This is a genomic window from Paenibacillus sp. JT31N11, from assembly GCF_056269285.1.
The window spans coordinates 230686-287857 of the sequence record NZ_JBWDNQ010000003.1 but is presented as its reverse complement, the minus strand read 5'-3'; the positions used below and the strand labels follow the sequence as shown (position 1 = coordinate 287857).

Sequence of the window (57172 nt, the reverse complement as noted above, 5' to 3'; positions counted from 1 at the left end):
CAAATCTCTTGTTTTCCGTATTCCAGCCATGCTCCTCCATCCGCCTCCGCAGCTCATTTTCAGAAAAGAAATAAAGCTGGCCCTGAATCAGCTGCAGCAAAAATCCTTTCTTCATACTGTACCGGTTCTCTTCCAGCAGAGATTGGAATAACCGGCTTTCCCGGGTAATATGGAGCCATTTGTTCTCTATATACTTGATTTCATCCGACCTGTCCTCCTCCTGCAGCTTGCTGCCGATACTCCCGCCGAACATTTGAACCAGCCGCTTGATGGGCCTGTACATGCGCTGCGAAGCAAACCAGGACAGCAAGGCCGCAATCACAACGCCCAGCAAACTCGCACCAAGCATAAACTTTGATGTCAAGGTGATCGGTTCCATTAACTGGGACAGCGGGGTAGCAATCACATAACGCCAGCCTGTACGGGAAAGAGTCGCATTGGCAACCGAATATTCCGCCCCCTCCCACTTCACGGTGAAGGAATCGGCGTTCCTGTCTTCCTTGATCACTTTGCCTCTTATGTAATCCTTCAGATCTTGCTTGTCCGGGTCTGTTTCTGTTTCTTTACCGGATGTTATCCAATCACCATTGGGCTTGATGATGAAAGAAATTCCGTTCTCATACGGATTCATCTGCGTTATTTCTTTATCGAGCAGGCTCTTGTCCAAATAAACCAGCAGCGCTCCATAAGGCCTTGTACTGACAAAGGGAAGCTTATGGACCAAGACCAGGGGAAACAATTCGCCGCCGTTTGGAGAATAGGTTTCCGTATCGCTCCAGTACATCAGATCCTCTGATTTCAATATCATGTCGTATACAGCCTTGTTCGGCTCATCTTTGAGCTTGATCGCCCCCCTGTCATTGGAAACCAGCAGCTGCTGGTTTTCCAGATACAGATCAATCCGCAAAATCATATCGTCAGAGCTTTGGGTGACCGCCAGCAAACTGTAAATATCCTGCATGACCCGAAATTCATCGATAAAATTTGTATTTCTGAGCTTTTCATCGAATATCGAATTGGCCGCACCCTTGTCCACCGTCAGCTCAAATTGAGAGAACAATTCGTCAAACCGCTTGAACACCTGGTCAAGCTGGTAGTGGTTTTTCTGGTAAACCTCCTTTTCCACTTGATTGACTCCAATAAGATAACTGCAGATTCCAATAATAGCCATGGGCACGCTGGTCATGATTAAAGCATAAATCAGGCTTTTGCGAAAATAATTGCCTCTTGACATCAAACATTCTCCTTAGCTGATGAGATTCAAATCAAATGTAAGCACTTTCAAAAATTGCTGCCATAATAGAACACAATATCCTGTTTCTATACTAAAATTCGACATGATTTATTTTCTTCCTTCCAGCCGCATGATTGAAGAAAAGAGGCGCAGGTCCGCGGAACAGCTTAGCTTTGTACAAAAACAAGATAGTTTTGTGTATATTCTTTTTGGATGATAACCACTATGATCTTACTGTAAATCCTGATTTACCCACCCACGGCCCCTGGATTTGAATGCGCTTACAATTCATTTTGGTTTTCTACTCCTGTGAAGGGTGGTTCCGATGAATAAAACGTGGCTGCACAAAATGATTTGGTCCTACCTGCCGATATTTTTCATTATTTTCTCCTTTGTTTTCTTCCTGTTTTTTCAAACGCTGGTTGAACAAAACAACAAAAATACAAGAGAATCAAGCAAGGTATTCATCCGGCAGCTGCTGCAATCCGTCGACGTGTCCCTGAAGTCGGTCGATTATATGATGATCAGAGAAATAATGAACAACAAGCTGATTGCCGATTTTTTTGACGAGAAGGATGACAGCAATGTTTTTCTGAACTACGAGGTGGTCAAAAAACTGACGGCATTAAAACAGGAAGTGCCACTCATCGATTCCTTTTACCTGGTAAGATACAGCGATGGGCTGGTCTATAACGGGAATGTGATCAGAGACCTGGATGAATTTGAAGACGCTGCTTTTATACGGGATATGCAGAGCAGCGGGACAGCATCCCCATGGACCGATGTCAGGACCTATCGCGAGTTTGGTTTTCAGAAAAGTAAAGAAGTCGTAAGTCTCGTTCATCCGGTTCCCCTGAGTCTCGGCTCGCAAGGACTGTTCGTCATCAACGTCAGCCTCTCTTCCCTCCAGGAAATGATTATGGATATGTACGATTCGCAAACGGCATTCGTAAACCTGTACGGTCTGAACGGCGGACCTCTCTTTATACAGGAAGATTCCGCGGGAACCAGGAAGGTTCTCGCCGATATATCCTCGGAATATACCGGCTGGAAGGCGGAAAGCGGGGTAACCAACGGCAAGCTGCTCAATACGGTTTCCAGCTTCTCAAGCGTTTGGCTGGTGCTGAGCTTTATTGTTTTTATTGCCGGTATCCTGTGCATCATCTATGTCTCCAGGCAGAACTATAAGCCGCTCGAAGAGCTTGTCTTGCGCATCAACGACGACCTCTTTCAGGAGAAGCATTCACTTGGAAGGGTGGCCGCTAACGAATTTGCTTTCATTGAATCGGCGATTGACAATTTCTCCGAGCAATCGAAGGCTTTCAGGAAGGAATTCGAACAAGCGGCGCTGCATAGGAAGAAAACCTTCTTTACAGAGCTGATCACGGGTCAGTATGCAGGGAATGCGCATCGGGACAATCTGCCGCTGCCGTCCCACGAGCCGCTGAATGTGCTGATTATCGAGATTGACAACCCCGAGCAATCCTTCTTCCGGTTTCAAGCCCGCGATCAGTCCCTGTTCAAATTTGTGCTCAGCAGCGTGACGCATGAAATGTTCAGCCCACATGCCTCCAGCATATGGCTGGAATGGACCTCCTCGTTGCAGCTGACCGGCATTGTCTTCCTCCATGAACCGAATACCGGAATGGGGGATATTTGTCAGAGCATTATCGCATGGGTCCATAAAAATCTTAAATTTACTGTTACGCTTGGAATGGGTGAACAGGCCGAGTCGCTGGAGGATACCGCAGAAGCGTACAAGGAGGCTTTGGAAGCCTTGAAATTCAAAGCCGTTTTGGGCAGTAACCGGATCATCCTCCACCAGGAAGCGCAAAATGCCACAATAAAGGAAAACAATAAGCATCTTAAAGCGATTCACAGCCTGGTTCAGACCTTCCGTTGCAATGAGGAGGGTTGGCGCGACAGCTTCCGGCACTGGTTCGACGGAATCCGGACATGCCGCTTGTCCAAGAACGAGATCATTGAGCTCGGCCGCTATTTTATTGCCCATATGGATCTTCAAATCTCTTCCGTTTCCAACGATCATTATGAGATTTGGACAAACTCCTCCCTGCTGCCCGCACGGCAAATAATCGGGGACTTTGATACGCTTGATGAGCTTCAGCAGACCCTGTACCGGATTCTGGAGGATTTCGCGGAACGACTGGCGGCGCTTCGCGGAGGGCGTCAATACCACCATTTGATGAGACAGATAAGGAAATACATCGAAGAGCATTATACCAATCCGGAGCTGTCGCTTGATTTTTTGAGTGACCGGTTCTCCATTAACGCCAAATATTTGAGCCAGCTGTTCAAAGAGGAATTCGGGGAAAATTTTCTCGATTTCCTGGCCGATGTCAGAATACGGCACGCCAAACGATGGCTGCTGGAACAATCCGGTTCCATCCAGAACGTTGGAGAGCGCGTCGGTTACGCCAATGCGGCCACCTTCAGGAGGGCGTTCCGGAGAGTCGAGGGCATCTCGCCTGTCGATTACCGCAAGCGCAACACGAATGAACAAACCGGTTGAGCAGCCCGGTCAAGGTATAGAGTCTAATTCAAGGAGGGAGAGCCTCATTGAAATCGAAAATGACAGGGATTGCCGTTATGCTCCTGATTGGCTGTGCGCTTATCTGGGCTGCCGGGTCCACGTACCGGTCAAGCCCCGCTGTAGACAGCAAAGAAGAATCCGATACCGAGATACGGCCGGCAGACCAGTTCCCTATAGCGGACAACCAGATCCTGCTTCCCGTATATGCGGCACCGCCCGTGGAAGTCGAGGATCTCAACACCAACACCTTTACAAAATACCTGGAAGAGAAATTGAATATCAAATTTGAATTTGTTACCGCCGGCGCCTCCGCCAAAAAAGAAAGAAGACAAATGCTTCTTGCCAGCGGGGACTATCCGGCTGTCATGCTGGGCGGCGATTTCACGCCGGATGAACAAATCAAATACGGCATGTCAGGCGTCTTAAGGCCGCTGGATGACTTAATCGACCGTTACGGAAGCAATATCAAGCGGATATTCGCCGAGCATCCTGAGCACCGCAAAGCGGTTACGGCCCCCGATGGACATATTTACTCCCTTGCTTCGATCAACGAATGCTTTCATTGCTGGTATGCCCAGAAGCTGTGGGTGAATTCCACCTGGCTGCAAAAGCTGAATCTGAAGCCTCCCCAAACAACGGAAGAGTTTTACCGGATGCTCAAAGCCTTTAAAACGCAGGATCCAAACGGCAACGGCAAGCAGGATGAAGTCCCCTTATCCGGAGCAATCGGCTCCTATCATGCCAAAATAACCGGATTTCTGATGAGCGCGTTTATCTATAACACGGATGACAATTATTTTTATGTAAAAGACGGCAAAGTGGGGATGGCTGCAGTGCAGCCGGAGTGGAAGGACGGTCTTGCCTATATTCATCGGCTCTACAGCGAAGGGCTGGTGGATCCGTCCTCCTTCACCCAGACTCTTGACGGGATAATCCAGCTGGCAAGCCACCAAGGCGATAACATACTCGGCAGCGCCACATTGGGTCATATCCGGATGGCATTCAGCGGACTCGATAATGCAAGAAACCAGGAGTATGACACCATTCCTCCGTTAATCGGTCCGGACGGTTACCAGGCGGCCGGGTATTTCAACATGGGGGATAACGGCCAGTTTGCGATTACGGACAAAGCAACCGAGACACAGGCGGCAGCGGCCATCCGGCTGGCGGACTATTTGTATTCCGAAGAGGCGGCCATTCTCAATGAATTCGGGCCGGAGAGAGTGTGGTGGCGGAAGGGTCTGCCGGGAGAGGTTGACGAGCACGGAAGACCCGCCAGATTCAGGTTAAACCCTGAATACTGGGAGCATTTGACCCAAAATGACGGCTGGAGCCAGATGGGCATCCTGTACCGCAACAGGGATCTTCGCGAATCGTGGGCGGTGCCCGGGGATCTGTACTCCAAGGAAGGCTACGAGCACCGTTTGTACGCGGAAACGGCAAAAAACTATTTCGGCAAAGAGCCGGATGAAGTTTTTCCGGCCAATATTTATGTGCAGCCGGAAGATGCATTCGAGGCGGTTCTCCTGCGGGTGCAAATCAACGATTATATTGAATCCAACATGGTGCAGTTTATAACCGGCACGAAGGATCTGGACCAGGAATGGGATGCTTATTGTGACGGTTTTACCGGACTCAAGCTTGAGCGGTATTTGACGATTTACCAAAATGCCTATAACAAGTACAAGAACGGCCAATAGGAAGATAAGGCCAGCCCCTCCTTTGGCGGTGCAGCAGCTTCTTCGTATTGAAAATATATGTTAAGTATAGAGCATATTTTTTACCTGCCTATTTTTAAAAAAAAGATCGTTCAATCCCGGCTTCCGGCTTCAACGGAAATCGGGATTTTTTGTCCTGCATGGATCTCGCGTGGGCTGATCTGAGGCAGACGCAGCTGGCGACCTTGACTCTCGTATGTATCGCGGGTTCCCTATGCGAGACTGCGGAATTATGCGCGCCGGCAGAAAATCGCGCGCCCGCCGCCGCCCACGATTAGTAAGCGGTTGCAGAATTTCGTCCGTTCGTTGAATACTGGCCGTTGACCGTGCCGGAACAGCTCCCTTATCGTTAACACCAATCCGTCACCGATCACTATGGAAAAGGAGTGAGGTTACTAACATGCAGTCAACAGGAGCGCTGGAAGCAAAAAAATTGGACTCATCGGGAAGCGGCAGACGGCTTCTATGGAAAAACTCATCAAGAAAGGTCAAGCGGCATTGGCAGCTGTATCTGCTGGTGCTTCTGCCGCTGGCGTACATCGTTATATTCAAATATATTCCGATGTACGGCGCGCAGATTGCTTTTCGCGACTTTAGTCCGGTCAAGGGATTTTCGGGAAGCGACTGGGTGGGACTCCAAAATTTCTCCGATTTCTTCAACTCGCCGAATTTTTGGCTGCTCATCAAGAATACGCTGGTCATCAGCTTGTACTCGCTTGTCATCGGATTTCCGGCGCCGATCATTCTGGCGCTCGCCTTGAATGAGATTCGAAATGCGAGATTCAAGAAAACGGTGCAGATGGTAACGTTCGCCCCGTACTTTATTTCTACCGTCGTCATGGTCTCGATGATTATCCTCTTCCTGTCACCGCGGCTCGGATTTATTGATTCCATCGTGCAGCTGCTGGGAATCGAATCGATTAATTTCATGGGCGTGCCCAAGTATTTCAGCAGCATCTTCGTCTGGTCCAATGTCTGGCAGGGCATCGGCTACGGAGCAGTCATTTATCTTGCCGCGCTTGCCGGCGTCAATTCGGAGTTATACGAAGCAGCCAAGGTCGACGGAGCTTCCCGGTTCCAGAAGGTGATTCATATCGATCTGCCAGGCATCATGCCTGCCGCCATCATTCTGCTTATTCTCAATGTCGGGCAGATCATGAATGTCGGTTTCGAGAAGATTTATTTGATGCAGAACCCGTTGAATACCGGCACCTCTGAGGTCATCTCCACTTATGTGTACAAAATCGGACTGATCGGGGCGAACTTCAGCTTCTCCGCAGCTGTTGATTTGTTTAACTCGGTCATCAATCTTATCCTGCTGCTAACGGTGAACTTTGTCGCCAGACGCATATCGGACAGCAGTCTATGGTAACGGAGAGGAGAATTTCTACTATGAACAAATCTGCAGCTATTAAGGAATCGGCAGGCGACAAAATATTTCTGTTCATCGTTTATGCTTTTCTGTTATTCATTCTTATCATCGTGCTTTATCCGATCATCTATATTCTAAGCTCTTCCTTCAGCTCGCCGCAGGCCGTCATCAGCGGACGGGTCTGGCTGCTCCCGGTAGAACCGAGCCTTGCAGGGTACAAGGCGATCTTTTCCAACCCGCAGGTGCTGACAGGCTATGCCAATTCGCTCTTTTATACGTTCTTCGGAGTGCTGATCAATGTAACCATGACCGTGATGCTGGCTTATCCGCTGTCCAAGAGCACCTTCTTCGGGCGCAGTCCGATCATGGTCATTCTGGTCATAACCATGATGTTCAGCGGCGGATTGATTCCTTATTACCTGACTGTCAAAATGGTCGGAATTCTGGACACCAGATGGGCCATGCTGCTTCCCGGCGCTCTGGCCGTGTGGCAGGTCATTATCGCCCGCACCTTCTTCCAGTCGACCATTCCCAAAGAGCTCGGAGAGGCAGCCGAACTGGACGGCGCAAGCGATCTGGGCTTTCTGTGGCGGATTGTACTGCCGTTGTCCAAGCCGATTCTGGCTGTGCTGGTTCTGATGTATGCGGTAGGGCATTGGAACGCTTATTTCGATGCGCTGATCTTCCTGAAATCGCAGAACCTGTTTCCCTTGCAGATCATCCTGCGCAACATCCTCATCCTGAATTCGATTGACGCGAGCATGATGGTGGACGCGAACCAAATGGCCGCTATGCAGGGCTTGCGGGATCTATTGAAATTCTCGCTCATTGTTGTAGCCACGCTGCCCATACTGATTCTCTATCCATTCGTGCAAAAATATTTCGTCCAGGGCATAATGATCGGTTCGCTGAAAGGCTGATCGAAACCGGAAGTGTTCCATAATGATTTCGATTTTCCGGGAGGTGATGCCGTCTTTGATTGGAAGACTGTGCTTTCGTCAAACGAAGCATAAGCTTCCAAAGCCAGTTTTGGCGAAGTTAAGACAAGGAAGCTATTCTTCACAAAACCTAGCATAGGCTTCCGAAGCCAGTTTTGCTGCGGAGTTAAGACTAAGAAGCTATGCTTCACAAAACTTTCAAGGAGGAGTCTGCTTGAGAAAAAAAACAGGTTCGGTCGTGTTAGCTCTGACTCTCGTCATTTCCATGCTTTTATCCGCCTGCAGCGGCGGGAATAATTCCGGGGGCAATAACGGGGCCGGCACGGGAACGAATTCACCGGCTCAGGATGGAAACAGCGAACCCCCCGTTACATTGAATACCTTTATTACAGTTCCGCCCCGTATCGAAGACGTCAGTACAAACACCGTGACGACCTTTATTGAGGATAAGCTGAATATCAAATTCAAGTTCGATGCCACTCCTCAGGCGAATGCGAAGGATAAGAAGAAATTGATCATGGCCAGCGGCGATTATCCGGCCGTCTTTCTCTCCGGCGATTTCACGCAAGCCGAGCAGATCGACTACGGCAAGCAGGGCATCCTGATGCCCCTGAACGATTTGATTGAGAAATACGGAAATGAGATCAAGAAGGCGTTCGAGGAGGATGCGGACTTGAAGGCAGCCATCACAGCCCCGGATGGAAATATCTACGCCCTGCCTCATATTAACGACTGCTTCCACTGCTGGTATGCCCAAAAATTATGGATCAACAAGAGTTGGCTCGACAAACTGAGTCTTGAAATGCCAACGACGACCGATGAATATTTCGAGGTATTAAAGGCCTTCAAGGAAAAGGATCCGAACGGCAACGGTAAGCAGGACGAAATACCGTTATCCGGCTCGTTTAATTCCTGGCATGGCATTCCATCCAACTTCCTGATGAACTCTTTCATCTATGATAATGATGAGGATTTCTTCTTCATAAAGGATGGCAAAGTCCAATTAGCCGCGAATCAGCCGGAATGGCGGCAGGGACTGGAGTATGTGAATAAACTATTCAGCGAAGGTCTGATCGATAAGGAAGCTTTCACGCAAAATATCGACCAGATGGCGCAGGTAGGCAATAAACAAGGCGACAACGTGAGCGGCAGCGTCACGGCCGGACATATCGGCATGTATTTCAGCCTGGCAGAAGGACAAGACCGTCATAAAGAATATGTATCCGTCCCTCCTCTGAAGGGGCCGGGCGGCATCGCTTATGCGGGATATTACAAGGCATACGGCAACGGCCAGTTCGCCATTACGAACAAGGCTTCGGAGAAGGAGGCCATTGCAGCCATCAAACTGGCGGATTACCTGTACTCCGAAGAGCATGCGATTACCAATGAATATGGATTGGAAGGAACGTACTGGGAGGCAGCCAAGGAAGGCCAGAAGGATGTGCACGGCAACCAGGCCAAGTACAGCCTTAAGCCGGAATACTGGAATATCGGGACGACATTGAACGATATCTGGGATCAAATGGGCATCACCAGAAGGACGCGTGAAATCCGTGAATCATGGGCCATCCCGGAAGATCCGTTCTCCCAGGTAGGCTATGAGTATCGCCTGTATCTCGAGACAGCGAACAACTACGAGAACAAGCAGCCGGAGGAAACGTTTCCGCTGACCATCTTCATGGAGTCTGACGATGCGAAGGAAGCGATTCAGCAGCGCACGCAAATCAATGATTACGTGCGCTCGAATATGGCTCAATTCATAACGGGCGCCAGAAAATTGAACGACTCCGAATGGGACAGCTATGTGAAGGGCTTTGACGGCCTGAATCTGACCCGTTATCTTGAAATCTATCAGCATGCGTATGACAGCAAGAAATGACGGGATTGCCTGTGTGCAGGAAGAAGCAGGGGTAGCTGATATCAGCCTCCTGCTTCTTCGCTTTTGAACACCATTAATCCAGATCATGTATCGGACCAATCATCATTAGGCCAATGCCAATCCGTAACAAACACACAATCGCCATGGGGCAGGCATGCATATCCTACAGAGTACCCAATACACAAGGAGGTGCTTCAGAATGTCTGGTTTAGTTGGCGGTGTTGGCTATGGCGGATTTGGCGCAGGAATTGGATTCATACTCGTGCTCTTTATTTTGTTGGTCATTATCACCCGCGGTTGCGGATTCGGCTACTAATTAAAGCTTCGGAACGTTAACCTCCGATCACGTTCCTGACTAGCAAATAATCCCGGAACAGGCCCGCACTGCGGGCCTTTTTTCCATTTTCTCTCGTCTTCCAATTGGCATGTTTAATGTAACAGCAACTTCCTTGCCTGTCACATACAAGATGACCTTGTCGCCTGCCCGTACCTATTGGAGAGTGATAACATATAATCACGAGGGATTTGAAAGACTCGATTGGGTGCGGCTCGGCAGAAGCTTCCAATCAGGCTGTCAGGGAAAAACAATCGTTTAATGAACTGTACTCTAATGTGATCAAGAATTTCCATGCAACGAATCGCTTAGCATACGTTCTTTTCGTGAGGTCCGGCCTTTCTAGGTACATCTTTACTACGACAAAATGATCGAGTCAGATAGTCACATAGTCTAAACTGCCCTTGACAGTACTAGGTAATATCTGTAAGTTCTATTAAGATACAAAGTGTATCAAATAATTGTCGGAGGAGGACGGTGAATGGAAACAAATGATTTACATGCTGTCTAAAAGGCTTATTTTTTTACATAGGGTAGTTAAATAATAACGAGGGAGAGATTGAAATGGGAGCTGTACTGTTCATCGAAACATGGAGGAGAAAAAAAGCTTTTCGCGACCAACTATATCGAAGGAGCCTCATTCGGAAAGTTTACAAGTGTGGATGTGGAAGTGCTGGATGATGATGGAATACCGTATGGTCCCGGGAAGCTGACATTTGAAAGGATTTTAGCAGGCGAGCTTACGTTGCAAGAATCTGCAGGTTATGCCAGCCTAATCGTCCAGCGCAAGGGAGGAACACGAGGAAAAGTGACCGTTAATTATAAAACGTCAGGTTATGGGACGCATAGCGCCCAGGCAAATGTTGATTATAAACCCGTAAGTGGCACATTTGTATTTGAGGATGGAGAGTCATGGAAGAGAATTGACATACCAATTATCGACAATGACCGATATGATGGCGATAGACTTTTTGTTTTGACGCTGAGCGGGCTGACGGGCGGCGCAGCCTTTGGATCCAGTCAACTTACAATATCGATACAGAACGACGATCCGAAAACGAACGGGATTTCTTTTGCCACCAACACGCTAGAATTTAATGAGGATGATGGCTATGCTTTTGTGGACGTCCTGCGGGATCACCCCAAAGGGGGCGTAATAGTCAAATATATCTTTCGTAGCGAAAGTACAGGAATTATTTACGGAGATACAAAATTTGTGGGGGATGAAACAAAAAAAACAATTCGGGTTCCGATTACCGATGATCAAATTCCTAAAAGAGATGAAACCATTTACGCCGATTTCCCATCTTATGACGCCATTGATAGTCATGAATTCGCCTATATCTCTTCCCCCGACGCTGTATCGATCCACATCAACGACAACGATTCCGTTCACTTTGAGTTTAAATCCACAATGAACTATGCCATCGAAGAGTCCGGGATCGCAATGGTCTCCGTTATCCGCAGCGGTTCCGTCAAAGGACGGATCAGCGTCAATTATACCACCGCTCCCGTCTCCGCAACGGATGGAAGCAGCCCAGGTTCCGGCAGCGATTATATTAAAACAAGGGGACAGTTGATTTTTGGTGACGGAGAAACGGTGAAAAATATTCAAGTTCCGCTCGTGGACGACTCACTTGTTGAGTATAACGAGAAGTTCCGGCTCTATTTTGAACCTGACTGGTTAAACGAGAATAGAACGGCAGGTACGTTCACCGAAGTCGTCATATTTGATAAAGATCGAAATGAGTCTTAATTGCCCTAACGGATACTATACCTTAATACTGGAAGGGCTGCCGCTTGGGCAGCCCTTCATTGAGCTAACGCGCACGATAGCAATACCTATAACCATGAACATTATGCAACATTCCTGTATCGTTTCCTCAATAAATATGATGATTTCACGATACACCAGATTTATAATCCTCAATTAGACGCCACACTTAATCTCTTGCTTGATGAAGAATCACGAATCACTATCTATTACGAGAATGAGAAATACCAAATTAGACTGTAATGAAATGCCACTGCACTTCGATGAACAGGTACCGCCATATAAACAAACTTCACACAATAAAAAAAAATAAAAACCCCTTATGTATCAAGGGATTCAAGGATTTTAAGGTTGGTGCGGTCGGCGGGATTTGAACCCGCACGCCTTGTGAGCGCCACCCCCTCAAGATGGTGTGTCTGCCGTTCCACCACGACCGCGGAGTGATATGCAATTGTGTAACATATCAGATAAAATGGTGAGCCATGAAGGACTCGAACCTTCGACACCCTGATTAAAAGTCAGGTGCTCTACCAACTGAGCTAATGGCTCCAATGGTGACCCGTAGGGGAATCGAACCCCTGTTACCTCCGTGAAAGGGAGGTGTCTTAACCGCTTGACCAACGGGCCATAAAATGTTGCTCAGATGTGCCTCTTTCAGACGACAAGAATTAGTATAACCAATTTCAATTCCGCTTGCAAGTACTTTTTTTAAAGAATTTACAACTGACTTTCAGCCGATTTCGCCTTGAGGCAAACAAAAAGGACCGGCTTACGGCCCATGCTTGTCTTCATAAAATATGGCGGAGAGAGAGGGATTCGAACCCTCGCACCACTTGCGCAGTCTAACCCCTTAGCAGAGGGTCCCCTTGAGCCACTTGGGTATCTCTCCAGAAAAGAAATGGCTCCCCGAACAGGACTCGAACCTGTGACAACTCGATTAACAGTCGAGTGCTCTACCAACTGAGCTATCAGGGAAAGTGTTTTTGGTGACAAGAAATAATGTATCATGATTCAATTTTGAAGTCAAGCATAAAAATTAATAAATTCCCCCTGCATTTTCCACAGGCATATTTCCGGGGGTCCACTTTCCTTTTCCGCAAATATTCCATGCCGCAGCTGCGGCAGATCAGCTTGTACCGGTACGGCTCCACCCGCTTGTCCGCACGGCTGGGAAGCGACTTGCAGTATCGGGTCCCCCCAACCTTCACCAGCAGCTGCTTGAAGTCGGCGTCCCGGTGCTTGTACCCCCGCTTCAGCAAATGCAGATGGTAGTGGCACAGCTCATGCTTGATTATTTTCTCCGTCTCTTCCGTCCCGTAGTTCTCCAATTGATGCGGACTGATTTCGATATGGTGGGTCTTGGTGAAGTACCTCCCGCCGGTCGATGTCAGACGCGGATTGAACGTTGCCTTGTGCCGGAACGGAAGCTGAAAATACTGGAGGGAGATTTTCTCGACCCATGCTTGAAGTATATGATCTTCCATCACTCTTCTCCTTCAACATTTATTGCATATTCATACTTGAATTTTAAAGGACGAATACGCTACACTGTCAAGTAGTATTCACCTGCTGCATTCGAGGGGAGAGCATAATTCAATGGCACAGATGCGTTATATTATAATGAAAAATGGACAAGATGTCTCGTTTGTGGAAATGCCGCAATCGCATGCCTACCAGCTCAGCGCGCTAAATCTGCGCCTGCACAAGGAAATCGACAAGCTGACCGCCAGCAATGTTCCCGCCTTGCCGCTGGCAATTGCCGAGTGCGATGAATTGGAGCTTCACGATCAATCGCTCGCCGTGCATTCCGGCCTGGACTATATAAATGCTTTGGAGAGCGATTTTTCCTCCATCCAGGAAAAGTCCTACCCCCTGATCTCCCTCCTCACGGAAATACGCGCTCTGCAGGCACAGCTGGAGCAGTGGTATGAGGAGGAAGCTGACGTCTAACCTCCCGTATTCATGCAGTTTGGATTGGACCTGCACGGATAATCGCCTACCCCCATATGCTAGTTACTACAACAAGTGACGGCTTTGGAAGGAGGGCGAATGACTGTGCCGCAATGGTTATGCAACCAATTGATGCGTGCTTTCGTGAAGAAGGACAGACGGCAGATCCGTCTGCTTAACGATTGCTGGTATTTCTACCGGACCAAGCAGCAGCCGGATGACAATACGGCAAACGATATGGCGACAGATGTATAGCATTATTGTGAAGAAAGCGGCCGGGTATATGCAAGCAGCAGCCATGCTCTAGAACAGGATGAAACAGCTTTCGTAGCCACTGTTATCCATGAAAAAAGGGTGTTATCTTCCGGCAGTGACTCGTGACTGCTTGAAGATAACACCCTTTCTATTGCCGCCTTGAGCTAGTCCGGCTTGCGCATGGTCAGGCTTACGCGGCCTTTTTTCTGATCAACGCCGATGACCCACACGGTGACCGTATCGCCAACGGATACGACATCCATGGGATGCTTCACGAATTTGTGGCTAAGCTGCGAAATATGGACGAGCCCGTCGTTCTTGATCCCGATATCGACGAAGGCTCCAAAGTCGATAACATTCCGAACGGTTCCGTGCAGTTCCATTCCCGGATGCAAATCCTCGATGCTCAGAACGTCAGTATGGAAAATCGGAGCGGGAAGCTCTTCCCTTGGGTCTCTTCCGGGTCTCAGGAGGCTGTCTACAATGTCTCTGAGCGTCGGAACGCCTACTCCCAGGGTTTGAGCAACCCCCTCAGTCTCAATCGCCTTTAAAGACGCTTTAAACGCGTCGGAGCCCAAATCCTCAAGCTTCAGACCAAGCGTCCGGCATAATTTGTCGACAACCGCGTAAGATTCGGGATGAATCGGGGTACGGTCAAGCAGATTGGCGCCCTCGGGCACCCGGATAAAGCCGATGCATTGCTCGTAGGTTTTGGCTCCCAGCCGCGGAACGCTCTGCAGTGTCTTGCGGTCGCTGAATTTTCCTTTTTCCTCGCGGAATTTGACGATATTCTTCGCTGTAGTGGCATTGATCCCGGCCACGTAGGACAGCAGCGAAGGCGAGGCGGTGTTCACATCGACGCCGACATGGTTGACCGCGGATTCCACCACGCCCCCGAGCGTCTCCTCGAGCCGCTTCTGGCTCACATCATGCTGATACTGCCCGACGCCGATGGCCTTGGGCTCAATTTTCACAAGCTCGGCCAGCGGGTCCTGAAGACGTCTGGCAATCGACACCGCGCTGCGCTCCGCCACATCAAGATCCGGAAACTCGGAAGCAGCCAGCTTGGACGCCGAATATACGCTTGCGCCCGCTTCATTGACGATTATGTATTTCAACTCCAGTTCCTTGTCTCTGCCGGCTTCCTTGCGCTTGCCGATCAGTCCCGCTATGAACTGCTCCGTCTCGCGGGAAGCCGTCCCGTTGCCGATGACGATAAGCTCGACTTTGTAGGTATCGATCAATCCCCCGATCAGCTTCTCCGCTTCCGCTACCTTGTTGTGCGGGGCGGTCGGATAGGCAACGGCCACTTCGAGCAGCTTGCCGGTCTCATCCACAACCGCAAGCTTGCAGCCTGTCCGGAAAGCAGGGTCGACGCCAAGCACGACATTTCCCCGTACAGGAGGCTGCAGCAGCAAATTGCGCAGATTGGTGGAGAAAATCTGGATCGCATGCTCCTCCGCCTTCTCCGTTAATTCGCCTCGGACTTCACGCTCGATCGATGGCGCAATCAGCCTTTTATAAGCATCCTGAATCGTTTGCAGAAGCAAACCGCCAATTGCAGGAATTGTCCCGCCGCGGATGGTTTGACGGTCGATATAATCAATAATCCTCTCCGCCGGCACGTCCAGCGACACGCGCAGCACATCCTCGCGCTCCGCCCGGTTGATGGCAAGTGTCCGATGCGGAGGAAGCCGCTTCAAGGGCTCCTGGTAGGCATAATACATTTCATAAACCGTCTCCTGCGAAGTATCCTTCGCTTCCGTACGCACTACACCGTTGTCAAAAGTGAACCTGCGCACCCATGCACGGATTTTGGCATCGTCGGCAAGCTGCTCCGCGATAATATCCATCGCTCCCTGAAGAGCCTCCTCCGGGGTCGATACGCCCTTCTCGGCATTAACATAGCGCTCAGCTTCGCGGCTTGGATCCCCCTGGCGCGGCTGTGACAGCAGCCAGACGGCAAGCGGCTCGAGTCCGCGCTCCTTGGCGACGCTTGCGCGGGTCTTGCGCTTTTGCCGGTACGGCCGGTACAAATCCTCGATCTCCTGCAGCTTGACGGACGCCACTATGGCGCTGCGCAGCTCATCCGTTAACTTCCCCTGCTCGTCGATCAGCCGGATTACCTCGCGCTTGCGCACCTCAAGGTTGCGCATATACTGCAGCTTCTCCTCGATGGAGCGCAGCTCCGTCTCATCCAGCTCGCCGGTCATTTCCTTGCGGTAGCGGGCAATAAAGGGAATCGTATTGCCTTCATCCAGCAAATTCACAGCCGCCTTCACCTTGCTGCCCGGCAGGCTGAGCTCTGCGGTAATCCGTTTCAGAATCCGTTCCTGCTCCGCCGCCTGCTCTTCTTTGGTCAGCTCCACCCTGGCGCCCGGTTCCTGCTCCAACTCCTGCTGACTTGCATACTGCTTTGCTTCTGCCACTTTACACTTCCTCCATCCTTTATAACAGGGCATAACCCTTACTGCGCGGCTCTAGGCCGGCACGTAAGGGTTATTTTCCATTTCATATCCGATTGTCGTCCGCTCTCCGTGACCGGGATAGACGCGTACATTCGGATCAAGCTTATACAATTTGCCGCGGATGGAATCGTATAAATCCCTCTCGCGGCCACCCGGCAGGTCTGTTCGTCCCACTGATTTGCGGAAGAGCACATCGCCGCTGATCAGATGCTCCCCGCATAGCAGGCTGACGCTTCCCGGCGAATGTCCGGGCGTGTGCATGACCAGAAACGTATGGCCGATCAGCTCCAGCTTCTGCCCCTGCGCCAGTGCGTACTCAGCAGGGTCGGTCACAAGCGGCGGAGTGACATCCGACCAGCGCTCGGAGCCGTTCTTGCGCGCATCCGTCAGCCAGTCCGCTTCCAGATCATGCAGATATACCGGGCAGCCGGCTGCCTTGCGCACCGCATCGACGCCGCCCATATGGTCGAAATGCGCGTGCGTCAGCACGATCGCCTCGATTGTCAGGTCCTTAATGCGCGTGAGCAGCCGCTGCGGGTTCATGCCAGGATCTATAATAATGCCGCGTTTGCCGGTCTCCTCTGTAATCAGGTAAGCGTTTGTCTGCAAGGGACCAAGCGTAAAAGTCTCAATCTTCAGCATCTTAGAAAGAAGCGAGAAGCTGGCGCAGCTCTTGTACGATTGTTTGTTGGTACCCTGTGCCTTCACCGTAGCGGCGGCCCATCTCCTGTCGGGCAAGGCTCAGATTCGCCTGATAATCAGCAGCGTCCCGGTCCGTATTCGCCTGTTTGAACGCAATCATTGCTTCCTGCACATGAGCTGGACGCGGTCCCCACTGACCAAGCACATGACCGCCGGTATCGGCAAAAATGACAACAGGAATGGAGCGGCCGCCCATGGTCAGAAACTCATCCATCGTATCCAGATTCTGTTCCATCACGAGCACTTCGACCGGGATTCCGGAGTTCTCAAGCGCCTTGAACACAACGGGCACGTTGCGGACCACATCGCCGCACCAGTCCGCCATCAGGATCAGGCAGCGCAAATCATCACGGTTGTTCAGCGATTCAAAAAACTCCCGGTCTTCGTCGCCCGCCCATTGAAACTTGCTGCCCCAATCCAGAAAAGCCTCTTTGTTCTTCTCCATTGAATCGATGAACTGCTGCGGACTGATCCCCGTATTGAGCTTGCTTGCTACACTTTTAGCCATGATGAAAAACCTCCCAAAGAGTTTTTAGTGAACCGGCTTGAATTCACTTCTTGCGAGCTAAAAACTCACATTGAAAGCATAAGCTGAGTTTTTAGTGATACACGGCCAACACATTAATCCGCTTTCTTAACCAGCAGCCTAATTATACCAAACCGGCATGCCAAACTACAAACTAAACGGACTTGCCGCGTCCTTTCAGCACCTTAACCATCACATAAATCACCAGGACCGCAAGGGCGATCAGAAGTGCCGGCTGGACATAAGGGGCTGCTTTCTCATCAATGTTCTCCCACTGGTCGCCCAGCTTCCAGCCCAGATACACAAACAGAAGCGACCATGGAATCGAAGCAAGTGCCGTCAGCAGCGTAAACAGCCAGAAATTCATCCTCGCCATTCCCGCCGGAATGGAAATAGCTTGACGCATAATGGGGACGAATCTTGCGGTGAACACAATTCCGGACCCGTATTTGTTAAACCACCCTTCCGCGGTATCCAGATGCTTGGGTTTGATTTTTATGTATTTGCCGTATTTCTCGAAGAAAGGACGTCCGGCGTACCGGCCAATCGCATACAGAATCCACTGCTGCACAATAGCGCCGATGACGCCAAAAATAACGGCCCCAAGAAACGTAATCTGATGTCCGCCAGCATCCGATACCAAATAACCGCCGTAAGCAAGCACAATTTCACTCGGAATAACTTCAATTGCAAGACCAATGACGATACCAAAATAACCTAAACCTTGAATCCATTGAAGCATTGAATCAATGAAATTGTGAATCCAGTCCATTCCTCGTCTCCTATCGTCTCCCGATTTGGCAGGCCAATTATCTTTCTATCGGTATTCTAGCATACTTCCAGACATGCCTCCAGCGCCCTGAGTCATGCTCTGACAAGCCCTGGCATAGACTAGCTGTAATCCTATTACACGAATTAAAGGGGGTGAATGTTTCATATGTCCAAGATTTATGTGGTCAGCAAAAAGCAGATCCGCCTGTTCGCCGTTCTGCTGCTCGTCCTCTTTATCGCGGCAGCTTGTCTCAAATGGAATCAATCCAGAGCCGCTTTGGCCGCGCAGCCGGAGCCCCGGGTCTTTGAACTGGTAACAGGAGAGTTTGAGTCCACAACGGGTGAAGGCAAGAAAATAGAAGTATACCGCTGGGATCCCGGCACCATTATCGTGAATAAAGGCGATCACGTTGAGCTGCGCATCACCGGTATCAACGGGGCCTCGCATCCTTTTGTCATCGAAGGGCTTGGCATTAAAGGCGAGGTCACACAAGGAAAAACGACGGTGGTCCGTTTCGCCGCGGAAGCCAAGGGCACTTATCCGATTATATGCCTCACACACACCACCTTGGTGCACGGGGGTCCGATGGTTGGCTATATCGTCATTCAATAATGGCGTGTGACAGGTCATACCGGGCATGCATATATAGGGGGTAGAGAGGAGTCGATTATTCGATGAAATCGTCTACCCCGGGCAACCAGGCGGGTTATCCGACCGCCCGCAAAATCAGGCGCGCCTGCGAGAATGAGCTGTATCGCACAGTCAAAAGACTCGGCGTCTGGATATCCAAGGAACGCATCGAGCAAGCGGAAAAGATCTATTTCAAAAAAGTCGCGCTCAATCTGCCCTGGATTCACGAGAATGCCAGCAACCGGAAGATCCTCGCCGACTGGTGGGACGACAACGTCAGCGCCGAAATCGCGGAACTGTGGGAGATTCCCCCTGCTAAGCTGAAAGCCGCTTTCCGCGATGCCTTCGGCGGCTGAGCTTCTCGTATTATGCTGCAGATCAGGCGGCGGCTTTATGATCTTTGGAGCAAAGGCGATAGCTTTCGAGGAACATCGTAAATACAAGTAGTCATCTGTCTAATTTAAATTCTAGCAAAAAAAAGAAGCTGCCCTGGAGTCTTCGGAAGACTTGGGGCAGCCTCTTTGCTGCGTATGGCCGGACCTTAGCCAATAACGGCAAAGGTTTCAACCCGGGCGGGAATCGTACGGACGCGGAACAGCAGCCCGATCGGACTAAACACTTGAAGCGTGTAGCTCACGTTTGTCAGCGTGTTGATGTTATTGAATCGAACGACCCCAAAGCGGTCGAAGGATGCCGTGGAAACAATCCGGTTATTGCGGATCAATCGCGCAAAGAATCCGGTCGTATTGAAAGGCACGCCGCTGCCCTGAACCCAGACAACCGTCAGCCGGTTGAAGATTGGTCCTGTTGCTTGAGCCAGACCTTTGGGCATTGCCAAGCGCACGATTTTCCCCTTGCCCGATCTTTTCATTTTCGGTTTGACGCGTACTGCGGCCATTTGCCGATCACTCCCATCCGTTCTTACTCCAGCTTATGCTGCTGCAGCTTAAGGGAATGGGCTAATGCACTCTATAACGCGTTTATCTTTTCTGTCTCCGGACTGCTCATCTTCGTCTGTGCAGCGGTTCTGGCCCGGGCGAGCTCGCTTAGCAGCAGCCGTGTATCTTCCGCTGCCTTCCGCGATTCCGCAGTGACTTCAAAATCCCGCCCTCCCCGTCTGGCTGCGGCTCCTTGGGATTCAAAAGCCTCGAAGAAAGCCAGGGCTGTAGCTGCGGCAATACGGGAATCGTCAAGCTGGCCCCCGGCCTGCTTATCCCGGGCCAATCGGGCCATCGTCATAATCGCCCCTGTCTGGTTATCCCGATCGTAATGATCATATTGCAGGGCCAGGCGCAGATAGGCTGCTGCTTGTTTCACGTTCCCCAGCCTGGCATGGCAAAGACCAAGGGCGCTGAGCAGCGGTACGGACTGCGGTTCAAAGCGCAGGCCGGCCCCCAGCTGTCTTGCGCCGGTAAGCGGCGGTACGAGCTGCGAGAGCTCTACACGAATCCGGCTCCAATAGGGATTGGCTGCCAAAGCCCGTTCCAGCAGCGCAGTCTGCTCATTCCCTGCGGCCGAAGCAGCCGCCTCGCGATACGCCACAGCCTTGTCAAACTGCCAGCTATACGCGGAAGCAAAAGCAAAGATGGCAGCGGTCAGCATTGCTGCTGTGAATTGGAATCCAGCCTGCCGCTTCGCAGCTGCCCTTTTGCCGAGGGATGCCGATCTTGGCGGAAGCTGCCCGGAGCGTGGAGGGACTAATGACGATTGCCTCCTCTGCGCGGCCCCCGGGTGCGGACTGTAGTAGACGAGCCAGCTAAACAGAAGCAGCCAATAGTAACCGAAGGACATGTCAAAATCGACGGCGGCATGGACCAGCAGTACGCCGACAGGGAGGATCCCTGCCCGCTCATGCCTCCAAACTATCCGCAGCAGCCCATACATCATGAAAGCAAATACGATTAATCCGACAATTCCAAGATCAAGCAGCAGATCCAAATAACCGCTGTGCACTTCGTTGCCAATATACGGGTAGGTTTGGGTTTGGGTAAACAGCATCCGCCAGGTATCCCCGCCTTGACCAAGGAGAGGCGCCTCCAGAAATAGGCTCCATGCATCCTTGTAGAACATCGTACGCGCGCCTGCGGTTTGAAAATGGCCGCTGCTGATCCGGTCTTGAATCACTGCCGGCAGGAGAAGCGCCATAATCAGACAGGCTGCCCCCAACCCGGCCCACGCTGCAATCTCAAGCTGTCTTCCGGACAGGCCGGCAAATACCGTGCGAAGTGCGGTGAAGCCCGCTGCAGATGCCATCAGGATGGCAAGCAGCCCAAGCGTCTCCCCCATGTGGCCAACGCCTTCATGACTGCCTTGCAGACCTGCGGCAAAGACAATACGATAGGCTGCCCCCGCTCCAACAAGCGTCCAGCCGCTGTAAATCAGCCATTTGACCCGCTGCTCCCGGGTCAGGAGCAGCAGTCCGGCAAGCCATCCCGCAGCCGTTGTAAGCCAGGCTGCCCTGGATTCCGTAAGCAGCAGCACGAGCACCAGCGGCGCGGCCATCATGACGGCAAGCAAGAAAGTCCGATAACGGCCTGCACGTATCATGAGAAGCCAGTTCCACAGCAAATAAGCTCCCGAGACGGCTCCGAGGAAATTCGGATACTGAACGAAGCCGGCCAGCCGGGCACCGACTGCGGATAAACTGGAATCCCCTGTACTCAGGATCATCTCCGGAACGTCTATCCAGCCGAGCCATCCGGCAAGTGCGCCGCCAATGAGGAACAAGCCGGAACCCTGAAGCGCCATGAACAGCCAGCTCCGGAATGGGCCGATTCTCAGCCACAGATACCCGGATATGAGGAATGCCCCATAAGCCGACCATCTGAGCAACTGCTCCAGAGTTCCATGTACGGAAGCCGGTTTGTTGATCAGACTCAAACCAAACAAAAGCGCTATAAGCAGCGGCGTATAAGCCTCCATCGGCACCGAGGCCCGCACAGCCTCTTCTGCGGGCCCTTTATTTTTTTTCAACATGAAATATTCACCGATCCCGCTGCTGCTGCCCCTTATCCTTCGTCTCTGCATACGAGCCGTAATAAACAAGGATAAAACGGTTGAAGCCATAAGCATCCATTCCCACCTGTAAAAGGATGCGTCAAAAAACATTCCATTCTGGTATGCGGACGAAATCAGCAGCCCGGTAAACATCAGCCCGGCGGCACCAACAACGACTGGCATTTGAATCCCCTCTTCTATTTCTCTTTATAATTGTCCGATATATCTAAATTTTCTAAATATTGTAACATGTTTGAGAATGATTTGAAAATCAGGTGACATGGAGCTGCTGCCTGAAGAAGCATGAAGAGTTTATTTTCTTAACTTTGAACAAAAAAAAAAGGCGCTCCGCGATTGCCGCGGTGCACCTGTTTTTTATAGTTAATGAGTCCGATTGTCACTGGCCTTTTCCTGTTTCCTGCGATAATAGGCTGCGACCTGCTCCCTCAGGATAAAGGCCCGCAGCGCTCGCTGCTGCAGCCCGTCCAGATCGCAAAAGCGCGCACCATAGAAGGATTGGGCTCCATCGCTGTCATAGCGTATGATCTCCAGCCAGCATGGCAGCTCAAAGCCTAGAGACAACACGGCTTCCAGACGCTCATTCGTCTTGAGCCTCGGCCCCTCGGCAACAATGAATCCCAACCCGGATAAGCTTATATTTCGTATGGCCAGTTCCATATCTTCAATAAATTCGAAGTTTTCCGGCCCTGTTGACAATTCTCTTGTTTCAATAATCACTTTCTTCATGGTGCCCTTATGGTCAATCTGAACACGGGGAGACTCCCGTTTCTCTTCCAGTCCGCTCAAGGCCCGGACAGGAAATATAACTGCGATAGATCCTTCCGCCTTGCCGATGACCGTCGACTGCAGACGTTGTATCCCCACCGGAGAGTAGATTGTCATCTCCACCGGATTACCGAGATCAAATGACTTGTATTCCGTCATTTCAATCTCCATCATCTCGCCCTCAATATGGCTCAAAATCCCCGTTGAGACATATCCTTCTTTCTCGACTACGGTCCGGCTGTGGATTAATACCTTATCTGAGTAAGTTTGCTTTGCTTTCGTGTATAATTCCTTGCTGCGGGCATTCGTGCTCATAAGTACCATCTCCTTAGTGTGCAATCGCCTGGCCGAGTCTTGAGACTTTGATAAGGGATTGCCTGTTCAAGGAAATGAAAAAAGCCGTTCCTCTGCCTCGGAGCCGCTTGACTTGCACCCTGCTGAAGGGTGTTCATTTCGGCAGCCAGGCTGTCAGTCGCTCCTTTTCAAGAACCTTAGACCCTTTAGCTTTGCGTCCTTGCCTTTCGGCAAGTTTGCCATTATCGGATATATATGAAGTTAGGTACAGGCTATTCTTACATTTCTTCCACGATCATGATACTGTGCGAATCCTTAAGGTCAACCTGATAGGGCTGGGCAGGAGGTGTGCCGTCCGCCTCGCGAAGGATCCGTACGATCGGGCGGTTGACCGCAAGCGGATTATTCAGAGCCACAACCGCAATCTGGCCCGAGCTGAGCAGTACCGTTGTCGATACCGGATAAATGGATATATGCTTGCAAAAGGTTTGGATCAAATCAAGATCGAAGAAAGTGTTCCCGGCCGCGAATAAAAACTCGATGGCTTCCGTCGGCGTATGACGCTTGCGGTGCGGCCTCGGTGAGGTCAACGCGTCATAAACATCGGCCAATGCCACAATCTGCGCATATTCATGAATGGCATCACCCTTCAGCCCACGCGGATAACCCGATCCATTGTACCGCTCGTGATGCTGAAAAGCACAATGCGCGGACAACAGGGAAATATCGTGCTGGGCGCGGATAATATTGAAGCCATCCTCCGTATGCTTCTCCATCAGGACCCGCTCTTCAGGGGTCAGCGGGGAGGTCTTGTTCAGAAGATCCTTGGGCAATCTTGTCATCCCGATATCGAACAGAAGCGCTCCCATGCCTAATTCCTCAAGCTGGTTGCGGTTATAGCCCTTAGCCAGTCCCATTATGCCTGACAGTATAGCCACATTCACAGAATGCTGGAACAGATAGCCATCCGCCACTTGAATATTCGTCAAGCTGACCATAACGTCGGCCCGCGTAACCAGATCCTGCATGATCTGGCCAAACACATTTCGGAACGTCCGGCCCATCTCCGGTGCAATGGTTCTGCCCTTGGTCATAGGATGGTCCTTCAGCGTGGTCATGGTTTTGAATACAGCATCGTGGGCTTTTCTGCGCGTATCGTCGCGGATCGCTGTTTCCGGCTCCAGATCCTCGGTAAACGGATCTTCAACGAACAGCATATCGACTCCCAGCATCTTCAAGCGATTGATAAACCGTTCATTCAGCTCGACACCGACACCCAGAAGAATGTTGCCATTTTCCTGCAGGATCGGGCGAGCCAATTTATCTCCAGGCTTCGCCGAAAGTATATGTACTTTTCTCATCTGAGCATTCCCGCCTTTAGTCCGGTTGCATATTTGATCAAGCTTGCATCGCTGCCAGTTCGGCAGCACGCAGTTTGTATAATTGCTTATCGGCGTATATCCTGTTGTCTGCGATTTGCACAAGCATATTCAAGTCGCTCCCGTGGTCGGGAAAGTTGGCGCTTCCGACAGAGACGAAAGTGCCTCAATCCTGTCGATAGGGTAAGCTTGTGCAGTTGTTCATGAGCTGGCGAATGACAGCTTCAATCAGTTTATCATCTGAATCAGGACAAATCATTATAAATTCGTCCATGGCTCATCAGGCGGTCATGCTTTGTCCAGAAAGCATGCCTGCCGCCGGAAGGGTAAAAGCGGCTTATGCCGCTGCGTTTGTCTAGATTGGCACCACCTCGCCCGACATGACGGCAGACCATGCGCACAGCCCTGTGTCAGCACGACCGCCCTGCAGCAAAAATGCCCTTCAGAGCACATGCGGCAGCAAGCCTTGTCTAATACTGCACAATCCGGTTGCGGCCGTTCTCCTTCGCTTCGTAAAGCGCCTTGTCCACCTTGACGAACAGCTCGCGCAGATAAGACTTGCTATCCTTCAGTTCAGTATCCGGCTGAGGCTCAACGGCAAGCATGCCTATGCTGATTGTAATGGAAACAGGAGCGTTCCCGACTCCGGTATCGACAAAGTTATGCTCAACAACCGACCGTACGCGATGCGCCAGCTCTTCCGCCTGCTGCCTGGTGGTGTGGGGCAAGTAGACCGTGAACTCCTCCCCGCCGTAGCGGGCGAAAATATCCGTTTGTCTGAGCGTACTGCGGACCACGTCCGCCGTCAACTTGAGAACATCATCGCCGACCATATGACCGTATGCGTCGTTGATCGTCTTGAACAGATCGATATCAAACAACAGGATCGCATAAGGAATCTGATAGCGCATGTTGACCATGACCTCATGCTCCAGCTGCTGCATCAGGTATCTCCGGTTGTAGCAGCCCGTCAAGCCATCGATAATGGCCATTTGCTCCAGCTTCCGGTTGGCCTGGTACAATTCATCCTGCATAAGAAGCAGCGCACGGTTTCTCTCCTGAAGCGCTTCATTCTGACGGTTGGTTTCTTCAATAAGCCTTCTCAGCTCTGTATGGTCCTGCAGCGTGATCACTCTTCCAATGATTTGCTGTTTAACAACAATAGGCGCTACATGTAAGGCAATATAGGCCATTCTGCCTTCCTCCGGCACTTCGATCTCGGTATGAACGCGCTCTTCAGGATGCAGACGGTACATCTCCAGAAAAGCTTCGGTCTTCTCACGGTCTTCCACTGACTGCAGAAGCTTGTCCATATCGAGCCTTGTACCGACTGAAAGCTGGAAAACGGGACTCACCACGCTGTTGAGATCAATCACAACATTCTGCTCGTCCAGCACAATAATACCGACAGACAGTGTATCGGCAACATCTTTTTGAGCGATATTCACGATATCGAACATACGGTGCTTTTGAATGGAGAATACAAAATAAATGTCCGCAATTACAATTCCGAGCGACGTTAAGCCCGGGATAACGGGAAGCCATTTTGCAAGCACAACATTGAGCAGCAGATCGAGCAGGGTAAAGCAGACAAAAACCCCAATACCGGTCAGGGCATTTGCAATCTGCGCACGGTCCGATGGCGGCGCGTCCGATTGGTAAGCACGGGTCAATAGCTTCATCGAGTACATAAAATAGGAAATCAGCATAACGATCATCAACCAGAATATCAAGCCGTACTGCCGGTCGTCATAACGTCCGTCAACGGCAGCAATGAACCAGTCATTTGGATTCCAGATAATCCCGACCACTACAAATACAGACGGAAGCAGCATCATCAGAAGCACGTAGGGTCTGGGCGCGAATCCGTGATTCGTCAAATATTTGGTGAAGAGCAGCCATCCAAAGCCTAGCATGGACAAGCCGACAAACGAGACATTGATGCATATGAGCTGAAGATGAGGGTTGTCTGTCGTGTGGACTGCGATTTGGCCAAGCGGCCAAATCATCATGGAGAAGTGGAAAAACAAATATACTCTATGCAGTTGAGTGATAACGTTGTTGGCTATTACATAGACAAATAAGATGAAAAGCACGACAAAAAAAACAAAATCAAGCCATGTCATCAGTCCCACTATTATTCACCCAATCATAAGATTATTATGAAAAATGGCCTGGGACCTGCCACGCTCTCCCATTCTACCATAATCTACATTTATACGACAATAAATTAGTACCCCTGTACGATGAGAGTCTGTTTATGTCTCCAGTTCCTTATGAATCCGGGGCAATAGCGCCCTCTCCAGGTAGGGTGACAGCTGGAGCATGTCCCGGAACGTTTCATATTCGCGCCACTTCTTCGCAGAATCCGATTTGGGACCTGCAGCGGCACGAATTAACATGTTTTTGGGCGTATGCTCCGGATCGATGAATTCCAGCATCTGCACCTTGTATCCCAGAACCTCCAATAGCTGGGCACGAACGGCATCTGTGGCAAGCGCTGTGAACCGTTCCTTCAGCAAGCCATGGGACAACAAAGGGGCCAAGGCATCATTCTTCACCTGTTTGAACAGCTCATGCTGGCAGCATGGGACGCTGAGAATAACCGAGGCTCCCCATTCCACGGCCTTGACAAGCGCAGCATCGGTAGCCGTATCGCAGGCATGCAGGGTAACCACCATATCAACCGCCGACTGGGCGTTATACTCCGCGATATCGCCAACCTGAAAATGCAGCCGGTCATACCCGAGCTTGTGCGCAAGCTCGGAGCAGAAGGCGATCACATCCTCCTTCAGATCAAGCCCGACCACCGAAATCCGGCGCTGCTGCCGGATCGCCAGCAAGTGGTAGAGGGCGAACGTCAAATATGATTTGCCGCAGCCAAAATCAACGATTTTGATCTCTCTATCCATAGGCAAAGACGGCAAAACATCGCTCACCATCTCCAAAAACCGGTTGATTTGACGGAACTTGTCCTGCTTCTTCGGAATAACCTGCCCATCCCGGGTCATGATGCCCAGCTCCACGAGGAAAGGCGCCGCATCTCCCTCCCGGACAACCCGCTGCTTGGTCCGGTTATGGTCCATCCGTTCCTGACCGGCCTTGGCCGTCGGGGGCTTGACCAGCTTCGCCGCTTTGCCCTTCTTGTTGAACAGCACTTGAACATCGGCTCCGACGGTCTTGAACAGCGCCTGGCGGTAATGCTGCTCCAGCCACTCGCCCATCCGCTTCGCAGCTTCTTCCCGGGGCACATTATCATGCGTGACCTTGGAAGGAAAGTGATATTCAAACTGATAAAAAAGCGCGCCTTTCAGTTCAACGGGACGCACTGTCGTCTTCTGCGGAGCAGTCCCGTCCTTGCGGCGCAGCTGGCTGTATGAAGCCTGAAGCAGCTCTCCGCTTTCTATCCATTTGACCAGATCTTCCTGCCAATTATCCATGACTTTCTATTCAGCTCCTAAACCAACTTCTCGATTCATGACCGATCTTTGTCCATCCTGTACCTCGTCACGCGGCAATCCGCCTGCCTCCAGCAGCTCATCCGGAAGCAGCAGCAGTCTTTGATAGAAAGACAAAGCTTCCTCCGCAGACAAAGCGCCATCCTCCAGCAGCTCATACATCATGTTCTCCGCCTGATCATATCGTTTGTCCGCATCATGCCACTCATATATCAGCGCTTTCGTTTCCTCCGGCAATTCGTAGGCGTCAAGCTTGGGAAGAAGCTCCAACGCTTCTTCAGAAGGCGTCCGCGGCATCGGAGGCGAATCCAGCAGCGACAGGCGCATAAAGAGCTGCAGCGCTTTGAGCCTTACGGGATAGCTCTTCTCCGGAAGCCCCTGTTCGTCGTATATAGCCGCTTCTTCCTTCATCAATAGAGCAATAGCATGCAGGTTCGCCGTCTCTACAACCCCGTTGGTCGTCATGATGCGGAGCAGATCCGAATCTGATAAGGAGCGGATCAGCCTGCCGTTGAGCCGAAACTGCTTGTCGAGCATATCGTCGATGATCAGCAGCGCTTCCTCCGGCTTGCCTTCTCTGCGCAGACCCATCACCTGCCTGGCGACATCCGTCATCTGTTCAATCATCCGCATAAAAAAATCCCTTTGAAACATGGCCGTCCACTCTCCTCATATTAAGGCTTACAGCGTAGATACAAAGCGGATAAAAGCGGAGATGCGGTCTCCCATCATATTCGGCTCTTCGATCATTCCCATATGACCGGAATTGTTCAGCAGAACCTGGGAGACACTCGGCCCTTCTGCCGTAAAAGTATTTTCAGTCGGAATGACGCCGTCTTCGGAGCCAGCGATCAGCAAACAGGGGATCGTAATCAAATCCAGCAATTCGCGTTTGTCTTCACGCACCTTCATCCCTCTTGCCGCAGCCGCAGCGCCTGCAGCGGAAGTCGCAGCGCCCACTTCAATCATCTGCAAAATACGGTCGGCCATGGATACACGATGCTTCGGAGCAAACAGCTTGGGAACGAGTCCCTCAGCAAAAGCTTTGATGCCCTCAGTTTGAATGGTTTGCACTGCCTTGTCACGGTTTTGCCTTGCCGCTTCTCCATCCGCCATGGCGGTAGAATGAACCAGGCTGAAGGATTGAAGCATCTCGGCGTGCCGCTCCGCAAAAGCCAAGGATATATAACCGCCCAGAGAGTGTCCGAACAGGCAGATCCGTTTGACCTCCAGTTGTTCCAGGAGCGAGTGCAGATCCCCGGCGAAGTCGTCCATCAGGTAAATGTCCCCGCCCGGAGCCGGGCTTCTTCCGTGGCCCCGAAGATCAGGCGCGATAATCCGCCCAAGTCCCGCAAGCTTCGGAATGATAGGCTCCCAATAGGCCGAGCTGCCGCAAAATCCGTGCAGCAATACGATAGCTGTATCCGCAGGCAGGAGATTCCCCGCTTCTCCTGTGTCGTAATAGCCCAGCTTCACGCCTCCCGGCAGGTCAGCGGAATGATTTGCTAATGACAAAGCCGCCATGGTAACTCATCCTCTCCGTTATATAGTTGAATGATTATCTTCATCCGAAAAATTCAGACATAATCTGTCAAAACTCCGGTCTCCGCCGATTCCCCATTCCAGGCGGCATGGATGGCTTCCGCGACAGCGCGGGCCATTCCCATAACCTCGAAAAGCGAGGCCTGCTGAAGGCTCGAATACGGTTTTATACTCATCGGAGCCACAATGCAGCCCAGGCTGTAATCCCCTACGGGAGGCAAGCTTCTTCCGGCAGCCCTGCCGGGCAGCAGAGGACCGCGGGCGATCAAATAATGGCATCGCGGATCCATTGTCCCTAGACACGCATCGATCGCGACAACCGTCCGATGGCTGGGAATGCCCGCTACAGCCTCCTCGTAGTGATTGGCGTCGCAGGGATTTTCCAGCGTTCCAATGACAAAAGGCCAGCCTTGTTCGCTCAGCATCGTGCCCACCCATGGACCAAAGGAGTCGCCTGTTGAGCGGTCTGTTCCAATACAGACAAAAACCATCTGGCTGCGTACGGGATGCCGCTTTGCGATGTCCGCAAAAAACTCGGCTGCTCCCTGAATGTCGACCTTGTCCCTGTGCGGCTGTTCCTCCTTGAAAGTCTTACGTAATTTGGCACGCTTGACCACGAAAGCCACACCTTACCTTTCCTTGCTTTACCCGGTTTTTCCTGGTTATGATCTGCGCCAAGCTTGTCGGACACCGCGGCAGATACCGGTTCTTTAATTGTACCTAAATCCGGCCGATGCATCAAACGCTGTAGCGGTCATTCTTATCTCATGATACAATACGTACAGCCATTATGGTCTTCCGGGAGGAGAGTAGCAATGAGAGACTTGAACGAACCGACGCAAGAAAATGTTGAGTATATGATAGAAACGGTAAAAACCAAGCTGCGGATGGCGTCCGGAGCCGCTATGCAGGCATCCCATTTCAAAATAGACTACTATGAGGATATCAAGGACATTTATGATGTAGTTGCCAGCAAAGACAAGTTCAGCATCAGCGAAGTCGAGGCCCTAGTCTCGGAACTTGGCAGGCTGCGGGGCAAATAACGCAAAATAGAACCATAAAATTACAATTGTCGACATAGTTTTCCAAAAAATAAACCAAAGCCCCTACCTGGCTTCGGTTTATTTTTTATCTCTATTCCCCTCTGTCGAGCGTTTCCTCGTCCGGATGCCGGGAATCATTATCGGCTCTTGATGCTGCTTTTATCGATAAGCTGACCGTAATTTCCTTATTCTCGCCTTTCAGAAAATGAGCCAGCCTCTCCAGCTTGTCGGCAAGCTCAGGACCGCTCAAGGTCACATTCAGCTCATACCCAAACTGATCCGCCGGCGCGGCTCTATCAATCACCGTATAGACGGGAGGGGCGTACATGTCAGACGGGGTACGCGAGTTCAGCATCTGCTCCGGCGAAAATTTGTCTGATTTGTTAACCACGCGCTCATAGATCCGCAGCTTCTTGAGCAGCATGTAATATTGAGCGGAATGCTTGAAGCCCCAGGCATCTCTGATATCCTTCAAGTTATAATCCAGCTTCCACTGCTTTAATTTCTCTACCTGCTCGTCTGTCGTCAAAGCTAAAAAGTCATCCAATGGCATTATGGATAAAGGCATAAAAAATTTCCCCCTTGTTCGGATAGATGTGCAACTAAATATATTTTCGCCATAAATATTAATTTCCCTTTATAAATTATAAAAAAATACCATATATTTTTTTATTCTCGAACCCGATAAATATCATTGGTTTTCCGGATGTCTCCTGTAACGAAGAATAACCCGCAAGCCTCAGTTAAGGGGGCTTACGGGTTATTTTCGGATTTTCTTACCTGCAGGAAGCCGGTTTACCGGGCGGTCAATCCAAGCGACAGCAAAAATGCAGCGAATGCGCGCTGCCCATGATCCGTCCGTTTGAACACGCCCGCGTCAATCAGCACATCCTTGAATTTGCGTCCAACCTCATCGTGCAGGAGGCTCACTGCCTGCTCATGGGTCAAGCTGGTACCATGCTCAGCGATCAGCGCATCGACCCAGTGGCTATGCTTGTCGAGCGAACCTGTTTCGACTGCAGCTTTATCGTATGAAACACTACCTGTGAGCAGGCCCGTTATTTCTTCCAGCTCGGATTTGAGCCGGCCCGGAAGGATGGCAAGCCCCATAACCTCAATCAAGCCAATGTTTTCTTTCTTGATATGATGCAATTCCTGATGCGGGTGGAAAATCCCGTCGGGATACGCCTCGCTCGTTCTGTTGTTGCGCAGCACCAGATCCAGCTCATACTGGCCATTATCACGCAATCGCGCAATCGGGGTAATCGTGTTGTGCGGGATCCTCTCTCCGTTGATGTCCGAGAAAGCCAGCACATCCGCGTCCGGATCGCTGTACATTTTCCACGCATCCAATACCCGGCCGGCGGCCTGAAGAACATCCTTCTTGCTGCCGCCATGAATGCGCAGCACCGACATCGGCCAATTCACAATCCCGAAGCTCAGCCCCTCAGCCGAAGGGTCCGCAAACTCGGTCTCCACCTTCGCGGTCTCCATAGGGAATACATGCCTGCCCGCCTGAAAATGATCATGGTTCAAAATGGATCCTCCGACAATCGGCAGGTCGGCATTGGAGCCAATGAAGTAATGGGGAAACGAGTCGACAAAATCCAGCAGCCTTGCGAAGGTTTCACGCGTTATCCGCATCGGAACGTGCTTGCTGTTGAAAACGATGCTGTGCTCATTGTAATAGACATACGGGGAATATTGAAAATACCATTCTTCTCCCGTAAGCTCAAGCGGGATAACCCGCAGATTCTGCCGTGCGGGATGGTCGGCGCGCCCGGCATAGCCGATATTCTCCGCGCAAAGCAGGCACTTCGGATATTTGCTTGGCGCTATGGTCTTGAGCATAGCGATTTCCTTCGGATCCTTCTCGGGCTTGGAGAGGTTGACCGTAATCTCGAGCTCGCCATATTCCGTAGTCTGCTTCCAGTATTGATTTTTGCGAATGCGGTCCATCCGGATGTAATTGGAATCGATATTCAACTGATAGAACGTATCGGTAGCCTTGAAGATGCCCTCGCTTGCCGCCTGCCGGCCGAAACGGCCCGCGGTCTCCGCCGGTCTCGACATCAGCAGCCCCATAATTCGCGCATCAAGAAGATCGCGGAATGTGGTCGTGTTATCCGCAATCAGGCCAATTGAAGCCCCGTAGCTGAGCAGCGGCTCCAGCAGCTCGAGCGCACTCTCCAGCTGTTCTTCAGGCACCTCGCCTTCATAGGCTTCGGAGAAGCCAAACAATTCAAGCAGGGCATTGCGTGAATAATAAACATCCAGAGGCTCAATAAGACCGCGCTGCCGGGCAAACTGCACCAATCGTTCAATAAGGAGAAGCGCTTCGCCGCCATCTGGCGTTTGATCATATTCTGTCATTGATAATGCTCCTTTAATCTCGGTATTTTCCAGTGTAAGAAGAAACGGCACTCGCCGTAATCCGGCGCTTGCAGGTTACTTTCTTCCGAATCGGTAAGCAAAATATAGAAAAAAACGTTGGCATGCTTATAGTTGGAAATAAAGCACGCCCCTCGAAGGCGTGCTCCATTCCCATTTCTTCTTCTTAGTCGTTATAGCCGTGCGGATTAGCCTTATGCCAGGCCCATGCGCTGCCGATAATATCTTCAAGCTTATTGCGGGTCGGATTCCAGCCAAGCTCCCTGCGTGCGCGATCGGACGAAGCGACAAGCACGGCGGGGTCTCCCGCACGACGCGCTTCCACTACGGCCGGTATTTCCTTGCCGGTCACCTGCCTGGCGATATCGATCACCTGTTTGACAGAGAAGCCCGTGCCATTGCCCAGGTTGTATACTGCGCTGTCTCCTCCCTTGCGAAGCTTCTCCACTGCCAATACGTGGGCGTCCGCAAGATCGCTGACATGGATGTAATCCCGCACGCAGGTGCCGTCTTCTGTTGCATAGTCTTCGCCAAAAACAGAGATATGAGGACGCTGGCCCAGCGCAACCTGGAGGACAACAGGAATCAAATGCGTCTCGGGATCATGATCCTCGCCGACTTTGCCGCTGGCATGCGCGCCAGCTGCGTTGAAATATCGGAGCGAAACGAATTTGAGCCCATGGGCGACATCGAACCACTTCATCATTTTCTCCATCGCAAGCTTCGTCTCTCCGTATGCATTGGTGGGAAGCGTGCGGTCATGCTCGTCAATCGGTACGTTCTCGGGCTCCCCATAAGTGGCTGCTGTCGACGAGAAGACAATTTTCCTGACGCCGTATTGGTTCATCTTCTCCAGCAGACACAAGGTGCCGTAGACGTTATTATGATAGTATTTGCCCGGGTCCTTCATGCTCTCGCCGACAAGAGAATTGGCCGCAAAATGAATGACTGCATCGATCTCGTTTTCCTTGAATACCGTATCCAGAAAATCCGCATCCCGCAGGTCGCCTGCGTACAGCTTGCCGCCGAGCAAAGACTCCTTATGTCCCTGCTGCAGATTGTCCACAATTACAATTTCCTCGCCGCGTTCCTGCAGTGCGGCCACCGCATGGGAGCCGATGTAACCCGCTCCTCCTGTAACTAAAACTGCCATGCTCAAGCCCTCCTCTAAAAAAATTTTGTGACGAAGGAGCCGGACTGCGCTGCTTCGCAAACATGCCTTTTGCTATGGGAAGGCCATGGGGGATCAGCTCAATTGCTCCACGCCATTGCCGATTTTGCAAACATAGAAGTCCGCTTCCAATCCGGTCGCAGCCGTATATTGGCGGCCAACCTCCGCCTTGAACCGCTCGAGGCTGTCCTCGTGCACCAGTGAGACTGTGCACCCTCCGAAGCCAGCGCCAGTCATCCGCGAGCCAAGAACGCCAGGAACAGTGCGCGCCGCAGCTACCATGGCGTCCAGTTCTTCACCAGTCACTTCATACAGATCGCGAAGCGAATCATGCGATTGATTCATCAGCTGACCGAATGCTGCGAGGTCGTTATTCTTCAGAACGGCGATGGAACGGATAACGCGGTCGATCTCCTCCACGACATGCTGAGCCCTGCGCCGTACCGTGTCGTCCTCAATCAGATGCTTGGTGCGGTTGAAATCCTCAAGCGAAATTTGGCCGAGCAGCGTAAGTTCCGGAAAAGCGGTCCTTAAGTCCTGCACCGCCTGCTCGCACTGGCTGCGGCGCTCATTATATTTGGAATCGACCAGTCCCCGGCGTTTGTTCGTGTTGCCGATAACGAGCCGGTAGCTTCCGGAATCAAAAGGAACCAGATCATATTCAAGGGTGTCGCACATCAGCAGGATTGCATGATCCTTCTTCCCGTTGGCGACGGCGAACTGATCCATGATTCCGCATTGGACACCATTGAATTCATTTTCGGATTTTTGCGCCAGAAGGGCGATTTTCACCGTATCGACCGGGTAGCCGCCCATAGTCAACAGCGCAAACGCCGTCACGACTTCGATCGATGCCGATGAGGACAAGCCCGCACCGTTCGGGATTTCACCATGGAACAACAGGTCAAAGCCCGTCTCGAACGTCCTGCCCTGCTGCTGCAGCTCATGGACGATCCCCTTGGGATAATTCATCCAGTCGTCCGCCTCGTCATAGACAATCGGCTCGATCGGCAGATGCTTGTGGTCGGAAAAATTCGTTGTCGCAAGGCCGAGCAGCTTGTCGCTGCGCTTGCGGATCAGCAGCGTTGTGCCGAAGGTCAGCGCCGCCGGAAACACGTAGCCTCCATTGTAGTCGGTATGCTCGCCAATCAGGTTAACCCTTCCCGGCGCATGAAAAATGTTAATGCTCTCAGCCGAATCCTTGTATAATTCCAGAAATCGTTGTGTCAGCTCTTGAAGGTCAGCCATTATCACACCACTTTCCTTTGCATGTTTGTTTTTAGGGTTTGTATAGGAACAGTATAACGGAATGTGCCGTTGAACAAAATGGCTTGATGTGAAGTAAGCATGGAGAAATGTGACTTTGTTGCGGAATAGCCAAACACGATATGTATTCTGGCGGTACCGGCGCCGGGCTTGACGAATCCTGCCTTTGTCACTCGAATCGCCTGTCGCCTTCTTTATTTGTTCTCCCCCATCTATATTCCCTCTGCTGCCGCCAATCCCTTCGGAAATGGGTGCGTTAACGACTATTTTACTTGTCTTTGGGGGATTTTCGGTAAGGACCGTCGAATTAATCATCACCGCAATTATCGGTTGGAAGAAACGCCGCTGAAGATATTAGCATTTTTAGCTTGATTATATCTGCTACAAATCGGGAGGTTGCCATAAATGGCGCGACAAGTGAGTTACACCGTTGTCTCCAATCCGGTGCCAAGCGAGCAAAGTGAATTGTATGTGCTGTTTGCCGGGGAAAGCCAGACCAAGCCCGCTCACCGCATAGGGCCGAAGGTGTACAGCTTTTATCTTATGCATCATGTATTGTCAGGGTCGGGTACCTTTCATTGCGCAGGCGGCGTATTTGAAATCAGGCAGGGACAAACCTTCCTCATTCCCCCGGAGCAGCTCATCAGCTATGAGGCAAGCGAGCAGGATCCGTGGCGGTACCGGTGGATTGCCTTTAATGGCGGGCATGCTGCGGAGCTTGCGGAGTCGGCTGGGTTGACCATTGCCCGGCCGGTTATCGATACGGGGGCAAACAAGCGCATTGGCGTACTGTTCCGCAGTATGGACCGGACCTTCCGCCAGGGCGGGGGTGCGGCTCATTTGCGTTCCATCGGTTACCTGCATCTGCTGTTCGCGGAATTCAGCACTGCCGCAGATCTGCTCCACGACCGGCAGCCAGGCTCCGCTCATGAGAGCGAATCGATTACCCAGCAGCTGATCCGTTATTTATCCGCACAATACGCCGAGCCGGTCTCGATCCAGCGGATGGCCGAGACGATGGGGTATAATCGGGCTTATCTGTCACGCGTATTCAAACAGCATACCGGCATGACCCCCGTTACGTTCCTGCTCAAGCTTCGGCTGGATAAAGCGCGCCAGCTGCTGCGCGAGCGGCAGGAGCTGACGACCCAGCAGATCGCCGCTTCCGTCGGCCTTCAGGACCCGCTTTATTTCTCCAAGCAGTTCCGGCGCTTCTACGGGCTCTCGCCCAGCGCTTACCGCGAGGAGATGCGCCGGGTGTAGGGCTGCCCGGACAATAATCCGGATTCAAGGGAAACGGATCGGTTCTTGATCAGGAACTACGTCCGATATCCGGAGTCGGATTTGACTTCCATTGTGGAAGCAGCAGGGTTAACAGAGCCGGGGTTTATTTCCAGCAAGGAGAGACGAGTGAGGGGAACGAGCCGGGGAATCCGGGTAAATGATTCCCTCTGCTACTCTACCAGCTCCTCGACTTTTTCCGCAAAAAACAGCCGGTAGACGCGCACCACAATGATTTTCACCACCATATACAGCGGGATAGCGAGAATGGCGCCAAGTATGCCTGATATTTCCACCGCCACGAGCAGGATCACAATGGTCGTTAACGGATGCATATCCAGCCTTCTTCCGTATATATGCGGAGACAGGAGATTCCCTTCGACCTGCTGTGCGATCAGAACGACAATCAGCACCCAGACGACCATCATCGGCGAATCGGTTAACGCGACCATCACGCAAGGGACAAGCCCGAGTATCGGTCCAATGTAGGGGATGATATTGAGAATGGTGGCGATGATCGCAATCAGCAGGGAATAGGGCAGCCCGATCAGCAGAAAGCCGATATACATCATAATGCCCAGCAGGAAGGTTATAATCATCCGTCCCACGATGAATCCGCTTAGTGCGGCATCTATTTCGTCAAGCACTTCTCTTCCGTCGCGGCTGTACCGTCCCGGCACCAGATGAAGAACCGATCGGGGTATCGCTTCGCTCTCCTTAAGCATGTAATACAAAATAATCGGAGCGGTCGCAACGACAACAACGAAATTGGTAATAAACGCGATGATGTCGGTCACATAGTTGGACGCCGTCGTAATCGCTTCATTCAAATAATCCGAAATCCGGGTCGACATGTCGGTCTGGCTGTTCGAGCTGACCAGCAAGACGATGCGGTTCTGCTGCCACCGGGAGATCTGCTCCTTCAGCCCCTCGATGAGCCTGGGCGTACTCTCGATAAAAGTGTTGATCTGAAGCACGAGCGTCGGCCAAACGACCAGCCATACCAGAACCAGAACCACTGTCAGCCCCAAGTAAACAAGCAAAATCGCCAGGATTTTACTCATCCGCCGATCAGCCAAATAATGAACGATTGGCCGGAGCAAATAATAGAAGAAGCCGGCAAGCATGAAAGGGACTATCAGAATATTGACCATTTTAATCAAGGGTATGAAAATAAAGCTGTCCACCGCGATCAAATAAATGATGATCAGCAGTGCAATCGTACCCAAACAAAATCGAAAAAACCGGCTTTGCAGCATGCCGTCCCTTCCCCCCGCGTCCTTATTATGTATGAAAAAGTAGACCGTTCCCCTTGCGAACGGTCTACTGCAATGTGTGTGTCTCGTAAGCTATGAAGCTTGAAATCAGATCAAGAGCGGCGGAAAATAAACGATATTGGGATCATAATCATTATCGTCGTACTGGTTGCCGCCCCATGCGATAACCACAATCCGGTCGTTGTCCATCTCCTCTTCCAGCCGTTCCGCTTCTTCTTTGCTGATTCCCATAGACCGCAGCTTGGCCCGAAGCTCCGCTCCGCGCGAGCGAAAAATATTGGCGAAGGCTGTATCCAGCCCTTCCTCTGCCACGCCGATCTCGTCCGCATCGGTAGATGCCGCAATCCGTTTGTTCCGTTCCTTGTCGTGAGTCAGCACGTAGAGATGATCCTTGTCGTAACCACGCGTTTTGTAGAGCTCCAATTGCTCTCTCGCCTGCTGGATATTATCGACTGTGTGAACATTAGTCACTTGAATCTCCATCGTTCATTCCTCCTTTTAGCTAATGACAAGAATTTTTACGTTCAGGCTCTTCTTCTTCCGAAAATAAGCGATACAACAAACAAAATCAGAAATACGATGAAAAGGACTTTAGCGATACTCGCAGCAGCTGCTGCCAGTGTAAAGAATCCAAGTATACCTGCGACAACAGCGATAATGAAGCAAAGAACTGCCCATCCTAACATTGACACTCACCCTTTCTATTCAAAGTGGAATTTGTTATCCCGTCTTCCTATCATGCTTATAAACCAATCCTTTCGGGCATGAAACTTGGAAAGAATATCCACACTTCTCTGAATAGACCGGGCAAATCCTGCTGCAGAATCATCGCTTTATGCATCTTCCCGGATTCCTTTAATGAAACTTCAGGCGCAGACTTGACTCCCGGTGTCCAATCAACTGACCTGCATCATTATACAAATCTGCCGAAAAATGCTGGTTTATCCGCTCCGACAAATCCGCTCCCACATGGAGCTTCTCCAAAACAGAACAGATGATTCCAGGCTGTGAGGCCTCCCCTCCATCCGCCAGCTTCAGTGCTACAGCAATTCCTTGCTGGCGCATGCCGAATACGAATAAGCCCTGGGCTCCGCTTTTGGCAATAATCGTCCCGTCGGCGAGCATAATGCTGGCAAGCCGCCCCTCTCCTTCAACCAGATCGGGCCAGGCATTCATGGCAATCGTAATCCGGTCCGCCGCTGATTTGGTTTCATCGTCCGCCCCGTCCGGGGACAGGGCAGCGAGCCGCGTATACATAAGTGCAAGCCGCCATAGAGGCATAGCGAAGACGGGCAGGCCGCAGCCGTCAACCGCGCGTCCGACCTCTACAGCCGGCAGATCGGCCATCGCTGCAATGGTCTGCAGCAGCTCCTGCTGCAGCGGGTGCTCCGGATCCGTATAGGATTCCATTGGCCAGCCCCGCAGCTTGCACAAGGCAAGCAGGCCGATATGCTTGCCGGCGCATACATGATACAGCTTCCGGGGCAGACCGCCCTTCCTCGCCCATTCATCACGGATTCGGGGATCTGCGGGTTTGGCTTCGTCAAATACCAGATCAGCTTCCTTGATCCCGGTAAGCTTCAGCATTTGTTCCAGCACGGCTATATGTTCGGGAGAACCGCGATGGGACGACGTCATCAGAGCAAGCGCTCTTGTGTCAAAGCCGAATTTCTCCATGACACCCGCCCGTACGGAAGGAATCGCCTGTATAGGCTTGGCGGTGGAGCGGATAAAGGTCCATATATCCGGATCCCCTGCATGCGCCATGATTTTGCCGTCCATAGATACGACAACGACATGTCCGCTGTAAATATCCTCTGCCCGGTCCCCCCGTATGGTTACCTCCAGCGGTTCGCCCAAACCCTGAATGGCCATCTGTTCTGTATTCGGTTTATCTGACATTCAATCTCGCACCATCCTTTTTTGCGGCTGTTTTTCATAATCTATAAGAACGTTTAGTACGATTGGAAATAATGAAGCACATGCTGTCTATAGATACGTTCCCTTATTTTTGGAAAATTATTCATCATCAGGGCAATCGTTTCAAACATCAATCAGTGGTTTATAAGTAGACAAGAAGATAATGGGTGTGTTACTTGCATCTATTAATTTATGTAAAACGAAGGAGTTGACTTCAAATGGAAAACACGGTTACAAAACAAACGGGTGGAAGTTTGGTCAAGGGCATACTCATCGGCGGTGCCGTTGGTGCCGCAGCTGCTGTGTTATTAACGCCTAAAACAGGTAAAGATATGCGTGAGACAATCCGCCGCAAGTCATCCGAGATTTCGGGCGCCGCCCGGGATCATGCAGTCAACATTGCCGGAGCTACCCGCGACACTGCAGTCAGTCTGGCAGAAGCTGCGCGTGACCGGGCTGCCGCCCTGGCAGACCAGGCGAAGGATAAGGCAAGCGATGTGACCATGCGTGTGAACGAGCTTGGCAAAACCACCGCCGATAAAGTGGCGAATGCCGCCGAATCAACGGCTAATGTGTTTCAATCCATGAAAAAAGAAGAAGAGGGAGCGAAACCAAATGGAACATCAACCGGACCAAACGGAGCTGCCCAAAACCGGAGCCAGCCCTGACTCACCCCTTTCCGCCGGTCAGGCGGGCCGCAAATCGGAACCGATCGAGAATGCCCATAACGGGTCGATGGTTCAGGATGAACAAGATATGAAGCGACTAGGCAATGACATGAAAGGGATGAAGACGAACAGCCAGCTTGAAGAAGAGGGCCTCGTCCCCGACCCCATACAGGAATAGTCAAAAAGTAACGGCTGCCCTGTCCTTTTGGCGGCGCAGCAAGTTTCTTCCCTTAGAAAATATAAGTTAAGTATCGAGACATATTATACTTCTTATATTTCAAGAAGAAACGGCTGCCGCTATCCTTTTGGCGGCAAAGTCAGTTGCTTCAAGAAGGAGGGGAATCCCCTCCTTTTTTGCTGCGGACATCCGCTTTTCACCGTGCTCAATCTATGATACATGAACCGGAATTTGGACATAATAGACCTCAGGAGGAATGTGGATGAAAGACTTGTACAATGGCCGGCTTTATTGGCTTGAAACGATGAACGATATTCGCCGTTATCCGTCTCTGACGGCCAACAAACGCACCTCAGTCGCGATTGTAGGAGGCGGTATGTCAGGCTGTATTTGCGGCTATCTCCTAGCCCAAAGCGGCATTGACGTCTGCATGGTGGAGCGGGAAGATATTGCCGGAGGCAGCACGGCCGCCAATACCGGCTTATTGCAGTTCTGCAATGATGTGATGCTTTCGGAGCTCATCGGGCAGATCGGACAGAAGGATGCCGTATTGTTCTACAAGGCTTGCCGCGATGCTGTTGTACATATCGGAGAAATCGCCGCCAAGCTTGGAAAGGAAGTGGGCTTTATTCCCCGCAGCAGCCTCTATTATGCCAGCACAGAGCAGGATGTTCCCAAGCTGCGCAAGGAATTTGAGGCGCTGCAAAGCAGCGGCTTCGATGTGGAATTCTGGACCGGCGAGGAAATCAGCACCCGTTACCCATTCCATAAACCCGCTGCGATCATCACCCGTGGCGATGCCGAAATCAACCCATACAGGTTCGTTCATGCCCTGGCCGACGCAGCCGCTGCCGCAGGGGCATCTATTCATGAACATACCGATATTGTGGAGCATGTCACGGCCGAAGAAGGCATTCACTGTCTGACAACCTCGACTGGTGTTGTACTGGAGGCGGAGCATGTTATCTATGCGGTCGGCTATGAGCCTGAGGAACTGCGCGGCCAGCTTGTCAAAGCAGATGTTAACCGCACCTACGCTCTGGCAACGGAGCCTCAGTCCGACCTCTCGGCCTGGAAGGATAATATCTTGATCTGGGAAACGGCCCGTCCTTATTTCTATATGCGAACAACCGCCGACGGAAGAGTTATCGCCGGAGGCCAAGACGAGGATAACCCAAAACCGCTCAACAGCGAGAGCGAACGCCGCAAGCGCACGGACAAACTGTACGATCGGATCAAGGAGCATTTTCCATTGTTTACAGGCAGACTGGAATATGACTGGACGGCTGTTTTTGGCGAATCAAGAGACAATCTGCCCTTTATCGGCGAAGATCCCAAATGGCCCGGGGTCTATTATTGTCTGGGCTATGGCGGCAACGGAACGGTCTACAGCATGATTGCCGCGAATCTGCTGCTGAATCTGATTCGTGGAGAAGAACATCCGATCAGCCATATTGTTCGTCTGGACCGCCCTTCGCTGGAAAGTGTCTGACCACAAAGTTTCTTTGCAAAGGCCGTTCTGCTCAACCCCTGCGGGGCTTGATCGGACGGCCTTTTCTTATAACAGCGGGGATAACATACGGGCTACCACCTCACTGCCCTTGCGCCACATGGAGCGCTGCTGGAAGTTTGAGAGATGGATCTCTTCGCTGTCTTTCATATCCATCATATAATCCGATTCCAGACGTTTAATGATTTTCTCGTCAAACAGCAGGCCATTCAATTCAAAATTGCTGAAGAAGCTGCGCATGTCCATATTCGCCGATCCAACAGAAGCCATAAAGTCGTCTACAATCAGTACTTTGGCATGAATGAAGCCTTTCTTGTAGCGGTAAATCCGTACTCCGGCCGCCAGCATCTCGGACACATACGAGAGGGAAGCGAAGAGAACCAGCTTGGAATCACTGACACCCGGAATGATGATTCGCACGTCGACACCGCTGAGCGCCGCCGTCCGCAGTCCCATCAGCACGCTGTGATCCGGTATGAAGTAGGGGGTCGTAATGTATATCCGCGTCTTCGCTACCGATACTGCGGCAAAGACACATTCCAGAATAGCGTCTTCACTGCTGTCCGGACCGCTGGAGACGATCTGCACCTGCTCCGTCCCCTTGCAGTTATGCTCCGGCAAATAAGCGGAATCAGCCAGACGCTGCCTGGAAGTGAACCACCAATCCCGCATGAATACATCCTGAAGAAAATATACAGCATCGCCTCTGATCTGCATATGCGTATCGCGCCAAAATCCGAGCCTCAGATTGCCGCCCAAATATTCGTCCCCGATATTGATCCCGCCGAAGAAACCCGTAAGCCCGTCGACCACAACAATTTTGCGGTGATTGCGGTAATTCATCCGTTTCTCGAAAAACGCCAGCCGCGGTGTGAGAAAACAGCGGGTCTCTACCCCCGCCTGCTCAAGCTCCTGCAAATACCGCCCCCCGAGTTCAAGACTCCCCACGCCGTCATAGATGATCCTTACCTCTACGCCCTGCCTCGCCTTGCGGATCAGAATTTCCTTCAGGCGCCGGCCAATGCCATCATCGCGAATCGTATAAAATTCCACATGTATATGATGTCTGGCCTGCTCGACGGCTGCCATAATCGCTTCATAAGCAGCATCCGCATTCGTCAGAACCTGTGTTTCATTACAGCTTGTAATCGGGGACAAGCTCATGCTCTGCAGCAATCGGAACAGTCGCTCCTGATGCATGAACTCCTTATTTTGCATATCCCCGGGACGATGTACGATTTGGCAGCGCATTAATGCCTGCAGTCTTATTTCCTCCGCAATAACGCCTCTCTTGCGCACGGTCCGTCGCCGCTGATATTCTTTGGCTACAAAATAATACATAACAAACCCGATGATAGGCAAAATAAATAATATGAGCAGCCAGGCTATTGTTTTGGAAGGCCGGCGAAATTCCACGATCAGAATAGTCGCAATCTGGAAAATGAAAATAAGAAGTGCAACTACAACCCAAATCATAACTTTCCCCCTGATTTTCTGCTCTTGGCAGATATAGCTTTAGCTTACGCCGCTGGCTGTATACGTTCTTTACAGGCATGTTTTCATGCTTCCGGGAATAAATAAGCTATAGGAACGTTCTAGAAAGCATCATGAATCGACGCCATACTAGACGAAACCCCAGGCAAACGTTCAAATCAGCTGCATGGGGTGAGGGAGGATGGACCGGCCATGTTTAAGGAAAACAAAAAGACGACCGCTACCGATACCCTGATCGGACAAGGAACCTTGATCGAAGGAACCTTGGCCAGCGAGGCCAGCATTCGCATCGAAGGCGAATACCGGGGTGACATCGAGTGCAAGGCCGACATCATTATCGGGGAATGCGGCGTAGCCAGATCGAATATCTCGGCAAAGGATGTTGTTGTAGCCGGCAAGGTGATAGGAGATGTCACAGCAGGAGGCCGGCTGACCATCACCTCTTCCGGTTCGGTGCAGGGAAGCATCCAAGCCTATGCGCTCCTTATCCAAGACGGCGGCCTCTTCAGCGGAACCTGCCGCATGGAGCCGGAAAAGGAACGGTCAACACCGAACCAGGCACTCCGTTCAGCTGAAGCTGATGCGGCCGCGGCCATCAAAGAACAAGCGAAGGAGAAGGCCCGTCAAGCCGGCTGACCTCTCCTGCAGGCGGCAAGAAGCCCCGCTTCCGGAAAGACGGACAGCGGGGCTTCTTATTGAATGTTTTTGCCTCCATAGATCGGCTATAAGAGGCCTGTTTATGCAGCTACATCTCTTTTGTTGAATGTCAGCCAGGTGAGCGCCATAAACACGATATAGTAGATGGCCAGAACGCCCAGCGAGAAGCCCAGCGACATACCCTCGGCATTGGGTCCGCTGTTGATATACTGCGTCAGATTCATATGCTGGAACAAAATATAATCGACCCATTTATAATCCAGCATACCCAGCAGCGCACTGATCGAAGCGCCTCCGAGAAGCACGAATAAGGAAAGGCCGATCGCAAGGCCCCCGCTGCGAAATACGGTGGATATCATAAACGACAATGTGACGGTAATGATCAGTGATCCAAATTTGGCCAAATAATACAGCAGCATGTAAGCAAACGGTGAAATATCCCTGTTGATCCCGAAAAGAGCCTCAGAGGACTGCGAGGTGTCGTTGCCGAACAACAGAAGATTCAACACAAGCGACAGCACGAACAGGAAAACCGCCATAAACAAACCGAACAGCAGCAGGCTGACATACTTGGAGAGCAAAATTTTGGAGCGGCTCCAGGGACGGATCAGCAGCAGCTTGATCGTACCACTAGTAAATTCCCCCGCGACGCTATCCGCAGAAACAACGACCGTGAACAGTGTAACGAACATGAAAAGCACATCGGATTCAATCAGAGTCATCGACCAGTTGCCGGGATCACCGTCACCAACGAATTTTGCGATCACCGATATGGCAATCAGCACGACTGCAATGATGCCGAACATGATCCATGTCCGCGTCCGGCGGTAAATTTTCATATTCTCGTTGCTGACCAGCTGTAAGAAGTTAAACAACGCTTTCGCCTCCTGTCATTTCGAGGAATTGCTCTTCCAGCGACTTGTTCAGGACACGAATTCCGTATACATTATGCCCCGCCGATACCAAAGCGGCATTGATCCGGGCAATGGATTCCCTGTCGGCATTTACAAGCACGGTACCCTGTTCAAGCATCGCACCGTTATCCGCAAGCAGTTTGACCGCCTCATCGGGGCGATCCACGTCGAACAATACTCGATTCAAGTCGCTGGCCAGCGGCACCCCTTGGCGGATGCTTCGCACATCGATCAGCTTGCCCGCTTGAATAATGGCGACACGGTCGCACATCAATTCCATCTCGCTGAGCAGATGACTGGAGACGAATACCGTAATGCCCTCATCTTTGGCCAGCTTGCGCAAATAATCGCGAAGCTCGCGGATACCCGCAGGATCCAGACCGTTAGTAGGCTCGTCCAGAATCAGCAGGGACGGCTTATGCATAATCGCCTGGGCAACGCCAAGACGCTGGCGCATCCCAAGAGAGTATGTTTTCACCTTATCGTTAATACGGGCTGTAAGGCCGACCAATTCTACAACCTCATCGATGCGCTGCCGGGTAATACCGGGAACCATGCGTGAATAATGCAGCAGGTTCTGGAAACCCGTCAAATATTTATACATTTCCGGATTCTCTACAATGGCGCCGACATGGCGGATGGCCTTCTCGAAATCGGTCCGAACGCTATGACCGCGAATGATCACATCGCCGTCCGTCATCGCCATGAGTCCAACCATCATGCGGATGGTTGTTGTTTTACCTGAGCCGTTGGGCCCCAGAAAGCCAAAGACCTCCGCCGGAGGCAGATCAAGCGTCACATGATCGATTATGGTTCTGCGTCCAATGATCTTGGTTACATTCTTGAGTTGAACGACGGGATCGCTCGGTGTTGGGTTTACCATCTTTTTCCTCCTGTTCACATGAAGCACGAGCTGAAGATGCCTCACATCCATCTCATTATACTGAACGAAGGAAACGATTGGAAGTTAAGATTAAAGGAAAAAAATAAATGCCTTCCCCGTCAGCGGTTGCCCGCGCCCAGGAAAAGGCATGAAAGCTGCATTGAAATTATAAGGAGACCGCCCAGGAAAAAGGAACTTCCGGCGAGCCGACCGGCTTTTGAAACTCCGGTACATGCGCGTGAACGGGGATATGCAGGATAGAGGCAACCTCTTCTCCATGAATACAATGGGGGATTTCCACAAGTGCTGCTGCGTTTGAACTCTCTTCTTCCTTATAACAGGCTTTACAGCAGCCCAATGGATGCACATTACGAAAGAATCCTGTCCGAAAGATCATATGTGCTTCTTCGCACGAGTACATAACCTCACAGCTTACACAACAAAATGTGTTCCTTGTTTGCATAAATCCATCTCCTTTTCAGACCCCTATATTATACTTTATGTAGCAAAAATCATTTTTATGTTACATAACGTATCTTATTTTTTAGTTCAGATTATGACAAATTCTTCTTTTTGTCAATATTAGCAGCGTTTGCTCTGACGGATATTGTCGTGTATGCGTTTTCAAAAAGAGAGAATCATGCCTGTCCAAATCGAGCCCAAAAGGGGAACGAAAAGCCATATGGCTTCCCGTTCCCTTCAGTCTAGCTTTTAAGATCTACCATTAAGCCCAGCTGCTCCTTATCCTCGCTCAAGCGGGTATACATTTCATATATCCGGCTTCCATGGGGATTGTGGTCGTTCAATTTCCAAGAAATCGCACGAATCAGCGCACGGCGCATTTTGGGATCAGGCTGAAAGAAAGAACCATACATGTACTGATTCTCTTCCCGTCCTCTCCATACTACATTTCCATATATATTAAACTCCCATTCATTCAGCTTGATATTGAAACGGATCGTGTAGTCCCCGCTGACTGGAAAGCGAAGATGCGTTTGAAAACGCAGACCTGTAGGGCTGATATCCTTCAACATCACCGGGATGCCTCTTGATTCAAGCTTGTTTCCCTGTACGCCAGCAATGAATACGCTTACCTGAATCCCTTCACGAATCCGCATCCGCATATGCTGCCTATTCCGGGCAGCCGGTTTATTAACTGTTATCATCCTTTTCACCTTCCTGTTCGGGGGAATGGCGTTCTTATGGTTAAGATACATTATGTATCTAGGAGGTTAAAAATATGGGCTCTCTTTCCGGCAATTTGGATCGCTGGCGTTCCCTCTTTCCAATTGCCAAAAACAAAGCCCTCACCCATAATTTATGATACATTAAGTATCAAGTCAATAGCTAATGTGAATTATTTGTGTCCATATCCTTCCGGTACGACCACAACAAGGTCCATTGCCCCGAATGATAGGCGGCATAAGTCGGCTGAACGATTTGGAAATTGCCATAGGGACTGTGAAAAACCTCGGTAACGTCAATCTCGTATACCTCGGCAATTGGCTCCGCATCCTCGCTCATTCTCCAGTCTGTTATATGCTTCGGAGTGCCGGTATGAAACTCAAAGGTTTTCACGCCAAAATCCTGCAAAATGATATGCGCCCGTTTCTGGATGTACTCCGATTTGGCAAAGCGCTGCTGCATGAAAGGATGGAACAGCTCCCAAGCGCTCCCGAAGTCGCCTACCTGCTCATATTTATAGAACTGCTCCACCGCAGCAAGCGCCTTGCTCTCTTCGCTTGGCGAGAACATCCGGGCGCTGTTGATCCAGGTCATCCATGCCACGATAATGATCAGGCCGCCCAGCACCAGCTTGAATGCCAGTGGGCCGGTCTTGCGCTTTCCTCGCATTCTTCCATAACCCCCTGTCCCATAAAGCTTATACACTTTATGAGACAAGGAGCGCTTTTATACATCATTTGGCCGCTGTCAGCGGAGCTGAAGCGGAACCCGCCTGCAGATGATCCTTGATGACCTGATGAATCCGGTTCTTCTCCGTATCCGGGATGATGTAATACCAGATGCCATCGATCGTCTCGCCCTTGCCCTTGATCTCGACTGAGTCGATTTTATCAATATTGGGACGGTAATCCGTTATAAATGTTTTCATTTCCTCGAAGGTTATATTGCTCTTCACGCTGTCGCCCACTTCATTCAGCAAACCCTGCACCTTGACGATATTGGACAGGCTGAGCGAGCTTTTCATACCTTCGGTTAATATTTCCCGCTGCCTTGCATTCCTGCCCAGGTCGCCTCTGGGGTCATCATACCGCATCCTGGAGTAGAGCAGCGCTTCCTTGCCGTTCAGTGACAGCCGGCCTTTGGCAAACTCATGCCCCTGCATGTTGAAGGAATAGGGATTATTGACCGTTACTCCCCCCACCTGGTCAATCAGTCTCTCGAACCCTTCCATATTCACCTTCATATAGTAATCGATCGGATAATCAAGAAAATTTTCCACCGTTTGAATGGCCATATCCACACCTCCGAAGGCGTAGGCATGATTGATCTTATCTACCGTCCCGTGTCCGACAATCTCCGTTCTCGTATCGCGGGGAATGTTGAACATGAGGATCGAGTGCTTCGACGGATTGACCGTAAGTACAATCATCGCATCCGAACGGCCTCTGTCATTCTCCCGCTGGTCTACACCCATTACGAGGACATTGAAAGCATCGAGATTATCAAATACAGGCACGATATCGTTCTTGATGTCAGGATCCTTACTGACATAGACCGGTTTTTTCGGTTTTTCATAGATCTTGTCAGCAACCTGATGAACGGAGTGATAGAGATACCAGACGAACCCCCCTCCAATTAACAAAATAGCAAGCACCGAGCTCCCGGTCCAAATCAACATTTTCCTGGTTCGACGTTTCATAGATACACCGCATTTCTCATGGATAAATGAATTCCCCTTGAAACCATAGTTCAAATGACTTAGAGGACTGTTCATCCTTATGTATTATGATACGAATTGTATCACATATATTTCGCATTGTAAAAATCCTTTTTTAGTACCGGCATGGAACTTCAGGTCCGGGTCTCCTCTGTACTTAATGTATATTTTTACCATATAGACCTTGCATAAACAGCGGGATTACGTTACATTTAAACTATTAAGTATACAAATTGTATCGTGAACAAGACCTTAATTATTCATTGTTGGAATTTCCGGCATAATCAGGAGGAATTAACGAGATGGAACCAAAAAGCAATCATATTACCTGGCATAATTCCAACCTGAACAGACAGGACCGCTACACCCGAAACGGGCATAAGAGCTGCGCATTATGGTTCACGGGCTTGTCGGGATCGGGCAAGTCCACATTGGCTTTCGCCCTGGAAAAGGCCTTGTTCGCAGAAAATGTCAATTCCTATGTTCTGGACGGCGACAATATCCGACATGGCATTAACCGGGATCTGGGGTTCTCCCAGGAGGACCGCAAAGAGAATATCCGCAGAATTGGCGAGGTGTCCAAGCTGTTCGTGGATGCCGGCATGTTCATCATAGCCGCATTTATTTCACCAAGCGAGAAGGACAGGCAGATGGTTCGGGAGATGTTTGAGCCGGAGGCTTTTCTGGAGATATATGTGAAGTGCTCCCTGGAGGAATGTGAGCGCAGAGATCCCAAAGGATTGTACCGAAAAGCAAGAGACGGCCAGATCCCCAACTTCACGGGTATAAGCGCCGCTTATGATATTCCGGAAAACCCGCATATCGTTATAGACACCGAGCACTTAACGATCGAGGAATCGACCCGGCAGCTGGTGGAGCATCTCCGCGACAGAGACTACTTTACAACCGGGCAAGCAGCGAACTCCCCGCAATAATTGCGGGGAGTTCTTGTTTTTTGAGCATTTGGCGCGGGGCACTCTGGAACCCCGATGATTATCCGGCGATGCCGCCGTATTTATTTGCGGGCTTTCGGATTTCCTAAACTATTGGCCCGACGTCTGGTACGCCAGCAATCTGCCGAATGTGCCCTTCGTTTCATTCGACAGCTGCTGATAGGCTCCCTGCTGGATGATCCCGCCTTGCTCCAGTACAATCACCTGATCCGCATTGCGGATGGTCGACAGCCTGTGCGCGATGACAATGATGGTCATGTTCCCCTTCAGCCGGTCCAATGCGCCCTGAATCTTCGCCTCGTTCTCATTGTCCAGTGCGCTTGTCGCTTCATCCAGCACCAGGATGGCCGGTCTGCGCAGTATGGCCCTTGCCAGGACAATACGCTGCCTCTCTCCGCCGGAGAGACGAATGCCGCGGTCGCCGATAACCGTATCCAGTCCCTGGGGCAGCCGGCTTACGAACTCGTCCGATGCCGAGAATCTCAAGGCATCCCAGATCCGCTCTTCGCTCGCATCAGGCTCCACCATGATCAAGTTCTCCCGGATGCTGGCATTGAACAGGAAAGGGTCCTGCGATACATAGCTTACCGAGCTTCTGTAAGAGAAGAGATTATCTGCCGTCAGCGGTACGCCGTCAATCACGACCTGACCCTTCTCCGGTTGAAACAGGCCGATCAAAATATCGATCAATGTGCTTTTTCCCGCACCGGATTTGCCTACAATGGCGGTTGTGCTGTTGGCTGGAATATGCAAATTAATATTTTCAAGCGCATAATCCGAATGACTGGAATCGTACCGGAAATATACCTGACGGCAGCTGATTCCCTCTTTGATGGAAAATGGGCGTATCTGCGCGTCGCGTTCCGCAAGCGCCATCTCCTGGAACTCCCTGCATTCGCGCTGCAGATCCGTCAAGCCCTTGAAGGCCGGAAGGGTCGATACGATTTGCTCCAGATTCGCCTGGATTGTCGTGAACCTTGGCCATAAGCGGGAAAAAATCAGAATGATCAGCATCAGCTGCTCCGCTCTGACATGCAGAACCTCAAAGGAAAGAAAAATAAACAATACGATTAATACCGCCGATGACGCTCTGTAGAGCAGCTGGCTGTTGGATTGCATCCGGACAAACTGCACAATATTTTGCTCCATCCGCTCGCATAACGCGCGAAACCAGTTCAAATTGGTTTTCTCCAGCATATTGCTCTTGATGTCCTTGATCCCGTTAAAATGATCGGCAACGCCAGCGAAGTAGCTTTGCGATAATTCCGATGTCCGATCCCCCAGCACCTTCGCGCCTTTGACGAATCTCCGGGAAAACAGTACAAAGCCGATGCCGCAGATCATAACCAGAGCGGTCAGCTTCGCGGAGAGCCAGAAGGCAAAGGCAATTTGGATCACTGTAAAAATCAGCGAAGTCAGCAGCATCATCGTTTGTACCGTGCCCTGACTGACTCGCGCAAGCTCCGAGGTGAGCACATGGTTGAAGTCAGATCTTCTTTTCTTCACAAAAAAGCTCCATCTGGATTCAAGCAAGGCCTGATAAATATCCAGTCTCAGGAGACGAATGAAGCCCTGCTGAATCTCGCTGCTCCGAATGGATTGATATTTCTGCATAACAGCCTGGCCGATAATCAGCACCGCATAAACCGACAAAATAACAAGCAAATTCCACTTCTCCGGAATCCAGCGGATAAAGTCAAAAAAACCGGAAATAAACGGAATGCTGCCGGCGCCGCCGCTAAATACGCCAATCAGGCTGAGCATGGGAATCAATAGATAGATGCCAACGCCTTCCAGGCAGCTGATTATGACCGAGCTGATCAAATTGATGTACAGTTTTTTCCCGGCATAATCGCGAAGCCTTTTGACATAAAAAAGGAGCTCCTTCATTTAATCACCACCACTCCATATACGGCTTTGGCTATGCTCTGATTGCTGAAACTGTTTTCCAAATATAGCCACAACAGTATACTTCTTGATTTCATCCGCGCCTGTCAGATAAATCGCGCCGCTTCTGAGCCAGGCATGGGCGATCATTTTTCCGGAAGCATCCCTTGCTGTTCCCATGTAGAGCGTACTTTCAATCTGCCGCCGCCCCAGCATTTTCATCCCCGCTATAGCCATGACCAGGCATTTGCTCTCCCAGAAGGTGTGACGGCTGACCATATGGATCGCCCGGGCCACATCAGCCAGCAGCGGTTCGTTGGATCGTATGCGGGTGTAGGTTGTCTCCTCCATCTGCTTGCCGAGGGAGGGGGCAATTCTGGAAAAGGGCAGCGCCTTCAGAATGCGTGCCCAACCTAAATAAAAGAAAGCCTCCAGCAGCAGCATCCTCAGCTCCGGACGCATGGAAAGAAACTTCTTCGCTATTCTCCACAAGGTTGATGATCCTCTCCCATCAGATTTTGGCGCCAGACTCTTCCTCGACGCGAATCAAATCCTCTCCGCGCAGCTGCTCCAGAAAGGCAAGCACCTGTCTTTGACATTCCGATTCTTCAATATCGTATTCAGCCGTCAATATCGCAATGATGTCCGTACCTGCGGTCGGAGTCCCGATAATGTCCCAAATCCTTCCGCCTACTTGACCCAGATTATAATATTTGCCGGTTTTGACGCTCATCATCACTTTCTCTCCGTCCATATCGCTGGCCAGATTGCCTTCCACCTGGGAATAACGCTTATTCAAGATTGCGGTTGATTGATCCATGATCATCTGCTCCTTTTTTCAATCATATTTGTAATGGAGGAAACCAGTTCCTGTGCGCTGAATCCGGCCGATGGCGATGCAGAGCGGTGCAGCCTGTACATCCCGGCCTGCCTGATGATGCCGCACGATACATCAAAATGCCACGGCATCAAGCCCAGCAAGGGAACAAGAAAATTCCGATATGTATGCAAATTGAGGATGGCATACCGTTCCAGCTTCATGACAGGCTGGATCGATGACCGCTCCTCGTCCACCGGCAGCAGTTCGAACACACCTGCAAGCGGAATGGAATCGGCACAAAACCGGGAAGAAACGGGAACGGCATATTTGTCTGCTTCATAATGAAGCGAAGTGTATTTCCTGGCTTCCATGCCAAGGTTCTCGATGCTTTCCTGCCACAGCTTCTGCTGGGGATAGGAAGGAATGACTGAAGCAGTGCCCGTATCCTCCGATATGGATACCGCGATCACATCATCGCTCAGCAGCTCATACCCTTGGCTGACAAATGCCGCTGCCAGCGTCGATTTGCCCGCTCCCGATTCCCCTATAAAAGCATAGGCCTTCCCCTCGATAACGACGGCGCTGCCATGAAGCGGAAGAATATGACGCTGCATCAGCAGCGCCCCCATGCAGGTGCCGAGCAGATAAAGACGAATCATGTTAAAGGCCGCATCCGGAAAAGGGGATATAATGATCCTCTTTCCTTCCTGAACGGCAAAAATAACGGTATGGGGAATATGAAACAACACCTGTTTGTCCACAGCTGCATAATAGCTGGTATGAGGTGCTGCCTGCTCCCAGTCCTTCGACAGATCCCCGATCACAATTTCAATCTCCGGCTGCTCCTGTCCGCTCAACGGTATTAATTCCGGCAGCGGAATTTCACTGGATATCGTCAGACCAAAAGCTTTGTAGACGGTTCTCTTCTCCGTAGTCGAAATCATTTAGCCTCACCTTTACTGGAAGATTCCTATAACTCACTTATTGTATGAAAAACATATTGCTACTAATTGTATCTATTATACCTAATTAGATACGAATTGTAACCCCCTAATTTTAATTCTCATTGTTGGTTCTTTGTCATAAAAAATAAAGAGGCTGTCCAATGTCATTTTCATGACTTTGGACAACCCCTCATGGAAGGCTATTTTCATAAAACAATTTTATTATTTACTTTTTTTCACAAATATATTGTCGACATATTTGTTTTTATTAAACTCCAGGTTATTCTTCAGCTGTAAGCCCCCGGCTATTATCAAGGTCCCCTCGTCCACCGTATTTTCTTGAATCTGATGTCCGCTTCCTACCATAATGTAGATGCCTGCCGTATTAGCACCTTTGCGGGAATTGACTGCCATATTTTTAATGATTTTAATATTATTGCTGATTGCCCGGCCATTTGAGCCCGGATCTCCGGCACGAATGGTAATATTATATTGATTGTTGTATACCGTATTACCTTCGATTGAATTGGAGTCCGATCCGTTCTTAATATCAATTCCGTAATAAAAACCCGTAACCACATTATTTTTGATCAACGTCTTTTTTTCCTTTTCGAGTGTAATTCCTTGTTGATTTAACACTCCTGGCCTGTTTTCTTCAATCGTAGAGTTAATAACGGTATTATTAGCCCCCCCGCCAAACAGCGACAAATGGCCATCACCTGAATTTCGGATTGTACAGGAATCGATTAAGGAATATTTGGATGCGAGGTTAATGATTCCCGACCCCTTATTAAACTCAGTAGTCACGTTTCTTACTGTACTGTATTCCGATTTATAGACATTAATTCCCTGCGAGAAGTTCGTGAGGGACATGTTTTCGATAGAGCAGTGATCACATTCTTGGACCAGCACACCTACTCTCGATGTATAAATGCCGGATGTAGGCAGCGTATCTCCTTTTAAAATCCCGCCTTTCAGCGCTACATCATTGGTCTTGTAGATCCAGAAAACACCGTACTCATTTTGAGTTTGAGTCTGAAAGGTCGCACCTTCCATAACGATTGTCACAGGTTTTGTTATTTTTAAGGCAGAATAGCTGACTCCATAATCCGTCACAGCCTTATTTGCAATATTTTTGCTCACCTTATAGGTGCCTGGAGGAATGACGATGGTATCTCCTTTACCCGCATCATCTATCGCTGCCTGGATTGCATTCGTGTCATCATGAATACCATCACCTTTGGCATTAAAATCAGTCTTCACATTCCATGTAGCCACATTCTGAAGGACTGGATTCGCAGGGTTGGACAAGTACATATAAGCGCTGAGGCTTGCTGCACACACTACGATACAAGCAATATACCAGCGCATGGACCATAATCGCGCTTTATTGCTCACGTTATCCCCCCCTCCATCGTAAATCACAAGATGCCTCTCAATGGTCGACTGCATAATCATAACCCCCAGATAGTAGTTCTTGATGTAGTTATAATCGACATGTATCGCCTTATTTTTTACAGCGATTATGAAAATGCATCAAAAGAATCATGAATCATGTTCCTTTGAACCTTTGATGGCATCTTTCAACCTGTACATGTTCGGTTATAGGGATTATGAAAGAGAGAAGGGACATCATCTCTAGACAAGAGACATGTCCCTGAACTTGCGACAGTATTTCAAGACAATCTTCTTGGCTTGTTTAAACCGGAGCGGCTCTAAGCGCTATACAAAAATGACTTCCCGTTCCATCTCGATTCCTAATTGGCCGGCAACCGTATCTTTCATGATAGCGATTAGGCTCTTTACATCTTGCGATCTGGCATTGCCCAGATTAATGATCCAGTTGCCGTGTACAGGACTGATTTCCACATCTCCGATCCGATGCCCTTTTAAGCCTACTGCCTCGATGCATTTCCCGGGATGCGGGCCGTTTGCCGGGCTTTTGAAAGTACTTCCAACGGTTGCAACATTCATCGGAAATTTCTTTTTTCTCACATTTGCGATTTCTCTGGTAGCAAGCAGCAGATTGCTTCGGTCTGTTTCATATTCGATATTAAACTTGGCGCTTAAGATAATGGAATTGGTTCCTGTAAATCCGCTGGACCGGAAAGACAGTTGGCATTCCTCCGCCGTTTTGGTCAGACAATTCCCTTCATCATCCAAATAGGTAACGGATTGCAGAACGTCAGACAACTCCCTACCGGAACTGCCGGCATTCATCATAACAGCTCCTCCGACAGTGCCAGGGATGCTTACCATAAATTCAAAGCCTTTGATGCCCTCCTTGGCCATTGTAAAGGCTATGTTAGGCAATGTGACTCCAGCCTCTGCATAGAGGCAGTCTTGCTCAATTCTCATCTGGCCAAGCCGTTTGCCGATATGCAGCACAACACCGTCAAACCCTTCGTCGTCGACAATAATATTCGAACCGTTGCCCATCACTAGCAGGCGCATGCCCCGGTCCCTGCTTATCTTCGTTGCCAGTTGAAGTTCTTCAATGTTCTGGGGTACGATATAATACTTGCATGCCCCCCCTACAGCCATTGTCGTAATTGTTTTCATGGAAAAGTTTTCCTCAACCCTGCATGACAATCGTTGAAACATAATCTCAACTCCTATATAAGTATATTTTTAACTCTGAATGGTTTTATCCTAATTTCTTCTGGACTTTAAAAATGATACAATTAGTATCATAATGATTATATGTTACAATTAGTATCACGTCAATCCGGATGGGCAGTTGTGTTTAAATTCGACAAATTATTTTATAATGTTCTGGTGATTTACAAATAATGATACATAATGTATCTTTATTTATGTAGTGTTTGTTTATCCATCAATAGAATATGGAAGGAGATGATACCAAAAAAGCGGAATACGTCCATTATTGATGGTGGATAATAACGTTTATTTTATGTAATGGACAAGTCATCTAATTTATTGGAGGTTAGCGAATTTGAAAAGTAATCGCTTCTTAATGAGGATCAATCTACTTTCCGGGTTTCCCGCCGTTGTCATAAATACTTTCCCTGACTCAATTGTATTAGAAAGGAGGGTGCTTCAGGCAAAAAGAAAAGCAGCTCTTTTATATCTTTTCCTGCTTGCTATCGTCTGCCTGCCACTTATCGCTAACTCACTCGGCACCAACCTGACGTCCTCTCCCCTCCATACAAATCCGTCTGCGAATGATTCGAATCTAGCAGCATCAGCAGAACCTGTCAGAAACGATACCCCTAAGATTCAAAGAATGATCGACCAGGCACCAAGCGGAGGCAAAATCGTAATACCCCCGGGAGTTTATTATATAAATAAAAATCCGGAGCATGTGGTCTATACGGATTACGGGAAAAGTTACTCCGCTCTGAAGATCAGCAAACCTATTACAATCATAATGAATGACGTCATATTCAGAACAAAAACAAATGATGCATACGGGGTTTTCTGGATATTTGAA

The 57172-nt window shown here is 50.3% G+C and carries 55 protein-coding genes, 5 tRNA genes and 1 riboswitch (2 of these 61 running past the window's edge); of the genes, 20 read left to right on the top strand and 40 right to left on the bottom strand.

Going from position 1 to position 57172, the window contains the following annotated elements; translation table 11 throughout:
* Positions 1-1234, bottom strand: the 5' portion of a protein-coding gene (locus AC0YNV_RS13875; protein WP_475768612.1) for an AraC family transcriptional regulator. Its footprint begins 1076 nt before the window's first position; the window shows 1234 of its 2310 coding nt (coding positions 1-1234); its start codon is at positions 1232-1234; its stop codon lies beyond the left edge, outside the window.
* 325 nt (positions 1235-1559) lie between these two features.
* Here AC0YNV_RS13875 and AC0YNV_RS13870 point away from each other — a divergent pair, with 325 nt between their 5' ends.
* From AC0YNV_RS13870 to AC0YNV_RS13835, 8 genes are all read left to right on the top strand, one after another.
* Complete coding sequence (locus AC0YNV_RS13870) at positions 1560-3764, top strand: AraC family transcriptional regulator (protein ID WP_475768611.1); 2205 nt, start codon at positions 1560-1562, stop codon at positions 3762-3764.
* Positions 3765-3811: 47 nt separating this feature from the next.
* The gene (locus tag AC0YNV_RS13865; RefSeq protein WP_475768610.1) at positions 3812-5485 is read left to right on the top strand and encodes a type 2 periplasmic-binding domain-containing protein; all 1674 of its coding nucleotides are present in this window, start codon (positions 3812-3814) and stop codon (positions 5483-5485) included.
* Positions 5486-5643: 158 nt separating this feature from the next.
* Positions 5644-5781, top strand: a complete 138-nt coding sequence (locus tag AC0YNV_RS13860) for a hypothetical protein (protein ID WP_475768609.1) — start codon at positions 5644-5646, stop codon at positions 5779-5781.
* A gap of 122 nt (positions 5782-5903) precedes the next feature.
* On the top strand, positions 5904-6875 hold the full coding sequence (locus AC0YNV_RS13855) for an ABC transporter permease (RefSeq protein WP_475768608.1): 972 nt from the start codon (positions 5904-5906) through the stop codon (positions 6873-6875).
* A 20-nt stretch (positions 6876-6895) separates the two neighbouring features.
* Positions 6896-7795 carry a carbohydrate ABC transporter permease gene (locus AC0YNV_RS13850; protein WP_475768607.1) on the top strand — a complete coding sequence of 300 codons (900 nt, stop codon included), beginning with the start codon at positions 6896-6898 and terminating at the stop codon, positions 7793-7795.
* A gap of 232 nt (positions 7796-8027) precedes the next feature.
* Complete coding sequence (locus AC0YNV_RS13845; RefSeq protein WP_475768606.1) at positions 8028-9692, top strand: type 2 periplasmic-binding domain-containing protein; 1665 nt, start codon at positions 8028-8030, stop codon at positions 9690-9692.
* Between the two features lie 199 nt (positions 9693-9891).
* The gene (locus tag AC0YNV_RS13840) at positions 9892-10008 is read left to right on the top strand and encodes a YjcZ family sporulation protein (RefSeq protein ID WP_210038316.1); all 117 of its coding nucleotides are present in this window, start codon (positions 9892-9894) and stop codon (positions 10006-10008) included.
* A gap of 577 nt (positions 10009-10585) precedes the next feature.
* Positions 10586-11782: a Calx-beta domain-containing protein gene (locus tag AC0YNV_RS13835; RefSeq protein WP_475768605.1), complete on the top strand. Its 1197-nt coding sequence runs from the start codon at positions 10586-10588 to the stop codon at positions 11780-11782.
* A 370-nt stretch (positions 11783-12152) separates the two neighbouring features.
* Here AC0YNV_RS13835 and AC0YNV_RS13830 read toward each other — a convergent pair.
* From AC0YNV_RS13830 to AC0YNV_RS13805, 6 genes are all read right to left on the bottom strand, one after another.
* Positions 12153-12237, bottom strand: a tRNA-Leu gene (locus AC0YNV_RS13830).
* Positions 12238-12273: 36 nt separating this feature from the next.
* Positions 12274-12349, bottom strand: a tRNA-Lys gene (locus tag AC0YNV_RS13825).
* 3 nt (positions 12350-12352) lie between these two features.
* Positions 12353-12427, bottom strand: a tRNA-Glu gene (locus AC0YNV_RS13820).
* A gap of 171 nt (positions 12428-12598) precedes the next feature.
* Positions 12599-12689, bottom strand: a tRNA-Ser gene (locus AC0YNV_RS13815).
* Between the two features lie 10 nt (positions 12690-12699).
* Positions 12700-12775, bottom strand: a tRNA-Asn gene (locus AC0YNV_RS13810).
* Between the two features lie 29 nt (positions 12776-12804).
* Positions 12805-13284, bottom strand: a complete 480-nt coding sequence (locus AC0YNV_RS13805) for a SprT family protein (protein WP_210038314.1) — start codon at positions 13282-13284, stop codon at positions 12805-12807.
* Between the two features lie 112 nt (positions 13285-13396).
* Between AC0YNV_RS13805 and AC0YNV_RS13800 the strand changes: the two genes are divergently transcribed.
* Together AC0YNV_RS13800 and cmpA are read left to right on the top strand one after the other, a co-directional pair.
* The gene (locus tag AC0YNV_RS13800; RefSeq protein ID WP_210038313.1) at positions 13397-13750 is read left to right on the top strand and encodes a hydrolase/acyltransferase; all 354 of its coding nucleotides are present in this window, start codon (positions 13397-13399) and stop codon (positions 13748-13750) included.
* A gap of 105 nt (positions 13751-13855) precedes the next feature.
* On the top strand, positions 13856-14005 hold the full coding sequence (gene cmpA, locus AC0YNV_RS13795) for a cortex morphogenetic protein CmpA (protein WP_210038312.1): 150 nt from the start codon (positions 13856-13858) through the stop codon (positions 14003-14005).
* 164 nt (positions 14006-14169) lie between these two features.
* Here cmpA and AC0YNV_RS13790 read toward each other — a convergent pair whose 3' ends face one another.
* The 4 genes from AC0YNV_RS13790 to uptA all read right to left on the bottom strand — a co-directional run bounded on the left by AC0YNV_RS13790 (position 14170) and on the right by uptA (position 18473).
* Positions 14170-16374: a Tex family protein gene (locus AC0YNV_RS13790; protein ID WP_475768926.1), complete on the bottom strand. Its 2205-nt coding sequence runs from the start codon at positions 16372-16374 to the stop codon at positions 14170-14172.
* Positions 16375-16485: 111 nt separating this feature from the next.
* Positions 16486-17115, bottom strand: coding sequence for an MBL fold metallo-hydrolase (locus AC0YNV_RS13785; RefSeq protein WP_475768925.1), 630 nt, complete (start codon positions 17113-17115; stop codon positions 16486-16488).
* Between the two features lies 1 nt (position 17116).
* Positions 17117-17683 carry a thioredoxin family protein gene (locus tag AC0YNV_RS13780; protein ID WP_475768604.1) on the bottom strand — a complete coding sequence of 189 codons (567 nt, stop codon included), beginning with the start codon at positions 17681-17683 and terminating at the stop codon, positions 17117-17119.
* A gap of 172 nt (positions 17684-17855) precedes the next feature.
* Positions 17856-18473, bottom strand: a complete 618-nt coding sequence (uptA, locus tag AC0YNV_RS13775; protein WP_210038309.1) for an undecaprenyl phosphate transporter UptA — start codon at positions 18471-18473, stop codon at positions 17856-17858.
* 165 nt (positions 18474-18638) lie between these two features.
* On the opposite strand from uptA, the gene AC0YNV_RS13770 reads away from it, so the two are divergent.
* Positions 18639-19085, top strand: coding sequence for a cupredoxin domain-containing protein (locus AC0YNV_RS13770; protein ID WP_210038308.1), 447 nt, complete (start codon positions 18639-18641; stop codon positions 19083-19085).
* A gap of 62 nt (positions 19086-19147) precedes the next feature.
* Positions 19148-19459 carry a dehydrogenase gene (locus AC0YNV_RS13765; protein ID WP_210038307.1) on the top strand — a complete coding sequence of 104 codons (312 nt, stop codon included), beginning with the start codon at positions 19148-19150 and terminating at the stop codon, positions 19457-19459.
* Between the two features lie 185 nt (positions 19460-19644).
* On the opposite strand, the gene AC0YNV_RS13760 is transcribed toward AC0YNV_RS13765, so the two are convergent.
* The 9 genes from AC0YNV_RS13760 to yyaC all read right to left on the bottom strand — a co-directional run bounded on the left by AC0YNV_RS13760 (position 19645) and on the right by yyaC (position 30185).
* On the bottom strand, positions 19645-20001 hold the full coding sequence (locus tag AC0YNV_RS13760; RefSeq protein ID WP_475768603.1) for a hypothetical protein: 357 nt from the start codon (positions 19999-20001) through the stop codon (positions 19645-19647).
* Between the two features lie 71 nt (positions 20002-20072).
* Positions 20073-22283, bottom strand: coding sequence for an O-antigen ligase family protein (locus AC0YNV_RS13755; RefSeq protein WP_475768602.1), 2211 nt, complete (start codon positions 22281-22283; stop codon positions 20073-20075).
* Between the two features lie 198 nt (positions 22284-22481).
* Complete coding sequence (locus AC0YNV_RS13750) at positions 22482-23201, bottom strand: PilZ domain-containing protein (protein WP_475768601.1); 720 nt, start codon at positions 23199-23201, stop codon at positions 22482-22484.
* A gap of 137 nt (positions 23202-23338) precedes the next feature.
* A riboswitch (cyclic di-GMP riboswitch) is annotated at positions 23339-23431 on the bottom strand.
* Between the two features lie 27 nt (positions 23432-23458).
* Positions 23459-24541 (bottom strand): HD-GYP domain-containing protein, encoded by a 1083-nt coding sequence (locus tag AC0YNV_RS13745; RefSeq protein ID WP_475768600.1) that lies wholly within the window; start codon positions 24539-24541, stop codon positions 23459-23461.
* 488 nt (positions 24542-25029) lie between these two features.
* The gene (locus tag AC0YNV_RS13740) at positions 25030-26685 is read right to left on the bottom strand and encodes a histidine kinase N-terminal 7TM domain-containing diguanylate cyclase (protein WP_475768924.1); all 1656 of its coding nucleotides are present in this window, start codon (positions 26683-26685) and stop codon (positions 25030-25032) included.
* 132 nt (positions 26686-26817) lie between these two features.
* On the bottom strand, positions 26818-27999 hold the full coding sequence (locus AC0YNV_RS13735) for a class I SAM-dependent methyltransferase (protein WP_475768599.1): 1182 nt from the start codon (positions 27997-27999) through the stop codon (positions 26818-26820).
* Between the two features lie 6 nt (positions 28000-28005).
* Complete coding sequence (locus AC0YNV_RS13730) at positions 28006-28671, bottom strand: DUF6483 family protein (RefSeq protein ID WP_475768598.1); 666 nt, start codon at positions 28669-28671, stop codon at positions 28006-28008.
* Between the two features lie 27 nt (positions 28672-28698).
* Positions 28699-29541 (bottom strand): alpha/beta fold hydrolase, encoded by an 843-nt coding sequence (locus AC0YNV_RS13725; protein WP_475768597.1) that lies wholly within the window; start codon positions 29539-29541, stop codon positions 28699-28701.
* Positions 29542-29594: 53 nt separating this feature from the next.
* Positions 29595-30185, bottom strand: a complete 591-nt coding sequence (yyaC, locus tag AC0YNV_RS13720) for a spore protease YyaC (RefSeq protein ID WP_475768596.1) — start codon at positions 30183-30185, stop codon at positions 29595-29597.
* 189 nt (positions 30186-30374) lie between these two features.
* Between yyaC and AC0YNV_RS13715 the strand changes: the two genes are divergently transcribed.
* Positions 30375-30602, top strand: coding sequence for a DUF1128 domain-containing protein (locus AC0YNV_RS13715; RefSeq protein WP_210038298.1), 228 nt, complete (start codon positions 30375-30377; stop codon positions 30600-30602).
* A 91-nt stretch (positions 30603-30693) separates the two neighbouring features.
* Here AC0YNV_RS13715 and AC0YNV_RS13710 read toward each other — a convergent pair whose 3' ends face one another.
* The 4 genes from AC0YNV_RS13710 to AC0YNV_RS13695 form a co-directional block, all read right to left on the bottom strand.
* A complete protein-coding gene (locus AC0YNV_RS13710) occupies positions 30694-31170 on the bottom strand; it encodes a hypothetical protein (protein WP_475768595.1) in 477 nt (158 codons plus the stop codon).
* Positions 31171-31397: 227 nt separating this feature from the next.
* Positions 31398-32975, bottom strand: a complete 1578-nt coding sequence (locus AC0YNV_RS13705) for a UDP-glucose--hexose-1-phosphate uridylyltransferase (RefSeq protein ID WP_475768594.1) — start codon at positions 32973-32975, stop codon at positions 31398-31400.
* 184 nt (positions 32976-33159) lie between these two features.
* Positions 33160-34146, bottom strand: a complete 987-nt coding sequence (gene galE, locus AC0YNV_RS13700; RefSeq protein ID WP_475768593.1) for a UDP-glucose 4-epimerase GalE — start codon at positions 34144-34146, stop codon at positions 33160-33162.
* 93 nt (positions 34147-34239) lie between these two features.
* Positions 34240-35412, bottom strand: a complete 1173-nt coding sequence (locus AC0YNV_RS13695) for a galactokinase (protein ID WP_475768592.1) — start codon at positions 35410-35412, stop codon at positions 34240-34242.
* Between the two features lie 423 nt (positions 35413-35835).
* On the opposite strand from AC0YNV_RS13695, the gene AC0YNV_RS13690 reads away from it, so the two are divergent.
* Entirely contained in the window at positions 35836-36693 is an 858-nt protein-coding gene (locus AC0YNV_RS13690; protein WP_475768591.1) for an AraC family transcriptional regulator, read from the top strand.
* A gap of 191 nt (positions 36694-36884) precedes the next feature.
* Here AC0YNV_RS13690 and AC0YNV_RS13685 read toward each other — a convergent pair whose 3' ends face one another.
* The 4 genes from AC0YNV_RS13685 to AC0YNV_RS13670 form a co-directional block, all read right to left on the bottom strand.
* Positions 36885-37970, bottom strand: coding sequence for an AI-2E family transporter (locus AC0YNV_RS13685; protein ID WP_475768590.1), 1086 nt, complete (start codon positions 37968-37970; stop codon positions 36885-36887).
* A 105-nt stretch (positions 37971-38075) separates the two neighbouring features.
* Positions 38076-38471: a YflT domain-containing protein gene (locus AC0YNV_RS13680; protein WP_475768589.1), complete on the bottom strand. Its 396-nt coding sequence runs from the start codon at positions 38469-38471 to the stop codon at positions 38076-38078.
* A 41-nt stretch (positions 38472-38512) separates the two neighbouring features.
* The gene (locus AC0YNV_RS13675; protein ID WP_210038290.1) at positions 38513-38674 is read right to left on the bottom strand and encodes a DUF1328 domain-containing protein; all 162 of its coding nucleotides are present in this window, start codon (positions 38672-38674) and stop codon (positions 38513-38515) included.
* Positions 38675-38843: 169 nt separating this feature from the next.
* The gene (locus tag AC0YNV_RS13670; protein WP_475768588.1) at positions 38844-39890 is read right to left on the bottom strand and encodes an asparaginase; all 1047 of its coding nucleotides are present in this window, start codon (positions 39888-39890) and stop codon (positions 38844-38846) included.
* A gap of 236 nt (positions 39891-40126) precedes the next feature.
* Here AC0YNV_RS13670 and AC0YNV_RS13665 point away from each other — a divergent pair, with 236 nt between their 5' ends.
* The 3 genes from AC0YNV_RS13665 to AC0YNV_RS13655 all read left to right on the top strand — a co-directional run bounded on the left by AC0YNV_RS13665 (position 40127) and on the right by AC0YNV_RS13655 (position 42246).
* The gene (locus AC0YNV_RS13665; protein ID WP_475768587.1) at positions 40127-40576 is read left to right on the top strand and encodes a YtxH domain-containing protein; all 450 of its coding nucleotides are present in this window, start codon (positions 40127-40129) and stop codon (positions 40574-40576) included.
* Positions 40524-40754, top strand: a complete 231-nt coding sequence (locus AC0YNV_RS13660) for a hypothetical protein (RefSeq protein WP_475768586.1) — start codon at positions 40524-40526, stop codon at positions 40752-40754. The genes AC0YNV_RS13665 and AC0YNV_RS13660 overlap by 53 nt, the downstream gene beginning before the upstream one ends.
* A gap of 262 nt (positions 40755-41016) precedes the next feature.
* Positions 41017-42246: an NAD(P)/FAD-dependent oxidoreductase gene (locus AC0YNV_RS13655; RefSeq protein WP_475768585.1), complete on the top strand. Its 1230-nt coding sequence runs from the start codon at positions 41017-41019 to the stop codon at positions 42244-42246.
* Positions 42247-42312: 66 nt separating this feature from the next.
* Here the strand turns inward: AC0YNV_RS13655 and cls are convergent, their stop codons facing one another.
* Positions 42313-43740, bottom strand: coding sequence for a cardiolipin synthase (gene cls, locus AC0YNV_RS13650; RefSeq protein ID WP_475768584.1), 1428 nt, complete (start codon positions 43738-43740; stop codon positions 42313-42315).
* 210 nt (positions 43741-43950) lie between these two features.
* Between cls and AC0YNV_RS13645 the strand changes: the two genes are divergently transcribed.
* A complete protein-coding gene (locus tag AC0YNV_RS13645) occupies positions 43951-44394 on the top strand; it encodes a bactofilin family protein (protein WP_475768583.1) in 444 nt (147 codons plus the stop codon).
* A gap of 101 nt (positions 44395-44495) precedes the next feature.
* Here the strand turns inward: AC0YNV_RS13645 and AC0YNV_RS13640 are convergent, their stop codons facing one another.
* The 5 genes from AC0YNV_RS13640 to AC0YNV_RS13620 all read right to left on the bottom strand — a co-directional run bounded on the left by AC0YNV_RS13640 (position 44496) and on the right by AC0YNV_RS13620 (position 49096).
* Positions 44496-45290, bottom strand: a complete 795-nt coding sequence (locus AC0YNV_RS13640) for an ABC transporter permease (RefSeq protein ID WP_475768582.1) — start codon at positions 45288-45290, stop codon at positions 44496-44498.
* Entirely contained in the window at positions 45283-46212 is a 930-nt protein-coding gene (locus tag AC0YNV_RS13635; protein ID WP_475768581.1) for an ABC transporter ATP-binding protein, read from the bottom strand. The genes AC0YNV_RS13640 and AC0YNV_RS13635 overlap by 8 nt, the downstream gene beginning before the upstream one ends.
* Before the next feature lie 704 nt (positions 46213-46916).
* A complete protein-coding gene (locus AC0YNV_RS13630; RefSeq protein WP_210038281.1) occupies positions 46917-47378 on the bottom strand; it encodes a PilZ domain-containing protein in 462 nt (153 codons plus the stop codon).
* A 181-nt stretch (positions 47379-47559) separates the two neighbouring features.
* Positions 47560-48066, bottom strand: coding sequence for a hypothetical protein (locus AC0YNV_RS13625; protein WP_475768580.1), 507 nt, complete (start codon positions 48064-48066; stop codon positions 47560-47562).
* Positions 48067-48130: 64 nt separating this feature from the next.
* Positions 48131-49096, bottom strand: coding sequence for an LCP family glycopolymer transferase (locus tag AC0YNV_RS13620; protein ID WP_475768579.1), 966 nt, complete (start codon positions 49094-49096; stop codon positions 48131-48133).
* 320 nt (positions 49097-49416) lie between these two features.
* Between AC0YNV_RS13620 and cysC the strand changes: the two genes are divergently transcribed.
* The gene (gene cysC / locus AC0YNV_RS13615) at positions 49417-50049 is read left to right on the top strand and encodes an adenylyl-sulfate kinase (protein WP_475768578.1); all 633 of its coding nucleotides are present in this window, start codon (positions 49417-49419) and stop codon (positions 50047-50049) included.
* A 108-nt stretch (positions 50050-50157) separates the two neighbouring features.
* On the opposite strand, the gene AC0YNV_RS13610 is transcribed toward cysC, so the two are convergent.
* From AC0YNV_RS13610 to murB, 6 genes are all read right to left on the bottom strand, one after another.
* On the bottom strand, positions 50158-51957 hold the full coding sequence (locus AC0YNV_RS13610; RefSeq protein ID WP_475768577.1) for an ABC transporter ATP-binding protein: 1800 nt from the start codon (positions 51955-51957) through the stop codon (positions 50158-50160).
* Complete coding sequence (locus AC0YNV_RS13605) at positions 51958-52416, bottom strand: lasso peptide biosynthesis B2 protein (protein ID WP_475768923.1); 459 nt, start codon at positions 52414-52416, stop codon at positions 51958-51960.
* A gap of 49 nt (positions 52417-52465) precedes the next feature.
* Entirely contained in the window at positions 52466-52774 is a 309-nt protein-coding gene (locus tag AC0YNV_RS13600) for a lasso peptide biosynthesis PqqD family chaperone (RefSeq protein ID WP_210038276.1), read from the bottom strand.
* 2 nt (positions 52775-52776) lie between these two features.
* Positions 52777-53718 carry an aldolase gene (locus tag AC0YNV_RS13595; protein ID WP_475768576.1) on the bottom strand — a complete coding sequence of 314 codons (942 nt, stop codon included), beginning with the start codon at positions 53716-53718 and terminating at the stop codon, positions 52777-52779.
* Between the two features lie 222 nt (positions 53719-53940).
* Positions 53941-55116, bottom strand: a complete 1176-nt coding sequence (locus AC0YNV_RS13590; RefSeq protein WP_475768575.1) for a right-handed parallel beta-helix repeat-containing protein — start codon at positions 55114-55116, stop codon at positions 53941-53943.
* A gap of 324 nt (positions 55117-55440) precedes the next feature.
* Positions 55441-56322, bottom strand: coding sequence for a UDP-N-acetylmuramate dehydrogenase (murB, locus tag AC0YNV_RS13585; RefSeq protein WP_210038274.1), 882 nt, complete (start codon positions 56320-56322; stop codon positions 55441-55443).
* Between the two features lie 352 nt (positions 56323-56674).
* On the opposite strand from murB, the gene AC0YNV_RS13580 reads away from it, so the two are divergent.
* On the top strand, positions 56675-57172 hold the beginning of the coding sequence (locus AC0YNV_RS13580) for a right-handed parallel beta-helix repeat-containing protein (RefSeq protein ID WP_475768574.1). It continues 756 nt past the right edge of the window; only the first 498 of its 1254 coding nucleotides appear in the window; the start codon lies at positions 56675-56677; the stop codon falls past the right edge of the window.

Coding starts and splice junctions, on each gene's coding strand:
- galE (WP_475768593.1), bottom strand. CDS start 34,146: ATGGCAGTTTTAGTTACAGGAGGAGCGGGTTACATCGGCTCCCATGCG.
- AC0YNV_RS13660 (WP_475768586.1), top strand. CDS start 40,524: ATGGAACATCAACCGGACCAAACGGAGCTGCCCAAAACCGGAGCCAGC.
- AC0YNV_RS13760 (WP_475768603.1), bottom strand. CDS start 20,001: ATGGCCGCAGTACGCGTCAAACCGAAAATGAAAAGATCGGGCAAGGGG.
- AC0YNV_RS13595 (WP_475768576.1), bottom strand. CDS start 53,718: ATGATTTCGACTACGGAGAAGAGAACCGTCTACAAAGCTTTTGGTCTG.
- AC0YNV_RS13745 (WP_475768600.1), bottom strand. CDS start 24,541: ATGAGAAAAGTACATATACTTTCGGCGAAGCCTGGAGATAAATTGGCT.
- AC0YNV_RS13860 (WP_475768609.1), top strand. CDS start 5,644: ATGGATCTCGCGTGGGCTGATCTGAGGCAGACGCAGCTGGCGACCTTG.
- AC0YNV_RS13715 (WP_210038298.1), top strand. CDS start 30,375: ATGAGAGACTTGAACGAACCGACGCAAGAAAATGTTGAGTATATGATA.
- uptA (WP_210038309.1), bottom strand. CDS start 18,473: ATGGACTGGATTCACAATTTCATTGATTCAATGCTTCAATGGATTCAA.
- AC0YNV_RS13725 (WP_475768597.1), bottom strand. CDS start 29,541: ATGGCGGCTTTGTCATTAGCAAATCATTCCGCTGACCTGCCGGGAGGC.
- AC0YNV_RS13600 (WP_210038276.1), bottom strand. CDS start 52,774: ATGGATCAATCAACCGCAATCTTGAATAAGCGTTATTCCCAGGTGGAA.
- AC0YNV_RS13675 (WP_210038290.1), bottom strand. CDS start 38,674: ATGTTAGGATGGGCAGTTCTTTGCTTCATTATCGCTGTTGTCGCAGGT.
- AC0YNV_RS13620 (WP_475768579.1), bottom strand. CDS start 49,096: ATGAAACGTCGAACCAGGAAAATGTTGATTTGGACCGGGAGCTCGGTG.
- AC0YNV_RS13735 (WP_475768599.1), bottom strand. CDS start 27,999: ATGGATAATTGGCAGGAAGATCTGGTCAAATGGATAGAAAGCGGAGAG.
- cysC (WP_475768578.1), top strand. CDS start 49,417: ATGGAACCAAAAAGCAATCATATTACCTGGCATAATTCCAACCTGAAC.
- AC0YNV_RS13655 (WP_475768585.1), top strand. CDS start 41,017: ATGAAAGACTTGTACAATGGCCGGCTTTATTGGCTTGAAACGATGAAC.
- AC0YNV_RS13785 (WP_475768925.1), bottom strand. CDS start 17,115: ATGCTGAAGATTGAGACTTTTACGCTTGGTCCCTTGCAGACAAACGCT.
- AC0YNV_RS13680 (WP_475768589.1), bottom strand. CDS start 38,471: ATGGAGATTCAAGTGACTAATGTTCACACAGTCGATAATATCCAGCAG.
- AC0YNV_RS13705 (WP_475768594.1), bottom strand. CDS start 32,975: ATGACAGAATATGATCAAACGCCAGATGGCGGCGAAGCGCTTCTCCTT.
- AC0YNV_RS13870 (WP_475768611.1), top strand. CDS start 1,560: ATGAATAAAACGTGGCTGCACAAAATGATTTGGTCCTACCTGCCGATA.
- AC0YNV_RS13840 (WP_210038316.1), top strand. CDS start 9,892: ATGTCTGGTTTAGTTGGCGGTGTTGGCTATGGCGGATTTGGCGCAGGA.
- cls (WP_475768584.1), bottom strand. CDS start 43,740: ATGATTTGGGTTGTAGTTGCACTTCTTATTTTCATTTTCCAGATTGCG.
- AC0YNV_RS13765 (WP_210038307.1), top strand. CDS start 19,148: ATGAAATCGTCTACCCCGGGCAACCAGGCGGGTTATCCGACCGCCCGC.
- AC0YNV_RS13800 (WP_210038313.1), top strand. CDS start 13,397: ATGGCACAGATGCGTTATATTATAATGAAAAATGGACAAGATGTCTCG.
- AC0YNV_RS13750 (WP_475768601.1), bottom strand. CDS start 23,201: ATGAGCACGAATGCCCGCAGCAAGGAATTATACACGAAAGCAAAGCAA.
- AC0YNV_RS13855 (WP_475768608.1), top strand. CDS start 5,904: ATGCAGTCAACAGGAGCGCTGGAAGCAAAAAAATTGGACTCATCGGGA.
- AC0YNV_RS13730 (WP_475768598.1), bottom strand. CDS start 28,671: ATGTTTCAAAGGGATTTTTTTATGCGGATGATTGAACAGATGACGGAT.
- AC0YNV_RS13695 (WP_475768592.1), bottom strand. CDS start 35,412: ATGGCTGACCTTCAAGAGCTGACACAACGATTTCTGGAATTATACAAG.
- AC0YNV_RS13605 (WP_475768923.1), bottom strand. CDS start 52,416: ATGCGTCCGGAGCTGAGGATGCTGCTGCTGGAGGCTTTCTTTTATTTA.
- AC0YNV_RS13805 (WP_210038314.1), bottom strand. CDS start 13,284: ATGGAAGATCATATACTTCAAGCATGGGTCGAGAAAATCTCCCTCCAG.
- AC0YNV_RS13755 (WP_475768602.1), bottom strand. CDS start 22,283: ATGCCAGTCGTTGTTGGTGCCGCCGGGCTGATGTTTACCGGGCTGCTG.
- AC0YNV_RS13625 (WP_475768580.1), bottom strand. CDS start 48,066: ATGCGAGGAAAGCGCAAGACCGGCCCACTGGCATTCAAGCTGGTGCTG.
- AC0YNV_RS13710 (WP_475768595.1), bottom strand. CDS start 31,170: ATGCCTTTATCCATAATGCCATTGGATGACTTTTTAGCTTTGACGACA.
- AC0YNV_RS13850 (WP_475768607.1), top strand. CDS start 6,896: ATGAACAAATCTGCAGCTATTAAGGAATCGGCAGGCGACAAAATATTT.
- AC0YNV_RS13645 (WP_475768583.1), top strand. CDS start 43,951: ATGTTTAAGGAAAACAAAAAGACGACCGCTACCGATACCCTGATCGGA.
- AC0YNV_RS13665 (WP_475768587.1), top strand. CDS start 40,127: ATGGAAAACACGGTTACAAAACAAACGGGTGGAAGTTTGGTCAAGGGC.
- AC0YNV_RS13740 (WP_475768924.1), bottom strand. CDS start 26,685: ATGACATGGCTTGATTTTGTTTTTTTTGTCGTGCTTTTCATCTTATTT.
- AC0YNV_RS13690 (WP_475768591.1), top strand. CDS start 35,836: ATGGCGCGACAAGTGAGTTACACCGTTGTCTCCAATCCGGTGCCAAGC.
- AC0YNV_RS13670 (WP_475768588.1), bottom strand. CDS start 39,890: ATGTCAGATAAACCGAATACAGAACAGATGGCCATTCAGGGTTTGGGC.
- AC0YNV_RS13635 (WP_475768581.1), bottom strand. CDS start 46,212: ATGGTAAACCCAACACCGAGCGATCCCGTCGTTCAACTCAAGAATGTA.
- AC0YNV_RS13610 (WP_475768577.1), bottom strand. CDS start 51,957: ATGAAGGAGCTCCTTTTTTATGTCAAAAGGCTTCGCGATTATGCCGGG.
- AC0YNV_RS13685 (WP_475768590.1), bottom strand. CDS start 37,970: ATGCTGCAAAGCCGGTTTTTTCGATTTTGTTTGGGTACGATTGCACTG.
- murB (WP_210038274.1), bottom strand. CDS start 56,322: ATGTTTCAACGATTGTCATGCAGGGTTGAGGAAAACTTTTCCATGAAA.
- AC0YNV_RS13630 (WP_210038281.1), bottom strand. CDS start 47,378: ATGATAACAGTTAATAAACCGGCTGCCCGGAATAGGCAGCATATGCGG.
- AC0YNV_RS13770 (WP_210038308.1), top strand. CDS start 18,639: ATGTCCAAGATTTATGTGGTCAGCAAAAAGCAGATCCGCCTGTTCGCC.
- AC0YNV_RS13780 (WP_475768604.1), bottom strand. CDS start 17,683: ATGGCTAAAAGTGTAGCAAGCAAGCTCAATACGGGGATCAGTCCGCAG.